The organism is Roseovarius sp. D22-M7 (assembly GCF_037083785.1).
Lineage (GTDB): Bacteria > Pseudomonadota > Alphaproteobacteria > Rhodobacterales > Rhodobacteraceae > Roseovarius.
In genome coordinates this window covers 57414-114772 of sequence record NZ_JBAPKY010000005.1, presented here as the reverse complement: position 1 = coordinate 114772, position 57359 = coordinate 57414, and the positions used below count along the sequence as shown (strand labels likewise).

The 57359-nt window shown below is 66.6% G+C and carries 49 protein-coding genes, 1 tRNA gene and 3 pseudogenes (2 of these 53 cut by a window edge); 18 read left to right on the top strand and 35 right to left on the bottom strand.

Annotated features, from left to right (window positions below):
- Both V8324_RS04195 and V8324_RS04190 read right to left on the bottom strand, forming a co-directional pair.
- A protein-coding gene (locus tag V8324_RS04195) for an aldehyde dehydrogenase family protein (protein WP_336418661.1) crosses the window boundary here: on the bottom strand, positions 1 to 495 show its beginning. The gene continues 936 nt to the left of window position 1, outside the view; the window shows 495 of its 1431 coding nt (coding positions 1-495); it begins with the start codon at positions 493 to 495; the stop codon falls past the left edge of the window.
- 57 nt (positions 496 to 552) lie between these two features.
- A complete protein-coding gene (locus V8324_RS04190) occupies positions 553 to 2175 on the bottom strand; it encodes a GMC family oxidoreductase (protein ID WP_336418660.1) in 1623 nt (540 codons plus the stop codon).
- Positions 2176 to 2345: 170 nt separating this feature from the next.
- Here V8324_RS04190 and V8324_RS04185 point away from each other — a divergent pair, with 170 nt between their 5' ends.
- The 3 genes from V8324_RS04185 to V8324_RS04175 all read left to right on the top strand — a co-directional run bounded on the left by V8324_RS04185 (position 2346) and on the right by V8324_RS04175 (position 7589).
- A complete protein-coding gene (locus V8324_RS04185; protein WP_336418659.1) occupies positions 2346 to 3233 on the top strand; it encodes a LysR substrate-binding domain-containing protein in 888 nt (295 codons plus the stop codon).
- Between the two features lie 115 nt (positions 3234 to 3348).
- Positions 3349 to 4464 (top strand): efflux RND transporter periplasmic adaptor subunit, encoded by a 1116-nt coding sequence (locus tag V8324_RS04180; RefSeq protein ID WP_442970464.1) that lies wholly within the window; start codon positions 3349 to 3351, stop codon positions 4462 to 4464.
- Positions 4465 to 4484: 20 nt separating this feature from the next.
- Positions 4485 to 7589: an efflux RND transporter permease subunit gene (locus V8324_RS04175; protein WP_336418658.1), complete on the top strand. Its 3105-nt coding sequence runs from the start codon at positions 4485 to 4487 to the stop codon at positions 7587 to 7589.
- Positions 7590 to 7600: 11 nt separating this feature from the next.
- Here V8324_RS04175 and V8324_RS04170 read toward each other — a convergent pair whose 3' ends face one another.
- Complete coding sequence (locus V8324_RS04170; protein WP_336418657.1) at positions 7601 to 9103, bottom strand: ABC transporter substrate-binding protein; 1503 nt, start codon at positions 9101 to 9103, stop codon at positions 7601 to 7603.
- A gap of 174 nt (positions 9104 to 9277) precedes the next feature.
- A tRNA-Asp gene (locus V8324_RS04165) sits at positions 9278 to 9354 on the bottom strand.
- A 289-nt stretch (positions 9355 to 9643) separates the two neighbouring features.
- Here V8324_RS04165 and V8324_RS04160 point away from each other — a divergent pair.
- Positions 9644 to 11014: a YihY family inner membrane protein gene (locus V8324_RS04160; RefSeq protein ID WP_336418656.1), complete on the top strand. Its 1371-nt coding sequence runs from the start codon at positions 9644 to 9646 to the stop codon at positions 11012 to 11014.
- 24 nt (positions 11015 to 11038) lie between these two features.
- Here the strand turns inward: V8324_RS04160 and V8324_RS04155 are convergent, their stop codons facing one another.
- Both V8324_RS04155 and cls read right to left on the bottom strand, forming a co-directional pair.
- Positions 11039 to 11725, bottom strand: coding sequence for an endonuclease/exonuclease/phosphatase family protein (locus V8324_RS04155; protein WP_336418672.1), 687 nt, complete (start codon positions 11723 to 11725; stop codon positions 11039 to 11041).
- Complete coding sequence (gene cls / locus V8324_RS04150) at positions 11725 to 13128, bottom strand: cardiolipin synthase (RefSeq protein WP_336418655.1); 1404 nt, start codon at positions 13126 to 13128, stop codon at positions 11725 to 11727. The genes V8324_RS04155 and cls overlap by 1 nt, the downstream gene beginning before the upstream one ends.
- Positions 13129 to 13412: 284 nt before the next feature.
- Here cls and V8324_RS04145 point away from each other — a divergent pair, with 284 nt between their 5' ends.
- Genes V8324_RS04145 through V8324_RS04130 form a run of 4 tightly spaced genes read left to right on the top strand, consistent with a single transcriptional unit; the run spans position 13413 to position 18203 of the window.
- The gene (locus V8324_RS04145) at positions 13413 to 15395 is read left to right on the top strand and encodes a S8 family serine peptidase (RefSeq protein WP_336418654.1); all 1983 of its coding nucleotides are present in this window, start codon (positions 13413 to 13415) and stop codon (positions 15393 to 15395) included.
- Positions 15326 to 17170: a RiPP maturation radical SAM C-methyltransferase gene (locus V8324_RS04140; protein WP_336418653.1), complete on the top strand. Its 1845-nt coding sequence runs from the start codon at positions 15326 to 15328 to the stop codon at positions 17168 to 17170. Before V8324_RS04145 ends, V8324_RS04140 begins: the two co-directional genes overlap by 70 nt.
- A gap of 1 nt (position 17171) precedes the next feature.
- On the top strand, positions 17172 to 17576 hold the full coding sequence (locus V8324_RS04135) for a hypothetical protein (RefSeq protein WP_336418652.1): 405 nt from the start codon (positions 17172 to 17174) through the stop codon (positions 17574 to 17576).
- A gap of 3 nt (positions 17577 to 17579) precedes the next feature.
- Positions 17580 to 18203, top strand: coding sequence for a hypothetical protein (locus V8324_RS04130; RefSeq protein ID WP_336418651.1), 624 nt, complete (start codon positions 17580 to 17582; stop codon positions 18201 to 18203).
- Here the strand turns inward: V8324_RS04130 and V8324_RS04125 are convergent.
- The 11 genes and pseudogenes from V8324_RS04125 to V8324_RS04080 form a co-directional block, all read right to left on the bottom strand.
- Positions 18187 to 19854, bottom strand: coding sequence for an amidohydrolase (locus V8324_RS04125; protein ID WP_336418650.1), 1668 nt, complete (start codon positions 19852 to 19854; stop codon positions 18187 to 18189). The two genes, V8324_RS04130 and V8324_RS04125, sit on opposite strands and share 17 nt — an antisense overlap.
- Before the next feature lie 72 nt (positions 19855 to 19926).
- Positions 19927 to 20950 (bottom strand): annotated as a pseudogene (locus tag V8324_RS04120) (ABC transporter substrate-binding protein).
- Positions 20947 to 21780, bottom strand: a complete 834-nt coding sequence (locus V8324_RS04115; RefSeq protein ID WP_336418649.1) for an ABC transporter permease — start codon at positions 21778 to 21780, stop codon at positions 20947 to 20949. Before V8324_RS04115 ends, V8324_RS04120 begins: the two are co-directional and overlap by 4 nt.
- Positions 21773 to 22048 (bottom strand): annotated as a pseudogene (locus tag V8324_RS04110) (ABC transporter permease); the annotation flags it as partial. The pseudogene V8324_RS04110 and the gene V8324_RS04115, both read right to left, overlap by 8 nt.
- 284 nt (positions 22049 to 22332) lie before the next feature.
- A pseudogene (locus V8324_RS22340) lies at positions 22333 to 22797 on the bottom strand (ABC transporter ATP-binding protein).
- The gene (locus tag V8324_RS22335) at positions 22749 to 22952 is read right to left on the bottom strand and encodes a hypothetical protein (RefSeq protein WP_442970466.1); all 204 of its coding nucleotides are present in this window, start codon (positions 22950 to 22952) and stop codon (positions 22749 to 22751) included. The pseudogene V8324_RS22340 and the gene V8324_RS22335 overlap by 49 nt, the downstream one beginning before the upstream one ends.
- Before the next feature lie 100 nt (positions 22953 to 23052).
- Positions 23053 to 24336, bottom strand: coding sequence for a TRAP transporter large permease (locus V8324_RS04100; protein WP_336418648.1), 1284 nt, complete (start codon positions 24334 to 24336; stop codon positions 23053 to 23055).
- Positions 24329 to 24856 carry a TRAP transporter small permease gene (locus tag V8324_RS04095; protein ID WP_336418647.1) on the bottom strand — a complete coding sequence of 176 codons (528 nt, stop codon included), beginning with the start codon at positions 24854 to 24856 and terminating at the stop codon, positions 24329 to 24331. The genes V8324_RS04100 and V8324_RS04095 overlap by 8 nt, the downstream gene beginning before the upstream one ends.
- 58 nt (positions 24857 to 24914) lie before the next feature.
- Positions 24915 to 25895: a TRAP transporter substrate-binding protein gene (locus V8324_RS04090; protein ID WP_336418646.1), complete on the bottom strand. Its 981-nt coding sequence runs from the start codon at positions 25893 to 25895 to the stop codon at positions 24915 to 24917.
- Positions 25896 to 26024: 129 nt separating this feature from the next.
- Positions 26025 to 26945 carry a DMT family transporter gene (locus tag V8324_RS04085; RefSeq protein ID WP_336418645.1) on the bottom strand — a complete coding sequence of 307 codons (921 nt, stop codon included), beginning with the start codon at positions 26943 to 26945 and terminating at the stop codon, positions 26025 to 26027.
- Positions 26946 to 27041: 96 nt separating this feature from the next.
- Complete coding sequence (locus V8324_RS04080; RefSeq protein ID WP_336418644.1) at positions 27042 to 27635, bottom strand: LysE/ArgO family amino acid transporter; 594 nt, start codon at positions 27633 to 27635, stop codon at positions 27042 to 27044.
- Positions 27636 to 27871: 236 nt separating this feature from the next.
- Here V8324_RS04080 and V8324_RS04075 point away from each other — a divergent pair, with 236 nt between their 5' ends.
- Positions 27872 to 28651 (top strand): hypothetical protein, encoded by a 780-nt coding sequence (locus V8324_RS04075; RefSeq protein WP_336418643.1) that lies wholly within the window; start codon positions 27872 to 27874, stop codon positions 28649 to 28651.
- A gap of 6 nt (positions 28652 to 28657) precedes the next feature.
- Here V8324_RS04075 and ettA read toward each other — a convergent pair whose 3' ends face one another.
- The 11 genes from ettA to V8324_RS04020 all read right to left on the bottom strand — a co-directional run bounded on the left by ettA (position 28658) and on the right by V8324_RS04020 (position 41898).
- Positions 28658 to 30313 carry an energy-dependent translational throttle protein EttA gene (gene ettA / locus V8324_RS04070; RefSeq protein ID WP_336418642.1) on the bottom strand — a complete coding sequence of 552 codons (1656 nt, stop codon included), beginning with the start codon at positions 30311 to 30313 and terminating at the stop codon, positions 28658 to 28660.
- A gap of 134 nt (positions 30314 to 30447) precedes the next feature.
- A complete protein-coding gene (locus V8324_RS04065) occupies positions 30448 to 31227 on the bottom strand; it encodes an enoyl-CoA hydratase-related protein (protein WP_336418641.1) in 780 nt (259 codons plus the stop codon).
- Positions 31228 to 31277: 50 nt separating this feature from the next.
- Entirely contained in the window at positions 31278 to 31730 is a 453-nt protein-coding gene (locus V8324_RS04060; RefSeq protein ID WP_336418640.1) for a cytochrome c-type biogenesis protein, read from the bottom strand.
- Positions 31727 to 33706, bottom strand: coding sequence for a heme lyase CcmF/NrfE family subunit (locus V8324_RS04055; protein ID WP_336418639.1), 1980 nt, complete (start codon positions 33704 to 33706; stop codon positions 31727 to 31729). Before V8324_RS04055 ends, V8324_RS04060 begins: the two co-directional genes overlap by 4 nt.
- 80 nt (positions 33707 to 33786) lie before the next feature.
- Positions 33787 to 34362 carry a holin family protein gene (locus tag V8324_RS04050; protein ID WP_336418638.1) on the bottom strand — a complete coding sequence of 192 codons (576 nt, stop codon included), beginning with the start codon at positions 34360 to 34362 and terminating at the stop codon, positions 33787 to 33789.
- Complete coding sequence (locus tag V8324_RS04045) at positions 34356 to 34964, bottom strand: holin-associated N-acetylmuramidase (protein ID WP_336418671.1); 609 nt, start codon at positions 34962 to 34964, stop codon at positions 34356 to 34358. The genes V8324_RS04050 and V8324_RS04045 overlap by 7 nt, the downstream gene beginning before the upstream one ends.
- A gap of 154 nt (positions 34965 to 35118) precedes the next feature.
- Positions 35119 to 35565 carry a cytochrome c maturation protein CcmE gene (gene ccmE / locus V8324_RS04040; protein ID WP_336418637.1) on the bottom strand — a complete coding sequence of 149 codons (447 nt, stop codon included), beginning with the start codon at positions 35563 to 35565 and terminating at the stop codon, positions 35119 to 35121.
- 34 nt (positions 35566 to 35599) lie between these two features.
- Positions 35600 to 36628 carry an N-acetyl-gamma-glutamyl-phosphate reductase gene (gene argC, locus V8324_RS04035; protein WP_336418636.1) on the bottom strand — a complete coding sequence of 343 codons (1029 nt, stop codon included), beginning with the start codon at positions 36626 to 36628 and terminating at the stop codon, positions 35600 to 35602.
- 69 nt (positions 36629 to 36697) lie between these two features.
- Positions 36698 to 37510, bottom strand: coding sequence for a glutamate racemase (locus V8324_RS04030; protein ID WP_336418635.1), 813 nt, complete (start codon positions 37508 to 37510; stop codon positions 36698 to 36700).
- 22 nt (positions 37511 to 37532) lie between these two features.
- On the bottom strand, positions 37533 to 38396 hold the full coding sequence (locus tag V8324_RS04025; RefSeq protein ID WP_336418634.1) for a lysophospholipid acyltransferase family protein: 864 nt from the start codon (positions 38394 to 38396) through the stop codon (positions 37533 to 37535).
- Positions 38397 to 38478: 82 nt separating this feature from the next.
- Positions 38479 to 41898 carry an indolepyruvate ferredoxin oxidoreductase family protein gene (locus V8324_RS04020; protein ID WP_336418633.1) on the bottom strand — a complete coding sequence of 1140 codons (3420 nt, stop codon included), beginning with the start codon at positions 41896 to 41898 and terminating at the stop codon, positions 38479 to 38481.
- A 168-nt stretch (positions 41899 to 42066) separates the two neighbouring features.
- Here V8324_RS04020 and V8324_RS04015 point away from each other — a divergent pair, with 168 nt between their 5' ends.
- The 7 genes from V8324_RS04015 to mazG all read left to right on the top strand — a co-directional run bounded on the left by V8324_RS04015 (position 42067) and on the right by mazG (position 48283).
- Complete coding sequence (locus V8324_RS04015) at positions 42067 to 42972, top strand: LysR family transcriptional regulator (protein WP_336418632.1); 906 nt, start codon at positions 42067 to 42069, stop codon at positions 42970 to 42972.
- 434 nt (positions 42973 to 43406) lie between these two features.
- On the top strand, positions 43407 to 43907 hold the full coding sequence (locus V8324_RS04010) for a phosphoribosylglycinamide synthetase (protein WP_336418631.1): 501 nt from the start codon (positions 43407 to 43409) through the stop codon (positions 43905 to 43907).
- Positions 43908 to 44109: 202 nt separating this feature from the next.
- Positions 44110 to 46275: a phosphoribosylformylglycinamidine synthase subunit PurL gene (gene purL, locus V8324_RS04005; RefSeq protein WP_336418630.1), complete on the top strand. Its 2166-nt coding sequence runs from the start codon at positions 44110 to 44112 to the stop codon at positions 46273 to 46275.
- A gap of 83 nt (positions 46276 to 46358) precedes the next feature.
- On the top strand, positions 46359 to 46589 hold the full coding sequence (locus tag V8324_RS04000; RefSeq protein ID WP_336418629.1) for a BolA/IbaG family iron-sulfur metabolism protein: 231 nt from the start codon (positions 46359 to 46361) through the stop codon (positions 46587 to 46589).
- 4 nt (positions 46590 to 46593) lie between these two features.
- Positions 46594 to 46938 (top strand): hypothetical protein, encoded by a 345-nt coding sequence (locus tag V8324_RS03995; protein WP_336418628.1) that lies wholly within the window; start codon positions 46594 to 46596, stop codon positions 46936 to 46938.
- A complete protein-coding gene (gene grxD, locus V8324_RS03990) occupies positions 46935 to 47297 on the top strand; it encodes a Grx4 family monothiol glutaredoxin (RefSeq protein ID WP_336418627.1) in 363 nt (120 codons plus the stop codon). Before V8324_RS03995 ends, grxD begins: the two co-directional genes overlap by 4 nt.
- A gap of 176 nt (positions 47298 to 47473) precedes the next feature.
- Positions 47474 to 48283 (top strand): nucleoside triphosphate pyrophosphohydrolase, encoded by an 810-nt coding sequence (gene mazG, locus V8324_RS03985; protein ID WP_336418626.1) that lies wholly within the window; start codon positions 47474 to 47476, stop codon positions 48281 to 48283.
- 46 nt (positions 48284 to 48329) lie between these two features.
- Here mazG and ileS read toward each other — a convergent pair whose 3' ends face one another.
- The gene (ileS, locus tag V8324_RS03980; protein WP_336418625.1) at positions 48330 to 51236 is read right to left on the bottom strand and encodes an isoleucine--tRNA ligase; all 2907 of its coding nucleotides are present in this window, start codon (positions 51234 to 51236) and stop codon (positions 48330 to 48332) included.
- 304 nt (positions 51237 to 51540) lie between these two features.
- Between ileS and V8324_RS03975 the strand changes: the two genes are divergently transcribed.
- On the top strand, positions 51541 to 51951 hold the full coding sequence (locus V8324_RS03975) for a group III truncated hemoglobin (protein WP_336418624.1): 411 nt from the start codon (positions 51541 to 51543) through the stop codon (positions 51949 to 51951).
- Positions 51952 to 51954: 3 nt separating this feature from the next.
- Here the strand turns inward: V8324_RS03975 and V8324_RS03970 are convergent, their stop codons facing one another.
- Genes V8324_RS03970 through V8324_RS03960 form a run of 3 tightly spaced genes read right to left on the bottom strand, consistent with a single transcriptional unit; the run spans position 51955 to position 54802 of the window.
- A complete protein-coding gene (locus V8324_RS03970; protein ID WP_336418623.1) occupies positions 51955 to 52947 on the bottom strand; it encodes a YcjF family protein in 993 nt (330 codons plus the stop codon).
- On the bottom strand, positions 52944 to 53390 hold the full coding sequence (locus tag V8324_RS03965) for a GNAT family N-acetyltransferase (RefSeq protein WP_336418622.1): 447 nt from the start codon (positions 53388 to 53390) through the stop codon (positions 52944 to 52946). The genes V8324_RS03970 and V8324_RS03965 overlap by 4 nt, the downstream gene beginning before the upstream one ends.
- Positions 53387 to 54802: a YcjX family protein gene (locus V8324_RS03960; protein WP_336418621.1), complete on the bottom strand. Its 1416-nt coding sequence runs from the start codon at positions 54800 to 54802 to the stop codon at positions 53387 to 53389. The genes V8324_RS03965 and V8324_RS03960 overlap by 4 nt, the downstream gene beginning before the upstream one ends.
- Before the next feature lie 217 nt (positions 54803 to 55019).
- Between V8324_RS03960 and V8324_RS03955 the strand changes: the two genes are divergently transcribed.
- Positions 55020 to 55658, top strand: a complete 639-nt coding sequence (locus V8324_RS03955; RefSeq protein ID WP_336418620.1) for a thiamine phosphate synthase — start codon at positions 55020 to 55022, stop codon at positions 55656 to 55658.
- A 4-nt stretch (positions 55659 to 55662) separates the two neighbouring features.
- Here V8324_RS03955 and V8324_RS03950 read toward each other — a convergent pair whose 3' ends face one another.
- The 3 genes in view from V8324_RS03950 to V8324_RS03940 are tightly spaced (at most 44 nt apart) and all read right to left on the bottom strand, a layout consistent with a single transcriptional unit that may run on beyond the window.
- Entirely contained in the window at positions 55663 to 56061 is a 399-nt protein-coding gene (locus V8324_RS03950) for a (deoxy)nucleoside triphosphate pyrophosphohydrolase (RefSeq protein WP_336418670.1), read from the bottom strand.
- 44 nt (positions 56062 to 56105) lie between these two features.
- Entirely contained in the window at positions 56106 to 57335 is a 1230-nt protein-coding gene (gene argJ, locus V8324_RS03945; protein ID WP_336418619.1) for a bifunctional glutamate N-acetyltransferase/amino-acid acetyltransferase ArgJ, read from the bottom strand.
- Between the two features lie 4 nt (positions 57336 to 57339).
- Positions 57340 to 57359: the end of a peptidylprolyl isomerase gene (locus V8324_RS03940; RefSeq protein WP_336418618.1), read on the bottom strand. Its footprint extends 832 nt past the window's final position; 20 of the gene's 852 nt are visible here — the last part of the coding sequence; its start codon lies off the right edge, out of view; it ends in the stop codon at positions 57340 to 57342.

Below are 57359 nucleotides of genomic sequence, written 5' to 3'. Positions count from 1 at the left end.
ACCCGTTGCAAGCGCCGGGATGACCTTCAGCGCGATCTGGTTGATGGGCCAGTTCCAGGGCGTGACGAGGCCACAGACCCCGATCGGTTCGCGGCTGAGTATATCGCCGTTGGGCAGAACGTCTTCCTCGGGCTGGTCCTCAAGCGCCGCGATGAAGGCGTCGAGATGTCCGAGGGCCGCATCGGCCTGCACCTCGCGCGCCATGGTCATCGGCGCGCCCATCTCGGTCGACATTGCCTTTGCCATATCCTCCATCTGGGCGACGGTGACCGCGCGCAGGCGCTTCAGCAGGTCCAGACGCTCGGCCTTGGGGGTCAGCGAGAAGCTGTCGAAGGCGCGCAGCGCTGCCGCGACGGCCCGATCGACATCCCGCGCATCGCCAAGCGAAAGAGTGCCGATAGCTGTGTTGGTGGCCGGGTTCATGATCGGCATCGTGGCATCCGAGGCCGGCGCGACCCAAGCACCGTCGATGTAGAACTTGTCGAGTGTCGTCATGTCTGATCCTTATCCGATCGGGGGCTGGCATCTCCCCGGTTTCGATGCGTCGCTGCATCACCCTGCATCCTGCAAGATAAGATCGGCGGCGCGCATCGCCAGCATCATGGTCGGCGCGTTGGTATTGCCGGAGGTGACGTTCGGAAAAGCCGACGCATCCACAACGCGCAAACCCGGCACGCCGTGCACCTGCAGCCGCGCGTCGAGCACCGAATCCTCGGGCCCGTGGCCCATCCGGCAGGTGCAGGACGCGTGATAAACGGTCGAGGCGCGCGCGCGGAACGCCGCCATCAACCCGTCATCGTCGAGACAGGTCAGATCCGGCAACTTGGCGGCACGTGTGACGGCGCGCAGGCTGGGGGCCATGGCAAGCCGCTGCAACAGCCGGCTGGCGCGCAGGGCGGCGTCGCGGTCGCCCTCGGTCGCCAGAGAATTGGCCTCGATCAGCGGCGCGTCCCCGGGATCGGGCGAGGCGATGCGCACCGCGCCGCGGCTGGTCGGGCGGCAGGGCTGGGCCGAGATCAGGTAGCCCTGCTCTCGGTCCAGCACCGGGCGGCCGGCGGGCGACATCTCGTAGCTGGCCGGGTTGCAGAAAAGCTGGACGTCCGGGCCGGCCCGGTCGGGCGCGGATCGCACGAAGCCGCCCACCTGGTTGACCGGCACCGCCAGCGGGCCGCGCCGCCGCAGGACGTAGTCGAGCCCGGCGCGCAACCGCCCCGTCATGCTGCCAAGGGCGGCGTTCAGCGTGGGCCGGGTCGCGTGAAACTGGTAGGACACGGCGAGGTGATCCTGCAATCCGCATCCGACCTGCGGCAGATCGCGTACGACCGGAACACCCCGCGACCGCAACAAGGCCGCCGGACCGATCCCGGACAACTGCAACAGCTTGGGCGTGTTGATCGCGCCGGCGCTCACCAGGATCTCGCGGCGGGCGCGCACCGTTCGGTCGCGGCCCCCGTGTCGGTAATACAGCAGGTTGCCCTGCCCGTTCAGCCTCTCGATCCGCTGCGCTTCGGCGCCGGTGATCACCTTCAGGTTGGGACGCCCCTTTGCCGTGCGCAGGAACGCATCCGCCGAGGACCAGCGACGGCCCCGGCGCACATTGCTGCGGTAATAGGTGACGCCTTCGCCCGCCTCGGCGTTCATGTCATCGCTGAGCGGCAGGTCGATATCGCGCGCGGCCTCGAGGAAGGTGCGCGAGAACGGGTTCATCTGCTCCGACAGATCGCTGACCCAGACGGGGCCGGACCCTTGGGCGGTCCTGCGGCCGGTTGCGTCGGGCGCGTGACGTGTTTCCATCCGATCGTAGACGCTGCGCACCGTGTCCCAGCCCCAGCCCGTCGCGCCGGCCGCCGCCCAGTCGTCGAAATCGCATGGCAAGCCGCGCACATAGGCCATCGCGTTGATCGAGCCCGATCCACCGATCACCCGCCCGCGCGGCCATGGGGTGACCCGCCCGTCCAGTTCCGCATCCGGCTGCGTGCGGTATCCCCAGTTCAACGCCGGGTTCCCGACATTGAAGGCGTAGCCGATCGGCACCTTGATCCAGAGCCGCGCATCCGATCCGCCCGATTCCAGCAGCAGCACGCGGTGCCGGCCGTCACGGGTCAGCCGGTCGGCCAGCACGCAGCCGGCCGACCCGGCGCCCACGATCACGTAATCGAATTCATCGGCTTGCATGGCGGGGGCCCGTGTCGGATAGTTCATCCCGCGCAGCAGACTGCAGACCGGGCCGCGTCACAAGCAACGGCTTTGACCGCTATGGGTCAGGATAATTTATGCCCGGTTTCGTTGACGCTGCTCCAACCGGGCCATCTGAGTCGCCACGCACCGAACCGAAGGACACCCGCATGACCCGCCTGCCCCATGTCATCTGGCTGCGCGCGTTCGAGGCGGCCGCGCGGCACGCCTCGTTCAGCGCGGCCGCGGACGAGCTGGCGCTGACCCCGGCGGCGGTCAGCCAGCAGGTGCGGATGCTCGAGCAGCACCTGCGAGTGCAGCTTTTCCACCGTCTGCCGCGCGGGGTCGAGCTGACCGATATGGGGCAAGCCTATGCGCAGCCGATCCGCAAGTCGTTCCGGGACATGCAGGCGGCGACCGATGGCCTTTTCCGGGTGCCGCGCCGGCAGACGCTGAAGGTGCGCGCGTCGATCTCCTACGCGGCGCTGGTGCTGGCACCCAAACTGCGGGCCTTTCGCGCGCTTCACCCCGATATCGACATCCAGTTGTCGACTGCCGTCTGGTCGGACCGGATGGATGACGCGTCGATCGATGTGGATATCCGCTACGGCACCGGCGACTGGCCCGAAAGCCGGATCTGGTCGCTGGGGCTCGAACGGGCAAGCGTGGTCTGTCATCCCGACTATGCCGCGAGTTTCGACGGCGGGCCGACGCTCGAGGCGCTCGCGGCGGCGGATGTCGTGCAGGTGACCGGATCCGAGGTGGACTGGGACCGGCTGTCGGCGCGGTTCGATCTCGATCTTCCGGTCCCGACACAGCGGATCAAGGCCGACTCGTCGTTGATCGCGCTGCAGATGCTGGCCAGCGGGCAGGGATCGGCGATCATCATGCGGCGCTTTGCGCAGCGCTATCTCGACCAAGGGCTGCTTGTTTCGCCCTTTCCGTACGAATTGCCGATGGATCAGGGCTTTTACTTGATCGCGCGCGAGGACAGCCCCCGCACCGACGAAATCGACCGCTTTCGCGACTGGCTGACCTCCTCGGGCGCGGCCGCCTAGCGCCAGGTCAGGAGATCGTCACGCTTGCAATTTCCCGGATCGCGATATCTAACGGCGCCGTCGGTGGCAGCGCCATCGAGATGATCGCGAAATGTTGTAGCTGAAAGGGCGTATCATGAGTGACGCCAGGACGTTTCTGTTCATCCTCGCCGCTGTCATCGGGCTGACGCCAGTTCCGATGCAGGCGCAACAATCGCAGGATCCCGGACGGGTCACCGTCCTCACGATGGCACCCGAGGACGTCACGCTGACCTCGCTGCTGCCCGGGCGCGTCGCCGCCTCGGCCGAGGCCGAGGTCCGCCCCCAGGTGAACGGTATCGTCATCGAGCGGCTCTTCGACGAAGGCGCGGACGTGGCCGAGGGCGATCCGCTCTACCGGATCGACAAGTCGACCTACGAGGCCGCGGTCCGGCAGGCGCGCGCCCGGGTGGCGCAGGCCGAGGCGCGGTTGAGCGCCGCGGAACGCGATGCGGATCGCCTGACGGAACTGCAATCGCGCAACGTGGCCAGCCAGCAGGCGCTCGACGAGGCGGTGTCGGCCCGCGATTCGGCCCAGGCCGGCGTGCAACTGGCCGAGGCCGAGCTCAACACCGCGCAGATAGAACTGTCGCGCACCACCATCCGCGCACGGCTTTCGGGGCGCATCGGGCTGTCGCAGATCTCGCAAGGCGCGCTTGTGACGGCCAGCCAGGCGCAGCCGCTCGCGGTGATCCGCACCATCGATCCGGTCTATGTCGATGTCACGCAATCGGCGGCCGACCTGCTGCGGTGGCGCCGCGGCGAGACCGCCGAGGAGCTCGAGGGCGCCGACGCGACCGTGCGCCTGCGGCTCGCCGACGGGTCCGCCTATTCCGAAACCGGCGCCCTCAAGGCCGCCGAGCCGAACGTCGATCCGCAAACCGGCGTGGTGACCCTGCGCATGCAGTTCGACAATCCCGACCTGCTGCTTCTGCCCGGCATGTATGTGCAGGTGGACATGCCCGTCGAGGTGGCCGAGGCGGTGTTCCTGGTGCCGCAGGAAGGCGTCATCCGCGACCGGCGCGGACGCCCGCGGGTCTGGGTCGTGAACGCCGACAACGTGATCGAGGAACGCGCGGTCAACATCGTTCAGGACCAGGGCAACAGGTGGGTCGTGGACGAGGGGCTGAGCGACGGGGACCGGATCGTCGTGGCCGGGTTCCAGAAGACCGGACCGGGCGCGACCGTGGTCCCGGAACCGCGCGCAGAGTAACCAGGTAAAGGCGCAGGCGCATGGCAAGTTTCTTCATCGACCGTCCTGTCTTCGCCTGGGTCATTTCGATCCTGATCATGGGCATCGGTGTGTTGGCGATCCGGCTTTTGCCGGTGTCGCAATATCCCGAGATCGCGCCACCCTCGGTGTCGGTCACGGCCAATTACCCCGGCGCCGCAGCCGATACCGTCGCCAATACCGTCACCCAGATCATCGAACAGCAGATGACGGGCCTTGATGGGCTGCGCTATTTCTCGTCGCGATCGACCTCGCAGGGCAATGCCGAGATCACCCTGACATTCGAGACCGGCACCGACCCCGACATCGCGCAGGTGCAGGTCCAGAACAAGCTGGGACAGGCCACGCCACTACTGCCCGAGGTGGTGCAGCGCCAGGGCATCACGGTCGAGAAATCCTCGGCCGGGTTCCTGATGGTGATCGGCATGATCTCGACCGATGGCCGCCTCGACCAGGTGGACCTGTCGGATTATATGACCACCAACCTCGTCGACGAGTTGAGCCGCGTCGAGGGCGTCGGCTCGGTTCAGGTGTTCGGCGCGGAATACGCCATGCGCATCTGGCTCGACCCATCCAAGCTGGCGGCGTTCGAGATGGCGCCGTCGGATGTGGTGACCGCGGTCTCGGCGCAAAACGCGCAGATCACGGCCGGGGCGTTCGGCGCGAGGCCGGCGGTCGAGGGTCAACAGCTTAACGCGACGATCACCGCGCAATCACTGCTGAGCACGCCCGAGGATTTCCGCCAGATCGTGCTGCGCGCCGAGACCGATGGCGGGCTGGTGCTGCTCGACGACGTCGCGCGGGTCGAGATCGGGGCGCAGAACTATGCCACCTCGGCGCGGTTCAACACCGATCCGGCCGCGGGGATGGCGATCACGCTGGCGCCGGGGGCCAACGCGCTGGACACCGCGCGCGCGGTCAAGAGCCGGATGGCGGAATTCGAGCAGTTCTTTCCGGAAAACGTGGATTACGTGGTGCCCTACGACACCACCCCCTTCATCGAAATCTCGATCAAGGAAGTGGTCAAGACCCTGTTCGAGGCGATCGGTCTCGTGTTTCTCGTGATGCTTCTCTTCCTGCAGAACCTGCGCGCGACGCTGATCCCGACGCTGGCCGTGCCGGTGGTCCTGCTGGGCACGTTCGGCGTGCTGGCCGTCGCCGGGTTCTCAATCAACACGCTGACCATGCTGGCGATGGTGCTGGCCATCGGCCTGCTGGTCGATGACGCCATCGTGGTGGTCGAGAATGTCGAGCGCATCATGGAGGAAGAGGGCCTGTCGCCGCGCGAGGCGACGCACAAGTCGATGGGCCAGATCACCGGCGCGCTGGTCGGCATCGCCATGGTGCTGTCGGCGGTCTTCGTGCCGATGGCGTTCTTTCCCGGCTCGACCGGCGTGATCTACCAGCAATTCGCCATCACCATCGTCTCGGCGATGGCGCTGTCGGTGGTGGTGGCGATCACGCTGACGCCCGCGCTGTGCGCTTCGCTGCTCAAGCCGAAGGGGCACGGCGCGAAACGCGGGCCGTTCGCGTGGTTCAATACCGGCTTCGGCGCGCTCACCGATGGCTACGACAAGACCGTCCGCTGGTCGGTCAGGCGCCCGCTGCGGGTCTTCGCCGTCTATCTCGCGCTGGCGATTGGCATGGCGTTCCTGTTCGTGCGCACGCCGACCGGGTTCCTGCCCGAAGAGGACCAGGGGATCCTGTTCACGCTGATCCAGACCCCGACGGGCTCGTCCGCCGAGCGCACGCTCGACGTGCTCAAGCAGGTCGAGGATTACTACCTTGAGGAGGAGTCGGAGATCGTCGAATCGATGTTCGGCGTCGTTGGTTTCAGCTTCTCGGGCAACGGGCAGAATATGGGGCTGGGCTTCGTGCAGCTCAAGGACTGGGACGAGCGGACGGCGTCGGGGCAAAGCGTGCAGGCGCTTGCGGGGCGGGCCTTTGGTGCGTTCAGCCAGATCCGCGACGCGCAGGTCTTTCCGGTTGTGCCGCCCTCGGTGATCGAACTGGGCAACGTGTCGGGGTTCGATCTTTACCTGCAGGCGCGCAGCGGCCAAAGCCATGCCGACCTCGTGACGGCGCGCAACCAGCTTTTGGGGGCCGCGGGACAAAGCGACCTCATCGGCTCCATCCGCCCCAACGGGCTGGAGGACGCGGCGCAGTTCAACCTCGATATCGACTGGCGCAAGGCCGGGGCGATGGGGCTGACACCCGGCGACGTGGGGCAGTTGCTGCAATACGCCTGGGCCGGGACCTACGTGAACGATTTCCTCGACCAGGGCCGGATCAAGCGCGTCTACGTGCAGGGCGAGGCCGAGGCGCGTGCCACGCCATCCGATATCGAGAAGTGGCGGGTGCGCAATTCCAGCGGCGGCCTCGTGCCGTTCTCCAATTTCGCCGAGGGCAGTTGGGATTACGGGCCCCAGGGGCTTTACCGCTACAACGGCATCCCGTCGGTGCAGCTGCAGGGCGCGCCGGCGCAAGGCGTCACCACCGGCGAGGCGATGGCCGAGATGGAGCGCCTGGTCGCCGATCTCGGCCCCGGATTCGACCTGGCCTGGACGGGCCTGTCGCTGGAGGAACGCGAATCCGGCAACCAGGCTCCGCTGCTTTACGCGCTGTCGCTAGCGGCGGTGTTCCTGTCGCTAGCAGCCCTCTATGAAAGCTGGTCGATCCCCTTCGCGGTGATGCTCGCCATGCCGATCGGCATCGTCGGGGCACTGACCGGCGCGTGGGTCGGCGGGTTCGAGAACGGGGTGTTCTTCCAGGTCGGGCTGCTCACGGTGATCGGGCTGACCGGCAAGAACGCGATCCTGATCGTGGAATTCGCGCGCGACCGCCACGCGGCGGGCGAGCGGGTGATCGACGCGGTGGCCGTCGCCGCACGGCAGCGGTTCCGGCCGATCATCATGACCTCGATGGCGTTCTCGCTCGGGGTGCTGCCGCTGGTGCTGAGTACCGGCGCGGGCTCCGGCGGGCGCACGGCAATCGGGTCCGGGGTGCTTGGCGGGACGATTTCCGGCACGGTCCTCGGGGTGATCTTCGTGCCGCTCTTCTTCATGATCGTCACGCGCATCTTCCGGCGCGCGACGAGCGCGAGCTGAAAACGTCGGCCTCAGTCCGTCACAGACACCAGGTGCCAGCGCAGCGCGTCGTTGGGCACAGCATCGAACTGCGTCACGCGGTCCGACAACACGACCAGTTGCGTGACGTGAAACGGGATGAGCGTGCCGGACGTCGCGTAAAGATGTTCCTGCGCCTTGACGTAAAGCGCGCGCCGTTTCTCGAAATCGAGCTCGGCGCGCGCCGCCTCGAGCAGCCGGTCGAATTCGGGGTCCGCATATCCGGTCTCGTTCCACTTTGCCGAGGAATGGAACGCCTCGTTCAGGGCCTGATCGGCGGGGCGTTCCCCCCAGCTGGTGGTGAAGGCCGGTTTCTTCATCCAGACCGTCGACCAGTACCCGTCGGCGGCGGCATTCACCACGTTGACGCGGATGCCCGCGCGCGCCGCCTGCTCCTGGTAGGTGACGCCGATCACCGGCCAGCTGGGGTCGAGCGAGGACACATGGACATCCACGTCGATCCCGTCGGGGTATCCCGCCTCGGCCAGCAGCGCCCGCGCGCGATCGGGGTCGGGCGGGCAGGTCATGTCGGCGCGGTACTGGTCGTTGGGCGCGACCGGGGTGTCGCAGGATATGATGCCCCCGCCGTCGAGCGCCAGGTCGAGCATCTCTTCGCGGTCGACCACCAGCCGCAGGGCGCGGCGCACCCGTGGATCGTCGAACGGTTCCAGGTCGGTGCGAAAGGCCAGCCCCATCCAGTTCCCCGTCGGGATCTCCATCAGCTGGTAGTGATGGGAGTCCTCGAGCGCCCGGCGCAGCACCGGCGCGATGCCGCGTTCCATGTCCAGCTGCCCGCTGAGAAACGCCTGAAGCCGCGCCTGCGCGTTCGACACGCCGATCACCTCTATCCGGGCCAGGGCCGGCAGGCCTTCCCAGTAATCCTCGAACGCCGTGAGCACAGTGATGCCGTCGGCATCGAATGTCTCGACCCTGAACGGCCCCGTGCCGATGCCGGTGCGCGCGACCGTCTCGCCGGACCCTTCGGGAATGATGCGCAGCCGCGGATCCATGAGCTGCAAGGGCAGGTCCGCAAAGGAGGAGTCGAGGGTCATGCGCACGGTCAGGCGACCGGTCGCCTCGATCCGCTCGATCATCTTGACGGCGGCGCGCGCCGGGCTGCCATATTCGGGGTCGATCACCCGGGCGATCGAATAGACGACGTCCTCGGCATCAAGGGGGGTGCCGTCATGAAACCGCACCCCTTCGCGGATCCGGAAAGTCCAGACACGGCCCTCGTCATCCGGCGCCCACTTTGTCGCGAGATCGGGTTGCGGGGTGCCGTCCGGGCCGGGGCGGACAAGGCGGCTCTGGATCTTCTCGATGATCTGCAGCACGCGGCCCTTGGAGGCGGGATCGAGGCTCGATTGCGACCCGAACCCGACATTATGCGCATGACGAAACGTACCCGCAGGCTCGGCCCCCGCATGTGACGCGAGCAGCCCGAGGGTGAGCGCGATCAGGGCGGGCTTCAGAAGGACGGTTACTGGCTGGGGCATGGCGCGACTTTGACGATCACCGCGGTGAAACGCAAACCTTTCGACCACCGACACGGTCACGAAAAATCGCGCGAACCCAAAAGCCCCCGAGGTGGGTAACCGCTTTAAGGCGTTTAACCACCACCCGAGGACGATTTCAGGAATACGCCCTGATGGATCGGTCGAAAGGGCAACTGGCGCGGTTGACGGGGCTCGAACCCGCGACCTCCGGCGTGACAGGCCGGCACTCTAACCAACTGAGCTACAACCGCCCGCTGCCTGCCCGATCCAACGGACATGGCGTGCTTCTATGCGGGCGACCTATCCTCGTCAAGCATCGCCGGGACGAATTTTCAACTTTATGACATGCCGCTTGCGCGCCGCGCATACGCGCGATTTCGACCCGGTCGCGTTGCAGGGGCGCGCGTGCGGAACGACGTGCCCGATAAGGCGATGCGGGGCGGTCTAATGGCGGCATGCGAGACACCGAGACAACACGCGATCCGGGAAATCTGCACTAATGTTTTGTCGCGAGGGGATAATCGGGTTACCTAGGCTGTCATGAAAACAAAATCCGACATATTGAACGCCCTGCGGCAAAGCCGGTTCGCGCCACGGGCGATCAACCTGGGACAGTTCATCACCTTCACGATCTCCAGGTTCTTCGCCGAACGGATGACCGCCTCGGCCGCCGCGCTCACCTATTCGACGCTGCTGGCGATCGTGCCGCTGATGGTGATCGCCTTCGCGATCCTGTCGAGCTTTCCGGCCTTCGATGCGGTCAAGGCGCAGATGCAGGATCTTTTCCTGTCGGCCGTGGTCCCCGAGGCGGGCGCCGCGATCGAGGATTACCTCGAGAACTTCACGCGCAACGCCAGCAACCTCACGGCCGTCGGTATCGTGGCGCTCGCGGTGACGGCGGTTCTGTTGCTCTACACCATCGAGGATACGCTCAACCGCATCTGGCATGTCGAGCGGCAACGCCCGCTTCTTGTCCGGTTCCTGATCTTCTGGGCGATCCTCACGCTTGGCCCGCTGCTGATCGCGGGCAGCATCACGCTGACATCGGATGTGGCATCGCTGACGGGGCGCGTGGGATTTCCCGGATCGGGCGATCCGTACTTTGCACCGAATGCGCTCGAGACGCCCTTGGTCAGCACGCTGATCGCCACAGCGTTCAGCATCGTCGGCTTCACGGCGCTTTTCGTGCTGGTGCCTGCGCGCCGGGTGCGGATCTGGCACGCCTCCATCGGCGCCACCTTCGCGGCGATCGCGTTCGAGATCCTGGCGTGGGGGTTCAACTCCTTTCTCACCTCCGGCTCCAGCTACGAGACGATCTACGGCGCAGTGGCCGCGGTTCCGGTTTTCCTGGTCTGGATCTACACGTCGTGGATGGTGATCATCCTCGGCGCAGTGATCGCGGCATCGATCCCGGACTGGCTGCTGACCCGCACGAGCGTCACCACCGGCGATCTGCGCCCCGCGGACCGGCTTGCCATCGCCGTGACGCTGCTCGCGAAACTGCATCTGCAGGCACAGGAGGGTGGCATGATCGACGAACAGAAACTGGTCGAGGCCGTCCCGCTGGAAGCGCGCGACGAGATCTTCGACGCGCTGCACCGGACCGGATACCTCGCGCAGACCGAGGACAGCCGCGTGGCGCTGACCCGCGACATGCATACAACGACGGTCTTCGATCTCGCCGCCGACCTGAAGCTGCCGCTCGGCACCCTGCCGGAGCGTGACACGGTCCTGCCCGAGAACGTCGTCGCACGGATCGCGACCGAGACGCCCGCGGTGCGCGCGATGCTGGACCGGCTGCACGAGGCCGAGGCCGAACTGCTTGACCGGCCCCTTGCGCAGGTGCTCGCCGCGGGCAATGACGCGCCGGCCGGGGCCGAGGTGCAGCAGGTCTCGCGCCGCGCGGTGTGACCGCGGCGCGGCCCTGCCCGGTCGTCACGCCTTGAGCATGTCCGCATCCATCCAGATCGGCAAATGGTCCGAGGCGGTCCGCGCCTCGCCGGTCAGCACCACCCCTGCCCCACGGCAGAGCACCCGCGCGCCATGCGCGAAGCGGTCCAGCGGGACCATCAGCCGGCTGGCGTGAAAGCTCGGGCCCGGGGCGATCATGTTGAAGGCGTCGCCGATCAGGTCGAAACCGATGCGCGGCGACCACTCGTTCATGTCGCCGGCGATGATCGTCTGCGGGGCCCGACCCGCGATTGCCTCGCGCAGATGCGCAAGCTGCAACTGCCGGCAGCCCCGCCGCAGCCCCAGATGCGTGCCCACCACCGTCACGTCGCCCTCGGGGCCGCTTAGATCGGCGATCACGGCGCCGCGCGGCTCGATCCCCGGCAGCGTCAGACGCTCGGCATGCCGCACGTCCCAGCCGTCGCGCACCAGGATCGCGTTGCCGTGCCAGCCCGAACTGGGGCCATCGGTGACCTTCAGGACGCGCAAGCCGGCATGCGCATGCAGCAGCGCCTCCGGCAGGACCGCCGGCCGCGCGCCGAGGCGTCTGTCGGCCTCTTGCAGGGCGACCACATCGGCCTCCAGCGCGGCGAGGACGCGGATGATGCGAAACGGGTCGCGCCGCCAGTCCAGGCCGACCGCCTTGCGGATGTTGTAGCTCGCGATGCGCATCACAGCACAGGTGCCATCAAGCGCGCCACCCGCGCCGCCATCCGGGTGACAAGCGGGCGATCCTCGAGATCGATATCGACCCTGCTGGCATTGCCGAGATCCGTTCGCAGCATCTCCTCGACCGCCGCCGCGGCACTTGCCCCTTCGGCCACCACCGTCACCTCGAAGTTCAGAAGTCCCGAGCGGATATCGAGGTTGATCGACCCGACCGAGGCCAGATCGTCATCCACCAGCGCCACCTTCTGATGCAGGAAGGCAGGCAGATAGCTCCAGACCTCGCCGCCCACGCTGCGCAGGTCGTCGAAATAGGCCATGCCCGCGAAATGGGTCAGGTAATGGTCCGCATTGCACGGCACCAGCACCTTGAGATCGACCCCGCGCAGGGCGGCAAATCTCAGGGCGGTCAGCACGTCGCGGTCCGGGGCGAAATAGGGCGTCGAGATCCAGAGCCGCTTTTGCGCGGCATGCGCGAGGGCGATGAAGAACAGGTTGCCCGCCGCGGTCTCTTCCGCGGGGGACGGGGCGAGGGCCACGGCCTTCAACGTCCCCGCGTGGGGCTGTGCCGAGGTTGCGGGCTGGCGCAGGTCCTCGTTCGTGGCCCACCGCCAGTCCGAGATGAAATGCAGCGCCAGTTGCGTGACCACCGGCCCGTGAAACCGCGCGAAGGTGTCGCGCCAGGGCCCCATGGCGGATTGCCCGATATACGCCTTCGACAGGTTGATGCCGCCGGTGAAGGCAACGGTATCGTCGACCACCACCAGCTTGCGATGATTGCGATAGTTCAACTGGAACGGGCCAAGCAGGCGCGTCGGACCCTTCGTCCGAGAGATATGCACGCCGGCGTCTTTCAACGACTGTTTGAAGGCCCGCGGGAGACCGAAGAACGGCAGTTCGTCATGCAGCAGCAACACCTCGACGCCGGCCCTCGCGCGCTCGATCAGAAGGTCGCGAAAGGCTTGCCCGACCGTATCGTCCTCGATCGTGTAGAACTGGACCATGACCCGCGAGGTCGCCATGCGGATCGCCGCGTGCAGCGCGTCGAATGTCGCATGACCGTCGATCAGAAGCGCCATGTCGTTGCCTTCGGTGACGGGCAACCGCGCGATCCGGGCAAAGGACGAAAGCCGTGACGGCCCGGCCGGGATCGCCCGCGCCTCTTCCGCGTCGTCGAGCAGGGCGGCATCCGACAGATGGCGGTCGCGCGCGAAGCGCTTGTAATCCGCATAGCCGAAAACGAGGTAGAACAGCGTTCCGACCAATGGCAGCAGCACGATCAGCAGGATCCACCCGACCGCGCCCTGCGGCGTGCGCGAGGTCAGCAACGCGCGATAGGACGCGACAAGCGACAACGCGCCGATGGCAATCGCGATGATCCCGTTGGTGATGGTCGAGAACTCGGTCAAGTGTGTTCAATCTCGGCGGGAGGCCGGCTATGGGGGAAAACCAAGACAGGATAGCAGGCCCGGGTGACCCTATCCATGGCGCGCGGAAAGCGCGGGTGCAAGTACGGTCTGCCTGACGTGATCGCGGACAGCTTGGAACGGTCCGATCCGGACCGCGTGACCACAAATCCGGTCCGCCCCGAATGGCCGCCAACTTGCCGAATAGAGTTTACGCAACGTAAGGCGTGTGCTATTATTAACCATTAATTCAATTTGCTAACCATTTGAACAACGGAGAAGGCATCATGGCCAAATCTTCCAAATCATCTGTGGAATTTGCCAAGCCCGGCGTCGTGAAAGGCTCGTCCAAGAATGGCGATCACGTCCCGCCCAAGATCATCTACGCCACGGCCTCGCCGCATTCGATCGGCGGCAGTTCGATGTTCGATGTCGGACAGTCGGTGACGGCGGAAACGGCGGCGGCCTTCACCTCCGAGGAGGGGTTGATGGGCCTCGCGGCGCAGCGCCTCAAATCGGCGGGGTTCGATATCCTCCAGATCACCGAGTCGACGATCAACATCGCGGGATCCGCCAAGACCTACGAGAAAGCCTTCGGCGCGCCCATCGAGGTCAAGACGCACCGCGTCATCAAGGAATTTGGCATCGAGGACGACGCGGATTTCCTCGATTGCCCCAACAGCGACCTTTTCGGGCTGATCTCCACCCGCGGGACCGAGTTCGAAGGATTGCTGGAAGGCGTCGCCCTTGAAGAGCCGCGCTATTTCATGGCCGCCAACCCGTTCGCGCCGACCAAGGAATACTGGCATCTCGACGTGCCGGCCGGCGTGTCGCTGGCCTGCAATGCCGACCGCGCACACCGCGCACAACTGACCGGGCGCGGGGTGACGGTGGCGATGGTCGATTCCGGCTGGTTCCGGCATCCGTTCTTCACCGAACGCGGCTACCGCGCGGATACTGCGATCCTGGGTCCGGGCGCGTCCAACCCGCAGGCCGACGAAAGCGGCCACGGCACCGGTGAAAGCGCCAACATCTTCGCGGTGGCACCCGATATCAGGCTGAAGCCGGTGAAGATCAACTTCGTGAACTCAGTGGGGGCGTTCAACGCGGCTGTCGGCCTTGGCCCGGACATCATCACCTGTTCGTGGGGCTCGTCGATCCGGAACGGCCCGCTATCGGCGGCCAACATCACGCTGGCCAACGCGATCGCCTCGGCCGTCGCGTCAGGGATCGTCGTGGTGTTTTCCGCGGGCAACGGGCATTGGGGTTTTCCCGGCCAGCATCCGGACGTGATCTCGGCAGGCGGCGTTTATCTGGATGAAAACAACAACTTGATGGCGTCCGATTACGCGTCGGGCTTTGCGTCCAACATCTATTCGGGCCGCAACGTGCCGGACCTGTCGGGCATCGTCGGGCTGCGCCCCGGGGCCAAGAACATCATGCTGCCGGTCGAGCCCGGCGACAGCATCGACGTCTCCAGCGCGGGCGGAAGCCATCCCAACAGGGACGAGACGGCGTCCGACGATGGCTGGGCGGCGTTTTCAGGGACATCCGCCGCGGCGCCGCAGCTGGCGGGGGCGGCGGCGTTGGTCAAACAGGCTTGCGATCGGCTGACGCCGGCGCAGATCCGGTCGATCCTGATGAATACCGCGCGCGACGTCACGGCGGGGACGAACCACCCCAATTTCGGGTTCAGCGCGGGCCCGGGGCCGGATCTTGCCACCGGGCACGGGCTGGTCGACGCGCATCGCGCGACGCTGCAGGCGCGGCTGCGCTGCCGGATCGTCACCCCGATCCAGCCGATCCAGCCGCGCGGCCCGATACGGCCGATTCAACCGCGCCAGCCCATCCAGCCGGTCCAGCCGCGCGGCCCGATCCAGCCCATACAGCCGATTTCCCCGGTGCGGCCCATCCAGCCGATCAACCCGATCCGGCCGGCCCCCCCCGTGGTCGGCACGCAGGACGAGGACGCGATGGCGGCAGAGGCGCAGATGACCGAGGCCCAACAGCAGGGAGCGGCGCTTGACGAGGACGAGCTCGACGCGCTGGAGGACATGGTGAAAAAGGGCCAGATCGACCCCGACGAGATCTGCGCCGGCCGCGCCGGCCCAAGGGCCGGCGCAAGCCCGCCGGTGTGCAAAGCGTACATCACGTACGCTGAAAAGGTACGCAAATCCCGCCCCGACAGAGGATCGCCCCCATGCGCATTCTGCTCGTCTCGATGCCCTTCGGTGCGCTCGACCGCCCGGCCCTGGGCCTCAGCCTTCTGAAGGCCGCGCTGATCCGCGACGGCCATCACTGCGAGATCGCCTACGCGTTCGAGCCGCTGGTCGAGATGATCGGCGCCGACACCTACCAGTGGCTGAGCGACGAGGTGCCCTATACCGCGTTTCCCGGCGACTGGTGCTTCACGCTGCCGCTATACGGCCGCGACCCGGACCGCGACTGGGGCTATGTCACCCGCATCCTGCGCGACGAGTGGCAGATGACCACCCGCGACATCCGCCGCATCGTCGCGGTGCGCGAAGCGACGCCGGCTTACCTCGACAGGCTGGAGGCGCGGCACGACTGGAACAGCTATGACATCATCGGCTTCACCTCGACCTTCGTGCAGAATATCGCCTCGCTCGCCATGGCGCAGCGGCTGAAGGCGCGGCACCCCCGGCCCCGCCTCGTCTTCGGCGGCGCGAACTGGGAAGGCGAGATGGGACAGGCGCTGTTCGAGACCTTCCCCTTCGTCGATCATGTCTGCCAGGGCGAGGCCGATGAAAGCTTTCCCGCGCTGGTCGCGGCGCTTGCCGCCGGCATGACGTCGCCGCGCATTCCCGGCGTGCTGTCGCGCGGCGCGTCCCCCATCAAGGCCCGGCCCGTGCAGGCCATGGACCGGCTGCCGCTGCCCGACTTCTCGGACTATTTCAGCATGCGCGACCGCATCGCCCCCGACCTGCCCGCCACCCTGCTGATGGAGACGTCACGCGGCTGCTGGTGGGGGGCCAAGCATCATTGCACCTTCTGCGGGCTCAACGGCGAGGGGATGGGGTTTCGCGTCAAATCCCCCGAGCGCGCCCTGGCCGAGTTCGCGCATGTCGGCGCCTATCCCGGCGAGATGGTCAGCGTCGTCGACAACATCCTCGACATGGGGTATTTCAAAACCGTCCTGCCAAAGCTTGCCAACCACCCGCTCGATCAGCCGATCTTCTACGAGACCAAGGCGAACCTGTCGCGCGCGCAGGTGCGCGGCCTGCGCGAAGCGGGGATCGCGACCATCCAGCCGGGGATCGAGAACCTGTCGGACCGGGTGCTGCGGCTGATGCGCAAGGGCACGACGGGCCTTCGCAACATCCAGCTTCTGAAATGGGCGCGCGAATACGGCGTCGGCGTCGAATGGAACATCCTCTACGGGTTCCCCGGCGAGACCGACGCGGATTACGACGACACGCTGGCGCTGTTGCCGAAGCTGGCGCATCTGCAGGCGCCGTCGGGCATGGGGCCGGTGCGGATCGACCGCTTCGCGCCCTATTACGAGACGCCCGAGGCGTTCGGGATCACCGGGCTGCGCCCGCTGGCGGTCTTCGATCACCTCTACCCGTTCGACGCCGCCACGCAAGCGCGGATCGCGTGCTATTTCGACGCCGAGCACGGCGCGAGCCTTGCGTCGCCGGAGCTGGTTGCAAGGCTGGGCGCCGCGATTGAGGGCTGGCGCGCGCGGCGGGGCGCGATCCTGCGGGTCGTCGATGACGGGCGCGCGCTGACGATCACCGACACGCGGCGCGGGCGCCGGCTGCGGCATGCGCTGCACGGTGCCGACCGGCTGATCTATCTGGCCTGCGACCGGGCGCAAAGTGCCGCCGGCATCGCCGAGGTGCTGGCGCGGCACGGGCGGGGCGAGATCGACGAGGCGCGCATCACCGCGCGGCTGGCCGATCTGATCGCTGCGGATCTGGCGATCGAAAGCGGCGGCACCTATCTGTCGCTTGGCGTGTTCGACCGCTTTCCCGCGGGCTGGGATGCAGGCGTACCCGCCCGCGTCACCGAGGAGGCCTGAGATGCGCGCCTTACCCGTCGCCGTTGCGCTGTGCCTGATGGCGGTGCTGGCCTTTGCCGGGTCGGACCGGTATGATTCCGAGCACAGCGTTAAGGAGCGTGCCATGACCACCGTTTCCGCCGCCATCCTGTTGTCGCCGGACGCCGATGGCGACGCCGTCGCGCGCCGGTTTGCAGCCCTCGGTCTCGAGGCGCAGAGGATCGGCGACGACACCATCCTGCTGACCGGCCCGCTGCAAACCTTCGAGAACGCGTTGGCCACGCCGCTGACGATGTCGGACGAGGGCGTCTCGGCCGGCGAGGGCGGCGCCACCGTGCCGCTGTCGCACCTGCCCGCCGAGCTGCGGCAGGGCGTCGCCGAGATCGGTTTCGAGACCCCGCCCGATTTCGGGCCGGGGAATTTCTGAGCGATGGCCCGCGCGCCGCTTCTGGCGGCCGGCGGCGCGCTGGTCCTCGACCGACTGATCGCCGCGGACTGGGTCGCGGCGCTGAAGCGCGAGGCGCGCGCGGCCCGGCAAGCGGCACGGGTACAGCAGAGGGATGCCCCCTGCCCCGGCGGCTGGCGCGCCGCGCTGCCGGCGCAGCGGCTGTCGAGCGCGCCCGGCGGTGCGATGCTCGACATGCTTTATGCCGCGCCGGACCTGGCCGAAAGGATCGGATCGCTGGTCGGGGCCGCAGCGCAGCCCACGGGCTCGCGCGGAAGCTACAGCTATTACGACCAGCCCGGCGATTTCCTTGGCCTGCACCGCGATATCGAGACCTGCGACGTGACGTTGATCGTCTGCCTCGAACGCTCGGGCGGGGCCGAGCCCGCGACCGGCGCGCTGCGGCTTTACCCGCGGGCCGCGCGGCGTCCGCTGGCCCAGATCGGCAGGGACGAGCCGGCGCGCGACATCGCGATGCGCCCCGGTCAGGCGGTGGTGCTTCTGGGCGGGACGATTCCGCACGAGGTGCTGCCCGCCGATGCCAGCTTCCGCCGCTCGATCGCGGTGCTGTGCTTTCGCGCGGAGGGGTCGGTCACGCCTCCCACCTGACGCGGCCACCGCAGAGCGTCAGCGCCGCGCGGGCCCCGTCTAGCGTGGCGGGGTTCATGCCTTCGAGATCGTGCGACATTACCGCGATATCGGCCATCATGCCGGGCCTCAGGATGCCCTTGCGGTGCGCGTTGAATTCCAGCCAGGCGTTGTCGGCGGTGTAGCTTTGAAGCGTCTCGATGAGGCCTTGGCTCTGGTCGCGCCAGCGCGGGCCGAGATCGACGGGGGCGACGGCGGCCTTGACGCTTGGCATGACCTCGACGCCGATCACCGGCCAGTCGGTGGAAAAGCACAGCCGCGGGGCATGCTGGCGCAGGTCGCGCCAGGCGAAGGCCAGCGGGATCTGTTCGGTGTGCAGCGGGTCCGACATGCCCCCCGCCGGGAAGATGCCCTCGAAGGGCGCGTGGCCGGGCTGCATCGAGGCCACCACGCCGAGCGTGCCGAAGCGCGGCAGGTCGTCGGGATGCAGCACCTCGATATGCTCAATCCGGTGGCGGGCGTCGCGCTTGCCGTTTGTGCGCTGCGCCGCCTCGTAGCCATCCAGCGTGCGGCGGATCGCCAGATCGCCGATCGCATGCGTGGCGATCTGGAACCCCATGGCGTCGGCGCGGATGCAGGCGGCGTTGAAATGATCGGGGTCGAACACCGCGTCGCCGAAATGATCGGTGCCGGGATAGGGCCGCAGCATCAGCGCGGTGCGGCTTTCGGTGACGCCGTTCATGAACATCTTGACCCGGTGGCACCAGAGCATGTCGGTATCGAACCGGCGCCGCATCTCGGCGGCCTCGTCGAAGCGGTCCAGGGAGTCGAAGCTCTTGTAATGAAAGGGCACCTCGGTGCGGCAGAGAAGCGTGCCCTCGGCCTCCATTTCCGACAGCAGTTCCAACTGGTAGAAATTGCCGTCCATGTTGTGCAGCCCGGTGATGCCGTGGCTGGCGCAGTGTTTCATGCCGCGCGCGATCGCCGCCTTGTCGCGGGCGCGTTCGGCCGGTGTCGCGGGCGGGTCGGGATCGGCGCCGGTGATCAGCCCCATCATGTCGCGCCCGGCATGGCGGGTCAGGCGCAGGACGGGGGCGTAGGCCGAGGGTTCGCGCAACTCACCCGTGGCGAGAACGTCTGCGCCCATGACGATCTTCGCGCCGGTATCCACCGTGCCGCCCTGCAGCACGCCCGCTGCGTCGAGCGCGCTGGTGTTGGCCCAGATCGTGTGGTGATCGGGGGCGAACATGGCGAAGGGGCGGTCGGTCAGCACCCGGTCGAGATCGTGCCGGGTGGTGTGCCGGCCCGCGCCGAGGATCGCGTAATCGGCCTGCACCGCGAAGACGACCCGGTCGTCGGGGCAGTCTGAGGCCCAGTCGCGGACATGTCTGGTCAGCACGTCCTCGCCGGTCACGCCGTAGAGGTCGAGATATCCCAGTTCCACCGAGCCGCCGAAAAGATGCACATGGCTGTCGATGAAGCCCGGCAGCACCGTGGCGCCACCCGCGTCGACCACCCGCGTGCCCGGACCGGCCAGCGCCCGGATCTCGAACGTGGTGCCGACCGCGGCGATCAGCCCGCCGGCGATCGCCAGCGCCTCGGCCCGCGGACGGTCGGCATCGAAAGTGACGAGGCGGCCGTTGAGGATCACTGTCTCGGGCGGCTGGATCATGCGGGCCTCATCTGCGGGGTCGGCAAGGGGTCCTCGCGGCCCGCGCGCAAGGCGGGGCCGCAAGCGGCGCGATCATTTCTGGATTTCGGTCCAGATCGCGCTGTAGATCGTCTGCACCTCGGGCGGGCAGGTTTTCGACAGGTACCCCGCATCGGCGAGTTCGTCGGGGATGATCACCTCGGGGGCCTTGACCATGACCTCGTCCATGTATGGCTCGGACCCGTCGATGCCGTTGGCGTAGCGCGCGAAGTTCGACAGCATCGCGGCGTTCTCGGGCTCCATGATGAAGTTGAGGAAGGCGCTGGCGTTCTCGACATTCTCGGCATCGGCGAGGATCGCGGCGTTGTCCATCCAGATCGGGAAGCCCTCCGGCGGGTAGCCGAACTCGATATCCTCGTTCTGCAGCCGCGAGCGCAGCGAGGCGCCGTTCCAGTTCACGCCGGCGGCGAGATCGCCCTTGGCGAATTTCCCGATATTGCCGTAGGCCATCGACAGCCAGTGCTCCTTGGCCTCGACCATCTTGTCGCGGACCTTTTCCAGCAGTTCCTTGTCGCCGGTGCATTGCTGCCGCCCATGTACTGGATCGCCATGCCCATGACGTCGTTCATCTCGGGCACCACGTTGATCTTGCCTTCAGCGACTCGGGCGGGTCGAAGATCACCGCGGCGGTGTGGATGTCGCCGTCATAGACCGCCGTGTCGACGGTCACGCCCACGGTGCCCCATTGCCACGGCACGGTATATTCGCGGCCCGGATCGAATTCCACATCCACCCAGCGGTCCGACATGTTCCCGAAATTCTCCATCTCGTTGGAGTTGGATTTCAGCAGCAGGCCCTCGCCGACGAAGATCGGGACATAGGTGCCCGAGGGCACCACGATGTCGAAGCCGTGCCTGCCGGCCTTGATCTTGGCCAGCGCGGTGTCGTTGCTGTCGTAGTCGGTGATCGTGACGTCGATGAAGGTCTCTGCCTCGAATTTCTCGATCATCTCGGGGCTGGTGTAGTTGCCCCAGTTGTAGATGTTGAGCTCGCCCTCGGCGAGCGCGGCGGTGCCGGCGACAGCCAGCACGGCGGTGGTGGCGCATAGATGTCTCATGGTGGATCCTCCTGTTGGGGTTGGTTTATTGTCGTTTTGCGGCTCAGCAGGAAAAAGCCCGTCACCAGAATGACGGACACCGCGAGAAGTGCGGTGGAAATCGCGTTGATCTCGGGGGTGATGACGCGGCGCAACTGCCCCAGCATGTAGGTGGGCAGGGTATCCTGCCCGGCGGACTTGACGAATTCGGTGATTACCACGTCATCCAGCGAAATGACGAAGGCCAGCATCGCGCCCGCGAGGATGCCGGGGAAAAGCTGCGGCAGTGTGATGCGCCGGAAGATCTGGAAGGGCGTGCCGTAGAGATCGGAGGCGGCCTGTTCGAGGCTGAGATCCATCCCCTGAAGCCGCGCGCGGATCGGCATGTAGGCGAAGGGCAGGCAGAACGCCGCATGCGCCACGATCAGGTAGCCAAGCCCGGTATCGCCGGTCCAGACCCTGATCATCGCGAAGAAGATCAGCAGCGCCACGGCGGTCACGATTTCCGGCACCAACAGCGGCTGGTTGATCAGCGCGAAGGCCAGCGTCTGGCCGCGCCACGGGGTCGTGAGGGTGGTGACCACTGCGGCCAGCACCACCGCGGTGGTCGCCAGCGCCGAGGCCGAGACGGCGACGACCAGCGAGCGCATGGTCGCCGCCTGCACCTTTTCATTGTCCCAGGCCGAGACGTACCAGCGCCACGAGACGCCTTCCCAGATGGCGATCGAGCTGCCGGCGTTGAACGAGTAGATCACCAGCAGGATGATCGGCAGGTAGAGCACTATGAAGCAAAAGATCGCCACCGTGGTGAAGCCGGGCTGCCGGCGGACGTCGAAGCCGTGCCTAGACATTGCGTTCCCCCTCGCGCCCGATGGCGCGCACGTAGAAGACCAGCGCCACCGACACCAGCAACAGCAGCGTCAGCGACAGCGCCGCCCTTAGCGGCCAGTTGCGCAATTGCCCGAATTGAAGCTCGATCAGGTTGCCGAGCATTAGCTGCTTGCCCCCGCCCAGCACCCTAGGGGTGACATAGGCCCCGAGGCACGGCACGAAGACGAGGATCGAGCCCGCGACCACGCCGGGCTTGACCAGCGGGAAGATCACCTTGCGCAGCACCTCTAGAGCGTGTCGCCGCGACAGCATCGCGCCCTCGGGGGATTCCAGCGTGGCGTGTTCGGGGCGCACCGCCATGGTCACCGACCCGCCCGCCGCCTGCATGTTTTGGGCTGCGCGGGCCTCGACCTCGGCCCCCGAGGCCAGCCGAACCCGCGCCGCATCGCCGGTGGTGTCCAGCAGATCGACGGGCAGGAAGTTGGTGTCGCCGATGAAATCCGCCACGACGCGTTCGGCGGGATGGATGTAGATGTCGCGCGGGCTGCCGATCTGGCGGATCTGGCCCGCGTTCATACCGCGACGCGGTCGGACATGGTCAGCGCCTCGTCCTGGTCATGGGTGACGAAGATGAAGGTGATCCCGGTCTCGTTCTGAAGGCGCTTGAGTTCGAGTTGCATGTCCTTGCGCAGCTTGAAGTCGAGCGCCGAGAGCGGCTCGTGCAACAGCAGCACCTTGGGGCGTGGCGCTGGCGCGCGCGCCAGTGCCACGCGCTGTTGCTGGCCGCCCGAGATCTGGTCGGTCTTGCGATCGGCCATCTCGGTCATGCGCACGAGGGTCAGCATCTCGTCGACGGTGTCGGTCACCTCGCGCTTGGGCTTGCGCAACATTTCCAGCCCGAAGGCGATGTTCTACGCGACCGTCATGTGCGGGAAAAGCGCGTAGGACTGGAACACGGTGTTGACGGGGCGTTCGTAAGGCGGACGGGTCAGAAGATCCTCGCCGTCGAGCGCGACCTTGCCGCGGCTGGGGTCGATGAAGCCGGCGATGACGCGCAGAAGCGTGGTCCTGCCGCAGCCCCGAGAAGGGTGAAGAACTCGTTGGAGCTGATCGTGACCGACACGTCGTCGCGGGCGGTGAACCCCTCGGGCCCGGTGCCGAATATCTTGGTGACGTTCTCGATCTCGATCATCTGCGCTGCGAACCTTTCCGGGTTTCTGGTTGACGGTCAGCAAAGATGGCGGGCCGGGGAATGTCAAGCCGCCCGCACGGGCGGTGCGGGGCAAAGGGATTCAGAAGCCGCTGGCGCCGGGCAGCCAGGTCGACAGGACCGGCACGAAGGTGATCAGCGCCAGCGCCGCGAGAAGTGCCACGAAGAAGGGCGGCATCTCGCGGATGAGGATCGTGGGCTTCAGCCGGACGGTCGAGGAGACGACGAAGATCAGGCTGCCCACGGGCGGCGTGGTCAGACCGAGCGTGAGGTTGACGATCACCACGATGGCGAAATGGTTGGGGTCGATGCCGAGCGCGAAACTGATCGGCGCGAGGATCGGCACGAGGATCATCACCCCCGGCAGCGGGTCCATGAAGAGGCCGAAGGCGAGCAGCAGCGCGTTGACGCAAAGCAGGAACATCAGCGGCGACAGGTCCCAGGCGATGATCGTCTGGGCCAGGTATTGCGGGATACTTTCGATGATCAGGATCCAGGCAAAGGCCCGTGCCGCCCCGAGGATCAGCAGCACCGCGCCCGAGGTCAGCGCCGCGCGCAGGATGATGTCGGGCAGGTCGCGCAGGTGCAGCGAGCGGTAGACGAACATGCCCACCAGAAGGGCGTAGAACACCGCGATCACCGACGCCTCGGTGGGCGTGAATACCCCGAAGCGGATGCCGCCGACGATCAGCAGCACCAGAAACAGCGCCGGCAGCGCGTAGACGGCGATGCGCACGATCTCGCGCAGCGGCGGCATCGGCGCGCCCGACGCGTAGCCGCGCAGGTGGCTGACGCGCGCATTCGCCACCAGCACCAGCGCGGTGATCACCAGCCCCGGCAGCACGCCCGCCATGAAGAGCGAGCCGACCGAGACGTTCTGGTCCTGCATGGCGTAGATGATCATGGTGATCGACGGCGGGATGATCGGCCCGACGACGGAACTGGCGATGGTCAGCGCACCGGCATAGGCGCGGTCGTAGCCGCCTTTTTCCATCATGCGGATCATCATCGTGCCGGGGCCCGCGGCATCGGCCAGTGCGCTGCCGGAAATGCCGGCGAACATCGCGGAACTGACGACATTGGCATGCCCGAGCCCGCCGCGCAGGTGTCCCACCAGCGATTGCGCGAGCCGCAGGATCGCCAGCGTCACCGCACCGCCGGTCATGATCTCGGCGGCGAGGATGAAGAACGGCACGGCCAGCAGCGGAAAGCTGTCGAGGCCCGCGAACATCTCCTTGACCACGACGATATGCGGATAGGTCGACCCGAAGCTGAGCGCGGCGAAGACCGCGATCGCCATGGCGAAGGCCACCGGCAGGCCGAGCGCCAGCAGCAGGAAAAGCGCCGGGAAGAGGATCTCAGCCATCGGGGGCATCCGTCCGGGCGGCGGGCGCGGCATCCTCAGGGTCAACCCCGCGATAGGTGCCCGCGGTGATGAAGTCCCGCGCGATGATCAGCAGGTGAACGATCAAGAGGCCAAAGCCCGCGGGCATCGCGGCGTAGACGTAAGAGAAGGGGATGCGCAGCGCGGGGCTGAGCTGGAACTGCATGCGCTGCGCGTATTGCAGCCCGACATGCACCATGAACCCGAAGAACACCAGCAACCCCGCGACCAGCGCCGCGCGCAGGATCCGCTGACCCATATCGGGCAGCGCGTCCTGCAGCCGGGTGATCGCCACGTGACCGCCCCGGCGTAGGATCAGCCCCGCCCCGGTGAAGGTCAGCCAGATCATCAGGTAGCGGGCGGCCTCGTCGGCCCAGGCGAAGGAATGCCCGGTCAGGTAGCGCGAGCCGATATTGGCGCCGACGACGAGCGTCATGGCCGACAGCATCGCGATCAGGGCCCAGGCGTTCAGGGCGACGAAGAGGCGTTCGAGACGGTTCACGGCAGCGCGCCCCCGGCAAGCGTGCCGGCGTCCCGTGGGGGGCGCCGGCGATCAGATGTCACTCGAACGTCACGATCGAGTCGACGAGGTCGCGACCGTAGGTGTCGTAATAATCGTCATAGGCCGACGAGATCGACTCCTGGAAGCGGGCCTTTTCCGCGTTCGACAGCGCGTTGACGGTCATGCCGCGCTCTTTCAGCGTCTCCACGCCGTTCGTCTCGACATCGTCGATATAGCCGCGCATCGCCGTCACGGCCTCGGCGGCGGCTTTTCCAAAGGCCGCCTTTTGGCTGTCGTCGAGCCCGTCCCAGAACGACCGCGACACCAGCAGCATCGCCGGGGAATAGACGTGGCCCGACAGCGTCAGGTAGTCCTGCACCTCGTCGAGCCTGACCGAGACGATCACCGAAAGCGGGTTTTCCTGCCCGTCGATCACGCCCTGCTGCAGCGCCGAGATCACCTCGGGCCAGGCCATCGGGGTGGGGGCCGCCCCCATGGCGTTGAACGCCTTGAGATGCACGGGGTTCTCCATCGTGCGGATCTTCAAACCCTCGACATCGGCCGGCGTCTCGATCGGGTTGCGGTTGTTGGTGATGTGGCGAAAGCCCTGCTCGCCCCAGGCCAGACCGTGCAGGCCGACATCGTGGAACTTCGCGAGGATCTCCTGCCCGATGGGCCCGTCGAGCACGGCGCGGGCGTGATCGAGATCGCGAAAGAGGAACGGGATGTCGAAGACGCCGGTGTCGGGAACGAAATTCGCCAGCGTGCCCGAGGACACGATGGTCGCCTCGACCGTGCCGATCTGGAGCCCCTCGATCACCTCGCGCTCGCCGCCGAGGCCCGAGGACGGGAAGTGGTTGAAGGTGAACTGATCGCCGGTCTCGGTCAGCACGACCTCTTCGAATTTCTGCGCGGCGACGCCGTAATGGCTGTCGGTGGCCAGCGCGTAGGCGATCTTGACCTCGGTCTGCGCGAGCGCCGGCAGGCCCAATGCCGCGAGGGACCCGGCAAAGGCCAGGCGGCTGAAACGAAACGTCATGGATATCCTCCCGTTGAGTGCCCGTCACTGTTACCCAAGCGGGTTTTGCGTGGCAAGCCCGGCCGGGGCGGCCCCGCGCGCGGGCTGCGCCGGGCCTGCGGACCCCCGGTCGCCACGGGGGCTGCCGCCTTATATCCGCGTCGCCGCAACCGGCGGCGTCAGCCGTCGCTTCAACAGCGACTCGCGCCAGCTGATGAAGCTGACCGCGCCCACGATGACCGTCCCGCCGAGGACCACGAAGATGTCGACCCCCTCTCCGAAGATCACCGCGCCGACGATCACCGCCCAGACGAGCTGCAGGAAGGTCACCGGCTGGGTGACCGCCAGCGGGGCGGCGCGGAAGGCCAGCGTCATGGTGTAATGCCCGCCCGTCGCAAGGCAGGCCACGCCGAAGAGAACCGCCAGTTCCCAAGGCGTCGGCGGCACCCAGACCGCCCAGGCCAGCGGCGCCAGCCCGACCGTGACGGTCAGCGACAGCATCGCCACCACCACGCCGGCGGTGACCCGGCCCGAGATCCGCTTGGCCAGCAGGTAAGAGCCGCCGAAGCACACGGCGGTGAACAGCATCGCGACATGCCCCGGGCCCAGTTCCCGGAAGCCCGGGCGCAGGATGATCACCGCGCCGCAGAGCGCCACGATCACCGCGATTACCCGCCGCGCCGCAAGCCGCTCGCCCAGGAACAGCGCGGCCCCGAGCGTGACATAGATCGGCGAGAGGTAGTTCATCGCCGTCACGTCGGCTATGGGGATGCGCGCCATCGCGTAGAACCACAGCGCCACGCCGGCCGTGTGGAAGGCCCCGCGCGCCGCGATCAGGCCCCATGTTCCGCGTTCGGGCCGGAACGCCCACATCGTGCGCAGCAGGGGCAGCACGAAGACCAGCCCCATCGCGTAACGCAGGAAGGCGGCCTGCGGCGCCGGCACCCGGGTGCCCAGATACTTGACCAATGCGGTGACCCCGACGAACAGGATCCCCGTCACCACCATCCAGAAAATGCCCCAGCCGGGATGGGCCGCCGGTTCGGCGTCGATGCCAGTTGCTGCGCTCATGCGGGCATTAGCACATGACGCGCGCGGGCTGTCGAGGCGGGCGGAGCACGGGACATATGTTATTCATGCATGGCGCTGTCCCGCCTGTCGCATGGCTCAGCCACGCAAAAGGCTGGCCGCGATGGCCCACATCACCAGCCCCACCCCAGCGTCGAGGACGCGCCAGCCGGTCGGGCTGCGGAACAGCGGCGCGGCCAGCCGCGCGCCGTAGCCGAGCGCGAAGAAGAACACGAAGCTGGCCGTCACCGCCCCCGCGCCGAAGGCCAGCCGATCGGGATATTGCGCCGAGACCGCGCCCAGCAGGACGACGGTGTCGAGATAGACATGCGGGTTGAGCCATGTCAGCGCGAGGCAGGTCAGCACCGCGCGGCGCAGGCTGCCCGCCCCGGTCCCGGCCTGCAACGCTGCCCCGCCGCGCCACGCGGCAAGAAAGGCGCGCGCGCCGTAGACCGCGAGGAAAGCGGCGCCGCCATAGCGCATGATCCGTTCGAGCCCCGGCACGGCCTCGGCCAACGCGCCGAACCCGGCGACGCCGACGCTGACCAGAACGGCATCCGACAGCGCGCATACCAGCACCACCGCCAGCAGATGCTCGCGCCGCAGCCCCTGCCGCAGCACGAACGCATTCTGCGCCCCGATAGCGAGGATCAACCCCAGCCCGAGCGCGAAGCCGGCGAATGCGGATTGCATAGCACATCTCCCTTCTGGTGCTGGTTACTGGATCGCATAGAGTCGGATGAGACCGACATTCGTATCCATCATTACCGGGGTGGATGCCAACTTTTACAAAGGGGTAGCATTACAAGCGAAGGAGTGACGGGGCAGGGTTAATGATTGGCATCCAACCTGTCCCAAACCGCGCGATTGTCATGCTTCAAGTATCCGTTCCGGATCACCTGTGCGGAGCAACTCGCTAGGGCGAAGTGGTGCTGGCGCAGTCGCGAGCACGCTGGTACCATATTCCAATGTGCGCGAAATGTTCATACTCCGAAGGTGATCTTAAAAGGTGCGAAACCACCGATGGTGACCGTTTGGAAACATTGGTCAGTTTCCTAGTGCAAACCAGAAGAGAGATCATCGCAGACAAGGCAAGTCTTGACCGGATGTTCATTGCAAAGGCGATCGTAGTTGCATCCGTTGTAGCGTCTGCGACGACGGATCTGCTCGACGCAATGATCGCAGTATCGCCGCTCCTCGTGATGATCTTGGATTTTGTGTACAAGAAACGCCTGAACGAGATTTTCGCGCGATGGAAGCATCTCAAAAATGCGGTGACCCCGCGGATAGAGACGCTTGCGCAGATCAGAGCAATTCCGGGCGTGTCGAAACCCGAGCTTTATTTCAAAGAACAAACCAACGTTTATTTCGAAGAAGATGTTATCGACCGCTGGGACGATATCCTGGCGGAAGAGCGCGCTTCGAAATCGAACTTCCTTATGTTCATGCTGTTCGCGTCGACATGGGGGTTCATGAACTTCATGAAAACTGATCTGGCGTGGGTATCCAGGTGCGATCTGGCCATAGGAACCATCATTTATTGCCTGATTATTGTCTTGATTTACGTCATTTATTTTCGATCATTAGAAAAATTTAAGGATACTTACTATCCTTTGCGCTTGGCGTTAGGATTGGGCGCCGGCGCGCTGTTAACTGTCCTCTACATTTGGGACTTCATCGGCCCGGACCTACTGAATTCCCCATGCTAGGACCACTCACCGCGCGAACTTTTTGTGCTTCACCCGCTTGGGCTCCAGCGCGTCGGCGCCGAGGCGGCGTTTCTTGTCTTCCTCGTAATCCGAGAATGCGCCCTCGAACCATTCGACATGCGCCTCGCCCTCGAAGGCGAGGATATGCGTGCAGATCCGGTCGAGGAAGAAACGGTCGTGCGAAATGACCACCGCGCAGCCGGCGAAATCGACCAGCGCGTCCTCGAGCGCGCGCAGCGTCTCGACGTCGAGATCGTTGGTCGGCTCGTCGAGCAGAAGGACGTTGCCGCCCTCTTTCAGCAGCCGCGCCATGTGCACGCGGTTGCGCTCGCCCCCCGACAGAAGCGAGACCTTCTTCTGCTGGTCGCCGCCCTTGAAGTTGAAGGACGAACAATAGGCGCGGGCGTTCACCTCGGCATCGCCCAGCTTGATGATGTCCTTGCCGTCGGCGATCGCCTCCCAGACATTCTCGTCGGGTTTGAGATCGTCGCGCGACTGGTCGACATAGGACATCTGCACGGTGTCGCCGTATTCGATGGTGCCTTCGTCGGGGTCCTCGTGGCCGGTCAGCATCTTGAACAGCGTCGACTTGCCGGCGCCGTTGGGGCCGATCACCCCGACGATGCCGCCGGGCGGCAGCGCAAAGCTGAGATCCTCGATCAGCAGCACGTCGCCCATGTGCTTTTTCAGCCCCTCGACCTCGATCACCTTCGACCCCAGACGCGGGCCGTTGGGGATGACGATCTGGGCGCGCGACAGCTTCTCGCGCTCGGACTGGTTGGCAAGCTCGTTATAGGCGTTGATCCGGGCCTTCTGCTTGGCCTGCCGCGCCTTCTGCCCCTGCCGCATCCATTCAAGCTCTCGTTGCAGGGTCTTCTGCTTGGACTTGTCTTCCTTCGCCTCGCGCTCCAGCCGCTTGGCCTTCTGTTCCAGCCAGCTGGAATAGTTGCCCTCGTAGGGGATGCCGCGCCCGCGGTCGAGTTCAAGGATCCAGCCGGTGATGTTGTCGAGGAAATAGCGATCGTGGGTGACGATCAGGATCGTGCCCTTGTAGTCGATGAGATGCTGCTGCAGCCACGCGATGGTCTCGGCGTCGAGATGGTTGGTCGGCTCGTCCAGCAGCAGCATGTCGGGGGCCTCGAGCAGCAGCTTGCAGAGCGCGACGCGGCGTTTCTCACCGCCCGACAGCTTGGTCACGTCGGCATCGTCGGGCGGGCAGCGCAGCGCCTCGAGCGCGACGTCGATCTGGCTGTCGAGATCCCACAGGTTGTTGCTGTCGATCTCGTCCTGCAGCGCCGCCATCTCGTCGGCGGTCTCGTCGGAATAGTTCATCGCCAGTTCGTTGAACCGCTCCAGCTTGGCCTGCTTCTGCGCCACGCCAAGCATCACGTTGTCGCGCACGCTGAGGCTTTCATCAAGCTGCGGTTCCTGCGGCAGGTAGCCGACGCGCGCGCCCTCGGCGCGCCACGCCTCGCCGGTGAAGTCGGTGTCGAGACCGGCCATGATCCGCATCAGCGTGGACTTGCCCGAGCCGTTCACGCCCACCACGCCGATCTTGACGCCGGGCAGGAAGTTCAGGTGTATGTCCTCGAAGCACTTCTTGCCGCCCGGATAGGTCTTGGAGACCCCCTGCATGTGATAGACATATTGATAGGCTGCCATGGCGCGTCTTTCTTTCCCGATGAAATCCCGATCATCAGGCATGTAACCGTCCCGCGGGACTATTTCAAACGGGCAATCGCGCTTTCGCCGTCGGGTGCGAAGACCCGGGCTCGGGGCGGGGATGCAAGCCTGCCTCAGCGCCCCTCGAACCGCGGCGTTCGTTTTTCGAGGAACGCCACGACGCCTTCCTTGAAATCGCGGCTTTCCCCGCATTCGCCCTGCAGCTGCGCCTCGAGGTCGAGCTGGTCGTCGAGCGTGTTGGTCCAGCTGGCGCGGATCGCCTGTTTGGCGGCGCGGTAGGTCTGCGTCGGCCCCTTGGCAAGCTGTGCGGCGCGCGCCTGCCAATGCGCCTCGAACCCCTCGTCGCTGACCGCCTCCCAGATCATGCCCCAGTCGCTGGCCTGCCGGGCGCTGATCGGCTCGGCGAAGAGTGCTGCGCCCATAGCCTTGGCCATGCCCATCTGGCGCGGCAGCATCCATGTGCCGCCGGCATCGGGGATCAGGCCGATCCGCGCGAAGGCCTGCAGGAAATAGGCGCTTTCGGTGGCGATCACCACGTCGGCGGCCAGCGCGAGGTTGGCGCCCGCCCCCGCCGCGGCGCCGTTGACGGCACTGACCGTCGGCACCGGGCAGTCGATGATCGACCGCAGCATCGGCACGTATTCCTCGCGCAGGACGCGTTCCAGATCGAGCGTCGCGGCATCGCCGCCATCGCCGAGATCCTGACCCGAACAGAACGCGCCACCCTGCCCTGTCAGCACCACCACCCGCGTCTCGCGGCCCGCGCAGGTCACGGCATCGATGATTTCGGCGCGCATCTGGCTGTTGAGCGCATTGCGCCGCTCGGGCCGGTTGAGGCAGACAAGCCCGACCTCGTCGACGAGGTCGAGGGTGATGGTGTCATACTCGGTCACCGGCGCAGCCTCCTGTTGGGTGTCGCGTCATGGCGCCCGCACGCCTGCCTTCAGTCCTTCAGGATGGCGCGCAGGCGGTCCTGCTCGGCCTCGCTCAGCCGGGTGACCGCGTCCTCGGGGGTTCGCGACCGGCCCCGCAGGTACAGCCCCGCCATCAGCAGACCGGCCCCCAGCATGATCGGCCCGGCCAGCCACAAAAGCATGTTGGACCCGCCGGTGCGCGGCTTCAGCAGCACGTATTCGCCGTAGCGATCGGTGATGAAATCGACCACCTCGGCATCGCTGTCGCCGGCCACCAGACGCTCGCGCACCAGCAGGCGCATGTCGCTGGCGAGATCGGCGTTGGATTCGTCGATGCTCTCGTTGCGGCAGACAAGGCAGCGCAGACCCTCGGAGATCTCGCGCGCGCGCTCTTCCAGCGCGGGATCGTCGAGCATCTCGTCGGGCTGGACCGCGAAAACCGGCCCGGCCAGAAGGCACAGGATCACGGCAAGGCGCTTCATTCGGCCGGCACCCCCTGCGCGTCGGGGGCCTGCGGCGACTTGCGCGCCCCGGCGGCGACGCGGTAGCGCCGGTCGCTCAGCGAGACGAGCCCGCCAAGCGCCATCAGGATGGTCCCGCCCCAGATCCAGTTCGCCAGCGGCTTGTAATAGCTGCGCACCGCCCAGCCGCCGCCATCCTGCGGGTCGCCGATCACCACGTAGATGTCGCGCAGGACACCGTTGTCGAGCGCCGCCTCGGTGGTGGGCATCTGCGCCACGGGATAGTTGCGCTTTTCGGGCTGCATGGTGCCGATCACGGTCCCGTCCTGGCTGAGGGTGAAATCGGCCACCGTGGCCATGTAGTTCGGTCCCTCTTCGCGGCGCACATCGTCAAGCCGCAATGTGTAGCCCGCGATGTCCAGACTTTCGCCGGTCTGCAACACGCGGATATCCTCGGCCTCCCATGCGGTCATCGCGGCGATCCCGGCGATGGTGACGCCCAGACCGCCATGCGCCAGCGCCTTGCCCCAGTCGGCGCGCGGCAGACGGGCCAGACGGGCGATGCGGCCCGATCCGCGCCCGGTGCGCGACCACAGATCGACCAGCGCGCCGCCGATCAGCCACGCGCCGAGGAACAGCCCCACCGGACCGACCGCCGAGCGCCCGGTCTGGATCGCCCAGCCCAGCGCGCCGACGGCCACCGCGAGCACGAAGACCGGCGCCAGCTTGCGCAGCACGGGCGCGATCTTGGCGCGCTTCCACGGCATCATCGCGCCGATGGGCAGGGCCAGGCCCAGCAGCACCATGAACGGCGTGAAGGCGGCATCGAAGAACGGCGCGCCGACGGTCAGCTTGCGGTCAAAGACCATCTCGGCCACCAGCGGCCAGATCGTGCCGATGAAGACCACGAAACACGACACCGCCAGCAGGATGTTGTTGAGCACCAGCGCCGATTCGCGGCTGACCGTACCAAACACGCCGCGCGCCTGCATGACGGGCGCCCGCACTGCGAAAAGCGTCAGCGCGCCGATCATGAACACCGCAAGGATGCCCAGCAGGAACACCCCGCGTTCGGGATCGGTCGCGAAGGCGTGCACGCTGGTCAGCACGCCTGACCGGGTGATGAATGCGCCGACCATCGAGAACCCGAAGGCGATGATCGCCAGCAGGATGGTCCAGCTTTTGAGGGATTCGCGTTTTTCCACGACGATGGCGGAATGCAGCAGCGCCGCGGCGATCAGCCAGGGCATGAAGCTGGCATTCTCCACCGGATCCCAGAACCAGAACCCGCCCCAGCCCAGCTCGTAATAGGCCCACCAGGATCCAAGGCCGATGCCGACGGTCAGGAACATCCACGCCGCCAGCGTGTAGGGCCGCACCCAACGGCCCCAGGCTGCGTCGACGCGGCCCTCGATCAACGCCGCCACGGCAAACGAGAACGTCATCGAAAGCCCGACATAGCCGAGATAGAGAAACGGCGGGTGAAAGGCGAGGCCGGGATCCTGCAGCAGCGGGTTCAGATCCTGCCCGTCGAAGGGCGGCTGCGCCATGCGCAGGAACGGGTTCGAGGTGAAGAGGATGAAGGCGAAGAACGCCACCCCGATCATCGCCTGCACGCTCAGCACCCGGGCGCGCAGCGACGGCGGCAGGTTCGCGCCGAACCATGCCACCGCCCCGCCAAAGAGCGTGACGATCAGCACCCAGAGCAGCATGGAGCCCTCATGATTGCCCCAAACGCCGGTGATCTTGTACAGAAGCGGCTTGTCGGTATGGCTGTTGAGCGTCACCAGCCGCAGCGAGAAATCCGAGGTCACGAAGGCCCATGTCAGCGCCAGGAACGCGACCGCGGTCAGCAGGAATTGCAGCGTCGCCGCCGGTTCCGCCACCGCCATCCAGCCGGGCCATCGTTTGTAGGCGCCGACAAGCGGGATGATCGCCTGCGCCGCGGCGGTCAGGAAGGCAAGGATGAGGGCGAAGTGACCGAGCTCTGTAACCATGTCCGAGACATAGCGCAGGTCCCCGCCCGCGCCAATACCAAACGACGCGGGCGACGGGTCATCGCGGCCTCACGAAAGGGTCACGATGTCGCGGTTGTCCGCCGCCAGTCGCGCAGCGCGGGATTGTCGTCCGGCCGGGTCGCGGCCAGTGTCAGCCCGGCATCGGTGTCGGTCGCGGCGGCGCCGGGGCTGTCGGCGCGCAGGGCGCGCAGTTTCGCCACGCCCTCCATCACCTGCGGCACCCTCGACAGCGTCGTCGCGATGGAGCGCTGGAACTCCTGCCCCTTCACCTGGTAACGCGCGCCGAAATAGAAGCTGACGATCGCCCCCAGAAGCCACCACAGCGGCTCTGGCACCAGCGCCAGCCCCGCCATGCGCTCGCCGAACCACAGCGGGTCGATCATCGCGGCCACGAACAGTCCCAGCGTCCCAAGCGCCATCGCCGGGCGCGGGACCCGGTTGAGCCCGTCGATGAACCGGTCGAACCAGCCGCGATTCGTCTGCCCGAACTCGGTGGACATCTGCTCTAGGGCGGCGCGCTGCGCCTCGACCCCGCGCTGGTCGGCGGCCTCGGCATTGACACGAAAGACCTCGGCCGTCTCGCGGATCACGTTGGTGCCGCCGCCGAACAGCGCGCGCAGAATGTCGCCTACCATGTCGAGACCCTCTCGTTGAACGCCTGCTGGTCCAGGTGGTACCTTCGCGAGATGAATTCCTCGGCGCGCCGGATCCAGCCGCCCTTGCCGCCCGCGCGGCTGCGGGCGAACTTGCGGCTGGCGGGCCGCGCATCGGCCAGTGCGAAATAGTAGTTGCGCCGCGCGATTCCGTAGGCGTCGGCGATATGATCGGGCCCCTTGGCAGCCGCGCGCGCCGCGGCCGCCGCGGTCTGCGGCCCGATCACGCCATCGACGCCCACGTTTTCGCCCATGTCGCGCAAGAGCCGCTGCAGGATCTTCACCGCGTTGGCGCCGGCATTCACGTACATGTCGAAGACGCTCGGGCGCAGCATGTCGGGCAGCCGTGCGATGCCGGGGCGGTCGTGGTAATGCTCGATGAAGATGCGTACTGCATCCGCGCGGCTCAGCGCGCGGACATCGTCCACGTCGACATCGCCGTCGCGATCGACATCCAGCCCCAGCCGGCGCATCGTGTGAATGGTCACGCCATGATTCGTCGCGCCGCCGGGATCGTCGGGGTCATCGACGAACCCGCCCTCACGCGCCACGATCTCTTCCGCGATCTGCCTGACATCCCGCATCTTTCGTCCCGCCATGCCGTTGAGCCATGCGGGCAGACTGGGCGGATTGCGGTTAACGAACTCCTGCCACGGCGTGCGGGGCCACTTGCGCGTCACTCGCGATGGTCACGACTTCCTGTTGGGTGGACTGGCCGGGGATCCCGACGGCGCAGCCCTAGCTGCCGCCCGATCCCTGGAAGACGCCCTGTTCCTTCAGCGCGTCGGCCACTTCCTTGGGCATGTAGGTCTCGTCATGCTTGGCGAGGATCTCTGTCGCCTCGAATACGCCGTCGCGGTAGCGGCCGGTGCCGACCATGCCCTGGTTTTCCTCGAAAAGGTCGGGCAGCACGCCGCGATAGGTCACCGCCACCACGGCGCCGCCATCGGTCACGTTGAAGCGGATCACCTCGCCCTGGCCGCGCTTCAGGCTGCCTTCCTCGACCAGCCCGCCGATGCGGAACACCTCCGAGGGCTTCGGCGGTTCGGCCACGACCTGGCTGGGGGAGCGGAAGAAGTTGATCCCGTCGCGCATGCCGTAACCGACCAGCGCGGTGGCGAGGACCAGCGCCACAGCGGCGATCGCCACCACCTGCACGCGCCGGGACTTCTTCAGGGATCTCATGGGACGCGCTCTTCTCTGTGGTAAAGATGTTTCTCTACGGAAAGACAGGGGCCAGCATCAGCCCCGTCACCTCCGGTAAAGATAACATCAGGTTGGCGTTTTGCAACGCCTGACCGCTGCTGCCCTTGGTCAGATTGTCGAGCGCCGCGACGACGATCGCGCGCCCCGCGCGGCGGTCGGCGACCACGCCGAGATGGCAGAAATTGCTGCCCCGGACATGCCGCGTGCTGGGCGCCTCGCCGAAGGGCAGGACCTCGATGAACGGTTCGTCCGCATAGGCGTCGGCCAGCGTGGCATGCACCGCGCCCGCGTCGCCGTGCACATAGCCGGTGGCGAGGATTCCGCGATTGGCGGGCACCAGGTGCGGGGTGAACTGGATCTCGACCGGGCGCCCGGCAAGCCGCGTGAATTCCTGGTCGAACTCGCCCAGGTGCCGGTGCGTGCCGCCGAGCGCGTAGCCGTGAAAGCCCTCGGACAACTCGGCATGGAGCAGGTTTTCCTTCAGGCTGCGCCCGGCGCCCGAGACGCCGCATTTCAGGTCGAGGATGATCTCGTCGAGGTCGATCACCCCCGCGGCGATCAGCGGCCGCAGCAGGTACTGCCCGGTGGCCGCGTTGCAGCCCGTGCCGGCCACCAGCCGCGCGGCGTGGATCTCCTCGCGGTAGAACTCGGTCAGGCCGTACACCGCCTCGGCCTGCAACTCGGGCGCGGCATGAGCATTGCCGTACCATTTCTCGTAATCAGCGGGATCGCGCAGCCGGAAATCCGCCGACAGGTCCACGATCTTCAGATCGCGCGGCAGGTTTGCTATCACCTGCTGGCTGGTCTTGTGCGGCAGCGCGCAAAAGCACAGGTCGATGCCCGAAAAATCCACCTTGTCGACGGTCACCAGGTCGGGCAGGTCGAGGTGGCGCAGATGCGGAAACACCTGCGCCATGCGCTGCCCGGCCTTGGCATTGGCCGACAGCGCCGCGATCTCCAGATCGGGATGCGTGGCGCTCAGGCGGATCAGCTCTGCCCCGGTATAGCCCGATGCGCCCAGAATGGCGATTTTATGGGTCATGACGCCCCCTCGTGAACCGATCACGCCCCGTCTAGGGGGTTCCGGGGGGCAATGCAACGCGGCCGCGCCTCACACACCCTGAAAGCGGATCTCGCGGCGCAGGAACTGCGTGGCACGGGTCGAGACGCGCGCCGGATCGCCGGTGGTCAGGAACGTCGCCTCGCCGTCGGCGCCGCGCATCCCCGGATGGCGCGTCAGGTAATCGGCAAGGCTGTCGGCCACGAGACGCGGCTGCGAATAGACCGCGACATCCGGCCCGAGCGCGTCGCGGAACACGTCCTCCAGCAGCGGGTAATGCGTGCAGCCCAGCACGGCGGCCTGCGGATGCGGCATCTTGCGCTTCAGCGCGTCAACATGCGACCGCACCAGCGCCTCGGCGAGGATCATGTCGCCTTCCTCGATGGCGTCCACGACCCCGCCGCAGGCCTGCGCCTCGACATCGACACCGATGGCGCGAAAGGCCAGCTCGCGCTGGAAGGCGCGGCTGGCGACGGTGGCCGGGGTGGCGAACAGCGCGACGTTCTTCACCGCCACCTCTCTGGGGGGCGAGTTGTCGCCCCATTGCCGTTCGGTCAACGCCTCGATCAGCGGCACGAACACCCCCAGAACGCGCTTGTCCGCGGGCACCCATCCCTCCTGCATGCGGCGCAGCGCGGCGGCCGAGGCGGTGTTGCAGGCCAGGATCACCAGGTCGCAGCCCGCCTCGAACAGCCGCGCGACCGAGGCCGTGGTCAGATCGTGGATGTCACCCGCGTCGCGCACGCCGTAGGGCGCATGCGCATTGTCGCCCAGGTAGACCAGCGCCAGGTCCGGCAGCCGCGCGTGCACCGCGTCCCGGACCGTCAGCCCGCCCAGCCCGCTGTCGAAGATCCCTACCGCCATGTCGCGCGTCCCGTGCTCGGGGTCAGTCGTATTCGAACCCGATCTCGCCTGCCGCGACCGGGCTTGGCGACAATTCATAGGTCTTCGCGCGCAGGAACGCCATCAGCGATTTCGTGTCTCCGGCATGCTGCGCGAGATGCGCGCGCGGGATCGGATCGCCCACCACCACGCGCACGGAGGTGTCCACGCGCTTGCGGAATTCCTGCATCAGCAGCCCCATGCGCAGGGTGTAATGCAGGTGGCTGGCCAGCTGGAACAGGCGGCTGGTATGGCCGTCGAAATAGACCGGCACCACGGTCGCCTCGCTCTTGGCGATCATCCGGGCGGTGAAGCCGCGCCAGCCGGGATCGAGCGGGCGCGAGAACGGCTTGGCCGAGGTGCTGACCGTGCCGCCGGGAAAGACGCCGATCGCCCCGCCCTGCCCGAGGTAGTCCAGCGAGGCCTTGCGGGTGCCGAGGTTCAGCGCCAGCGCCTCCTTGGTGCCCTCGAAGCTGATCGGCAGGATCACCCGTTCGAGGTCCGCGGCCTTGCGGAACACCTGATGCGCGAGGATGCGGAAATCGCCGCGCGTCCGGCTGAGGATGTGGCCCATCATCAGCCCGTCGAGGATGCCGTAGGGATGGTTGGCGATCAGCACCAGCGGCCCCTCGCGCGGGATATTGTCCAGCGACCCCGCCACGATGTCGAGGCTCAGCCCGTAGCGCTCGACGATCACCTGCCAGAAGTCACGCCCCATGGCGACGTCGCGCTCGTACCCCGCGGCGCGCTTGATCAGTGCGACGCGCCCGGTCAGGTTTTCCATGGTACGGATCATCGCCCGCCCGCCCCGCGTCTGGGCGGAATGGGCATAGGAAAGATCGCGGGCGATATGGCGTTGGTGGTGCATCGGTCGCTCCTCTTTCGGGGGTCGGCCCCCTTGAAGACTACGCGACGCTTTTGCCTCTTTCAGGTGAAGGTTTCGTGACGATTCATTCCGCCGCCTGCGCCAATTCCGGCCCGCCGGCGCGGATTGTCGCCAGCAATTCCTCGCGGCGCTTTTCCGCCTTGGCCGCGGCGGCCTGCTTGACCGGGCCGAAGCCCTTGATGCTCAGCGGCAGCTCGGCCAGGGCGATCACCGCGGCGCGGGTGCCCGGGTCGCATTTCGGCAGCACCTCGGCCATGTCGGCCTCGTATTGCCGGATCAGGTCGCGCTCCATCCTGCGTTCGGCGCTGTACCCGAACGGATCCAGCGGCGTGCCGCGCAACGCCTTCAGCCGCGCCAGCAGGCCGAACCCGCGCAGGATCCATGGCCCGAAGGCGCGCTTTTGCGGGCGGCCGTCGGCGCCGGTCTTCGACAGCGCCGGCGGCGCGAGGTGGAAGGTCATGCGGAAATCGCCGCCGAACTCGGCGCGCGCCTTCTCGGCGGTCTGCAGGTGCAGGCGGGCGACCTCGTATTCGTCCTTGTAGGCCAGCAGCTTGTGATAGCCTTTCGCGACCGCCTCGCGCACGCCCTTGTCCTCGATCCCGTCCAGCATCGCCGTGTAGCGGCGCGCCAGCCGCTTGCCCTGGTAGGCGCGCAGGTAATCGGCGCGGTGGTTGATCCGGTCGTCGAGGGTCTTCGGCTTGGCCACCACTTTGGGCGTCAGCAGCTTTTCCACCTCGGCCGGGTAAAGCGCCGCCCAGCGCCCGACCTCGAACGCGCGCAGGTTGTTGTCCACCGCCGCGCCATTCAGGCGGATCGCCCGGGCGATTGCCTCATGGCTCAGCGGGATCAGCCCGCGCTGCCACGCCGCGCCGAAGATCATCATGTTGGAATAGATCGAATCGCCCATGACCTTGCCCGCGAGATCGGAGGCATCGAAAAGCTGCACGTCGTCGCGCAGCCGTGCCTCCAGCGACAGGCGCAGCCGGTCGGTGGGCAGGCGAAACTCTGCATCGCGGGTGAAATCGCCGGTCATGATCTCGTGGCTGTTGACCACCGCGCCGGTCTTGCCGGCCCGTGTCAGGCCCAGTGTCGCGGACCCGGCACTGACCACCAGATCGCCGCCGATCAGCGCGTCGCATTCGCCTGTAGCGACGCGGATCGCGTTGATGTCGCCGGGATTGTCCGCGATGCGGCAATGGATATGCACCGCGCCGCCCTTCTGGGCCAAACCGGCCATCTCCATCATGCCGGCCCCCTTGCCGTCGATCTGCGCGGCCTGCGCCATCACCGCGCCGATGGTCACCACGCCGGTGCCGCCCACGCCGGTGATGACCACGTTATGCGTGCCGTCGATGGCTGGCAGCGCAGGCATGGGCATCTCTGGCAGGCTCAGATCCGTGGTGCTGTCCTTGCGCGGGGTCGCCCCCTCCAGGGTCACAAACGACGGGCAGAACCCCTTGAGGCAGGAGAAATCCTTGTTGCAGCCCGACTGGTCGATCGCCCGCTTGCGGCCCAGTTCCGTCTCGACCGGGACGATGGCGACGCAATTGGATTGTGCCCCACAATCGCCGCAACCCTCGCAGACATCGGTATTGATGAACACGCGCTTGTCGGGATCGGGGAAGGTGCCGCGCTTGCGGCGGCGGCGCTTTTCGGCCGCACAGGTCTGGATGTATAGCAGCACGCTGACCCCTTCGACCTGCGCCAGCCGTTCCTGCACCTTCGGCAACTCCGCCCGCTCGGCGATCTCGGCATCCGCGGGGAAGGATTTGGGATCGACATCCTCCTTCTCGTCATAGACCACCGCGAGGTGCTTGACGCCCATGGCGCGCAGCTCGGCGGCGATGCGCGGCGCGTCCAGCCCGCCCTCGTTGGCCTGCCCGCCGGTCATCGCGACGGCGTCGTTATAGAGGATCTTGAAGGTGATCGTGGTGTCCTGCGCCAGCGCGGCGCGAATGGCCTGCACCCCGGAATGGTTGTAGGTGCCGTCGCCGAGGTTCTGGAAGACGTGGCCGCGCTTGGAAAACGGCGCCTCGCCGATCCAGTTGGCCCCCTCGCCGCCCATATGGGTGAAACCGGTCGTCTCGCGGTCCATCCACTGCACCATGTAGTGACAGCCGATCCCGGCATAGGCGCGGCTGCCCTCGGGCACCACCGTGGACGTATTGTGCGGGCAGCCGGCGCAGTAATAGGGCAGCCGCTTGGCGATCTCTTCGGCGTTGTCGCCGGCGCGCGCCTCTGACAGCGCGGCCAGCCCGGCCTTCACGCGGTCGGTGCCGCGGCCTTCCTCGATCAGGATGCCGCCCAGCTTTTCGGCGATCCAGATCGGGTCGAGCGCGCCGCGCGTCGGGAACAACTCCTCGCGGTGCATGCCGCCGGCGCCGCCCTTGTACCAGCCATAGACGCGGCGGCCCTGCCGGTCGTCGAAGATCGCCTCCTTGATCTGCACCTCGATCAGCTTGCGCTTTTCCTCGACCACGACGATCAGGTCGAGACCCTCGGCCCAGTCGTGAAAGCCCTTCATGTCCAGCGGGAAGGTCTGCCCGACCTTGTAGGTGGTGATCCCCAGCCGTTCGGCCTCGTCCGCGTCGATGCCCAGAAGCTCCAGCGCGTGCACGAGGTCCAGCCAGTTCTTGCCCGCCGCGACGAAGCCGATGCGCGCGCCGGGCTTGCCCCAGATCCGCTTGTCCATGCCGTTGGCATGGCTGAATTCCTCGGCCGCGAACCGCTTGTAATCGATCATCCGCGCTTCCTGCGCGTGCGGCGTGTCGATCAGCCGGATGTTGAGCCCGCCCTCTGGCATGGGGAATTCGGGACTGACAAGCTGCATCCGGTCGGGACGGCCATCGACCACCGCGGTCGCCTCGACCGTGTCCTTCATCGTCTTGAGGCCCACCCAGACCCCGGCGAACCGGCTGAGCGCATAGCCGTAGATCCCGTAATCGAGGATCTCCTGCACCCCCGCGGGGCTGACCACGGGCATGTAGGCATCCACCAACGCCCATTCGCTTTGATGCAGAACGGTCGAGGATTCGCCGGTGTGGTCGTCGCCCATCGCCATCAGCACGCCGCCATATGGCGAGGTGCCGGCCATGTTGGCATGCCGCATCACGTCGCCCGAGCGGTCCACGCCGGGGCCCTTGCCGTACCACAGTCCGAAGACGCCGTCATACTTGCCCTCGCCGCGCAGTTCCGCCTGCTGGCTGCCCCAGAGGGCGGTCGCCGCGAGATCCTCGTTCAGACCCTCCTCGAACCGCACATTCGCCTCGGCGAGGAACCGCTCGGCCCGGCGCATCTGCATGTCCACCGCCCCCAGCGGCGAGCCGCGATAGCCGGTGACATACCCCGCGGTGGCAAGCCCGGCGGCACGGTCGCGCGCCGCCTGCATAAGCATCAGCCGCACCATGGCCTGCGTGCCGTTCAGAAGAACCGGGGATTTGCCCAGATCGAACCGGTCGTTCAGCGTGATTTCCTGCTTGGTCATGTCGCCCTCCCATGGGTGATCGCCGTGGCGGTATCATACGCCGATAATAGGTCATATTTAGTGACCTACCAAGCGGAAATTCGTCGAAATATCGCGCCCTCGCTATCGCGGCGCCGGAAATCTCTGCTATTTCGTAATTCTTGGCGCGGATTTCAGGAAGTTATGATCATGGACTGGGACAAGCTCAGAATATTTCACGCGGTGGCGGACGCGGGCAGCCTCACTCATGCCGGCGATCACCTGCACCTGTCGCAATCGGCGGTGTCGCGGCAGGTGCGCGCGCTCGAGGAATCGCTCAACGCGACGCTGTTTCACCGCCATGCGCGGGGGCTGATTCTCACCGAACAGGGCGAATTGCTGTTCGACGCCACCCGCGCCATGCTCAAGCGCCTCGATGCCGCGACCGCGCGCATCCGCGACAGCGAGGAAGAGGTGTTCGGCGAATTGCGCGTCACCACCACGACCGGCTTCGGCACGCTGTGGCTCGCGCCGCGCCTGACCAAGCTTTACGATAAGTATCCCGATCTCAAGATCGACCTGATGCTCGAGGAACGCGTGCTCGACCTGCCGATGCGCGAGGCCGACATCGCCATCCGCATGAAGGAACCCAGCCAGGCCGACCTGATCCGCAAGCGCCTGATGAGCGTGCACATGTGCCTTTATGCCACCCGCGCCTACATCACGAAGCACGGCGCGCCAGAGCGCGTCGAGGATCTGCAGAATCACCGGCTTATCTGCCAGAACCCGCGCTCGGCGCAGGTCGGGGCCGCGGCGCTGCTGGTGCGCGAACTGGCGACCAACGACATCTCGTCGCTGCTGACGGTCAACAACTATTTCGGGGTGCTTCAGGGCGTGCTGAACGGGCTGGGCATCGGGGTGCTGCCCGACTACCTGATTCGCGATTTCCCCGAGCTCGAGCGTGTCCTGCCCGAGATCGCCTCGAACGAGGTGCCGGTCTTCCTCGCCTATCCCGAGGAACTGCGGCATTCCAAGCGGATCAGCGCCTTTCGGGATTTCGTCCAGGAAGAGATCATCGCCTATCGTAAAAAGATGAGGGAACAGGCAGTTGGATGATAGTCTCGGCAACTTCTGCGTGTGCCATGCGGCACAAGCATAGCGGCAATGATGCGCCTGCAGCATGTTTTTCCTTGATCGGCCGAATGACACTTTTTAATTCCTGCATATGACGGTGGTTGCCTGACGGGCGATCATCATCATACCTCCCTGTTGGACTTGGCCGGGCATTGCGCCCGGCCTCTTTTTTTTGTGCCGCCCGAATTCCGGGCCGCGCGCCCGGATCCGCGGCACGCCGCGCGCACCCGGACGCCAGCGCATGACCCGACGCATGTGCATTCAAAAATTCACTCAAACCATTGTGATCTATATCATTTCCATCCGAACGACGGTTGAAGAGGCACGAACTGCCGGCCATGTGATGGGGTGAAGGAAGCGCAACGGACGCGCTTTGGACACACACGCAGGCACAGCCTGCAAGACTGGAGGTTGAAATGACAGTACACAAACTCGCACTTACAACGGCATTGGCCAGTGTAACCGCCATCGCGGCACAGGCCGACAAACACGAGACAGAACCCGAACCCGCAACAGCGGACGAAATCGTTCCCGGGGCCGAAGCGGACATGCAAAAGGCCACGGTCAGCGAGGACGGTGACATCACCGCACCCGGGCCCGCGGGCGCCGATAACGAGGAGCCTTGGGAAGTCGACAGGACCGCCGTCGACGAGATCCTCGCCGAGGCCGAGGATGGCGCCACCGTCAGTTCGGTAGATGGCGAAACCATCGGCAAGGTCGTCTCGCACAAGGGCGACCGCGACGGCGAGCATCTCCTCGTTGTCGATGTCAGTGACGAGGCCAACCTCGCAGCCGACCGCATCGCCTTCCGTCTCGCCTCGCTCCAGGTCGAGCGCGTCGGCGGGCTGGAATATGACTACACGCTCGAGCAGCTCCGCGAAGCGGTCGCCGAACGTGTTGCCGCGATGGCCGAGTGACACTGCCTGACTGACACACCTTCGGGGACCAGCGCACGGCCCCCGACGTGACGAACACCCAGCGGCCCCGCGTCAGCGCCGGGCCGCTTTTTGATGCGTGAGGGTCGGATACCCCCGCGCACCGGCGCGCAACGCCCCCCTTCCACCTGCCCCGGCCATGCTTTAAACCCGTTCAGACCCGGAACATCGAAAGAGGCCGTCCATGTCAGAGCCGTCCATCACCTCCGATCTCGTCGCGGCGCACGGCCTCAAGCCGGACGAATATGACCGGATCCTGAAGATCATCGGGCGCGAGCCCACATTCACGGAACTGGGGATCTTCTCGGCGATGTGGAACGAGCATTGCTCCTACAAGTCCTCGAAGAAATGGCTGCGCACGCTGCCCACCACCGGCCCCCAGGTCATCTGCGGCCCCGGCGAGAATGCCGGCATCGTCGATATCGGCGACGGTCAGGCGGTGGTCTTCAAGATGGAAAGCCACAACCACCCGTCGTATATCGAGCCGCGCCAGGGCGCCGGGACCGGCATGGGCGGCATCCTGCGCGATGTCTTCACCATGGGCGCGCGCCCCATCGCGTCGATGAACGCGCTCAGCTTCGGCAGCCCGGACCACCCCAGGACCCGCCAGCTCGTGCATGGCGTGGTCGAGGGGATCGGCAGCTACGGCAACTGCTTCGGGGTGCCCTGCGTCGGCGGCGAGGTGCGCTTCGATCCGGCCTATGACGGCAACTGCCTGGTGAATGCCTTCGCCGCCGGTCTGGTGGACGCCGACAGCATCTTCTACTCGGCAGCCTCGGGCGTCGGCATGCCGGTGGTCTACCTCGGGGCAAAGACCGGGCGCGATGGCGTCGGCGGCGCGACCATGGCCTCGGCCGAATTCGACGACAGTATCGACGAGAAACGCCCCACCGTGCAGGTCGGCGATCCGTTCACCGAAAAGCGACTGATGGAGGCGTGCCTCGAACTGATGGCGACCGGCGCGGTGATCTCGATCCAGGACATGGGGGCGGCGGGGCTGACCTGTTCGGCGGTGGAAATGGGCGACAAGGGCGGGCTCGGCGTCAAGCTGCAGCTTGACGCGGTGCCGCAGCGCGAGGCGGGGATGACCGCCTACGAGATGATGCTCTCGGAATCTCAGGAACGCATGCTGATGGTCCTGCGCCCGGAAAAAGAGGCCGAGGCCCGCGCGGTATTCGAGAAATGGGATCTCGACTTCGCCATCGTCGGCGAGACGCTGGCCGAGGACCGCTTCCTCGTGATGCAGGGCGACACGATCAAGGCCGACCTGCCGCTTGCCCAGCTATCCGGCGCGGCGCCCGAATACGACCGGCCCTTCGACGATCCCGCGCCTGCCGCGGCCTTCGATCCCGACAGCCTGCCGGGCGTCGATCCCATCGACTGCCTGCGCGCGCTGCTGGCCTCGTCCAATTACTGCGCGCGCAACTGGGTGTGGGAACAATACGACACCATGGTGATGGCCGACACCGCCCGCCCGCCGGGCCAGGGCGCCGGCCTCGTGCGCGTCCACGGCACCGAGAAGCTGCTGGCCTTCACGTCGGACGTGACACCGCGCTACGTCGCCGCCAACCCCGAGGAAGGCGGCAAGCAGGCCGTCGCCGAGGCGTATCGCAACCTCTCGGCCCTCGGCGCGGTGCCGCTGGCAGCGACCGACAACCTCAATTTCGGCAATCCCGAAAAGCCCGAGATCATGGGCCAGTTCGTGCACGCCATCCGCGGCATAGCTGCGGCCTGCGAAGCCCTCGACATGCCGATCGTGTCGGGCAACGTCTCGCTCTACAACGAGACCGACGGCACGGCGATCCTGCCCACCCCCACGATCGGCGCGGTCGGGCTGATCCGCGAGCCCGACATGGCGATCACCGGCACCGCGCGCGACGGGCACGTCGCGCTGGTGCTGGGCGAAACGCATGGTCACCTCGGGCAATCCGCGCTGCTGGCCGAGGTGTTCAACCGCGCCGAGGGCGATCCGCCGCCCGTCGATCTCGACGCAGAGAAACGCCACGGCGACTTCATCCGCGCCAATGCCGCCCATATCCGCGCCTGCACCGATCTCGGCGATGGCGGGCTGGCGCTCGCGGCCTTCGAGATGGCCGAGGCCGCGGGCGTCGGCATCCGTCTCGATGCGCGCGACACCGCGACGCTCTTCGGCGAGGATCAGGGCCGCTACCTCATCGCTTGCAATTTCGACTCCGCCGAGGCGCTGATGATCGCGGCGGGACGTGCGCGGGTGCCCTTGCGCACCGTGGGCCGGTTCTGCGGCGACACCGTCCGCATGGGCCGCATCGAGACGCCGCTCGCGGACCTGTCGCAAGTCTTTCGCAGCAGCTTCGGCGCCACCTTCGACTGACCCGCCACGGCCACGCACCCTTGCGCTCGGCGCGTGCAGGTTCTACCTTCCCACCAGTGCAACACAACAAGGTGTGCAAGACCATGCTCGCATCCGATCTAGAGGCGATGATACGCGAAGCGCTGCCGCAGGCCCGCATCCGGGTCGAGGGCGATGACGGCGTGCATTTCTCGGCCGAGGTCATCGACGAAAGCTTCCGCGGCATGAACCGCGTCCAGCAACAACGCGCGGTCTACGCGGCGCTCAAGGGCAAGATGGACGGCCCCGATGGAGCGGTGCACGCTCTCGCGCTGACGACACGGGCACCCGACTGATTACATGGAGGCACGCTACGTCGCCCTGCTGATCCTCGTCCCGTTCGCTTTCGTGTTCGCCTATGCCACGTGGCACGAATACAAGCGGTTCAAGGCAGAAGGGCGCAGCAGCTACGGGCTGACCTACGACCCCGAGACGAACACCACCCATGTCGGCCCGATCCCGGAGGACGAGGAAGCTTACGATCTGGACGATTACGATCCCGACCTTCTGGAGACGACGGCGAAAGAGGCCGAGGAAGACGGGATGGCGGACCGGGACGGCACGGAGACCGACGAAGAGCGCGAGACCGCGCGCGACACCGAAGACCCGCAGGACGACGATAAACCACAGGATACCCGCACATGACCGACGCCAAGACCCGTATCGAAGAGACCGTGAAATCCAGCGACGTGGTGCTCTACATGAAGGGAACCAAGGATATGCCGCAATGCGGCTTTTCCAGCCGCGTGGCCGGCGTGCTGAATTTCATGGGTGTGGAATTCACCGATGTCAACGTCCTCGCCGACGAGGAGATCCGCCAGGGCATCAAGGACTATTCCGAATGGCCCACCATCCCGCAGCTCTACGTCAAGGGAGAGTTCGTGGGCGGCTGCGACATCATCACCGAGATGACCCTGTCGGGAGAGCTCGACACGCTTCTCGCGCAGAACGGCGTCAGCTTCGACAAGGATGCCGCCGACAAGATCCGCGACGCCAACGCCTGACCGGCCCAAACCCTGTGGCCCAGCCCGCCGTACCGCACGGCGGGGCCCAAGTTTTGTAAAAACCGCGCCCGTTTCTGTACAGATCGCGGCGCGGTTCTTCTGTCGCGGCGCTGGACATCACGCCCCCGTCCGGCCAGGTTTCAAACCTTGGTGACCCCCGGAAAAAGGCCGCGCCGATGACCGATGACGACAGCCTTCACGACCCGAAGGACGGCGTTGCGCGCCTCGTCGCGATCATGGCCCGCCTGCGCGATCCCGACACGGGATGTCCCTGGGACGTGGCGCAGGATTTCGCCAGCATCGCCCCCTATACCATTGAAGAGGCTTACGAAGTCGCCGACGCGATCGAGCAGGAAAACTGGCCCGACCTGCGCGGCGAGCTTGGCGATCTCCTGTTGCAGGTGGTGTTTCACGCCCGCATCGCCGAGGATCGCGGGCTGTTCGATCTCGAGGACGTGGCCAACGCGATCTCCGACAAGATGATCGCCCGCCACCCGCATGTTTTCGAACCGCAAACCCCCGGCAGCCCCACTTTCGACTGGGAAGCGATCAAGGCCGCCGAACGCGCCGCCACCCTCCAGACCGGCACTCTCGACGGCGTGGCGCTTGGTCTGCCTGCGCTTCTGCGGGCGGTGAAACTGCAGAAACGCGCCGCGCGGGTCGGATTTGATTGGCCGGAGACCACGCATGTTATCAACAAGATAAAGGAAGAAGCCGAGGAACTGCATGAAGCAGCCGCGCATCGCGACCCGGATCACATCGAGGAAGAATTCGGCGACCTGATGTTCGTCATGGCAAACCTCGCGCGGCACATGAATCTCTGCCCCGAGACTGCGCTGCGCCGCGCCAACGTGAAATTCACCCGCCGGTTCGAGCGGATCGAGGCGCTTCTGAAGGCGGCGGGAAAGACCCCCGCCGACTCCGACCTTGCCGAGATGGACGCGCTCTGGAACCGCGCGAAGTCCGAGGAACGCGGCGAGGGCTGATCCCGCCCGGCCTTCTTCCCGGCGCGTGCCGGGAAAAATCGCAAACTCAGCCGAGCGCCGCGCTGCACCGCTTGCAGGTGCCCGGATGCGCATGCGTGCCGACATCGGGCAGGATCTTCCAACAGCGCTGGCATTTCATGCCCTCTGCCCGCTCGAAGACCACGCCGACAGTGTCGATCTCGGGCAGCCGGAACGCCTCGGCGGGCCGCGGATCGGCGGTCAGTGAAATATCCGAGGTGATGCAGATATCCTCGAAATTGACCGATTTCAGCGCGTCCAGCATCTCGGCATCGCGCACATGCACGATGGGCGCCGCCTCGAGGCTCGCGCCGATCACCTTGTCGGTGCGTTGCACCTCGAGGGCGGCGGTCACAACCCGCCGCGCGGCGCGTACCTGCGCCCATTTCGCCGCCAGCGGCTCGTCCAGCCAATCGGCGGGTGTGTCGGGGATATCCATCAGGTGCACCGAGCTGCCCTCGCCCGGGAACCGCTCCAGCCAGACCTCTTCCATGGTGAAGACCAGCACCGGCGCAAGCCACGTGGTCAACCGGTGGAACAGCAGGTCGAGGACGCTGCGCGCCGCGCGCCTGCGCGGCGTGTCGCCGTCGCAATACAGCGCGTCCTTGCGGATGTCGAAATAGAACGCCGACAACTCGACCGTAGCGAAGTTGAAGATCTGCTGGTAAACGCCCTGAAAATCATAGGCTTCAAAGCCGCTTCTCACCTTATGGTCAAGCTCTGCCAGGCGATGCAGCACCCACCGCTCCAGCTCGGGCATCTCGGCGGGATCCACGCGGTCTCCTTCAGTGAAATGCGCCAAGGATCCCAGCATGAAGCGCATCGTGTTGCGCAGCCGGCGATATCCGTCGGCGACGCCTTTCAGGATTTCAGGCCCGATCCGGAGATCCGCGGTGTAATCGGCCTGCGTCACCCAAAGCCGCAGGATATCGGCGCCGTAGTGCTTGGTCACGTCGTCGGGGGCCACGGTATTGCCGAGCGATTTGGACATCTTGTTGCCCTTCTCGTCCAACGTGAAGCCGTGCGTCAGCACGCCGCGATATGGGGCGTGGCCGATCGTGCCGCAGGCCTGCAGCATCGAGGAATGGAACCACCCGCGATGCTGGTCGGTCCCTTCGAGGTACAGGTCCGCCATACCGTCCTCGCTGCCATCGGCGCGATCGCGCAGCACGAAGGCATGGGTGGAGCCTGAATCGAACCACACGTCGAGGATGTCATCGACCGTTTCCCAGGCGTCCGGATCGACGATGCCCTCAAGGAACCGCGCCTTCGCGCCGGGCTTGTACCAGGCGTCCGCGCCTTCCTCTTCGAACGCCGCGAGGATGCGCGCGTTCACCTCTTCGTTTTTCAAAAGGTATTCGGGATCGGTGGGTTGCGCGTCTTTCTTCACAAAGCACGTGAGCGGCACACCCCAGGCGCGCTGGCGCGACAGCACCCAGTCGGGACGCGACCCGATCATCGTGTGCAGGCGATTACGTCCGGTCTTCGGCGTCCAGGTCACCAATTCGTCGATGGATCGCAGCGCGCGCTCGCGGATCGTCTTGCCGTAGGTGTCCTTCCCGTCGCCGACCTCGCGGTCGATGGCGGCGAACCATTGCGCGGTGTTGCGGTAGATCACCGGCGCCTTCGAGCGCCAGGAATGCGGGTAGCTGTGCTTGATCTTGCCGCGCGCCAGAAGCCCGCCGACCTCGGCCAGCTTGTCGATCACGGCCTTGTTGGCATTGCCTTCCTTGCCCTTGCGATCAAGGATCTCGGTCCCGCCGAAAAACGGCAGATCGGAGCGGAAGGTTCCATCGTCCATGACGTTGTAGGTGATCACCTGATCGAGCATGCCGAGGCTGCGATAAAGGTCGTATTCCTCCATCCCGTGGCTGGGCGCGCAATGCACGAAACCGGTGCCTTCCTCGTCGGTCACGAAATCCGCGGCCCGGAAATCGCGGGGATCATCCCATTCACCGCCTGCGTCTTCGGCCTTGGCCAGCGGGTGTGCAAGGGTCAGCCCGGCGAGTTCGTCTGCCGTCACGTCTCGCACCCGGCGATACATGCCATCGTCGAGCCGCGCGCAGGTCATCGTGTCCTCGGCGCGGGCATCGGCGAGGATCAGACGCTCGCCGATATGTGTCCAGCATTCCTTGGGCGTGTCTGTTACCTCATAGAGGCCATAGGAAATATCCTCGCCATAGACCACCGCCTTGTTCGATGGGATGGTCCATGGCGTGGTGGTCCAGATGACGACATGCGCGCCGTCAAGCTCTCCTTCGGTCGCGACCCGGAACTTCACCCAGACCGTGAAGCTTTCCTTGTCGTGATACTCGACCTCCGCCTCGGCCAGCGCGGTCTTCTCGATGGGCGACCACATCACCGGCTTCGAGCCCTGGTAGAGCGTTCCGGTCATCAGGAAGGTCTGGAACGCCTCCGCGATGATCCGCTCGGCGCGGTAATCCATCGTCAGGTACGGCTTGTCCCATTTGCCGGTGACGCCGAGGCGCTTGAACTCGTCGCGCTGCACGTCGATCCAGCCTTCGGCGAATTCGCGGCATTCGCGGCGGAACTCGACGATGTCGACCTTGTCCTTGTCCATGCCTTTGGCGCGGTACTGTTCCTCGATCTTCCACTCGATGGGCAGGCCGTGGCAATCCCAGCCGGGAATGTAGCGTGCGTCGCGCCCCATCATCTGCTGGCTGCGCACCACCAGATCCTTGAGGATCTTGTTGAGCGCGTGCCCGATATGCAGGTGCCCGTTGGCGTAGGGCGGGCCGTCATGCAGGGTGAAGGGCGGACGCCCCTCGGCGCGCTCGCGCAGCCGGTCGTAGATGCCGATCTTCTCCCACCGGGCGAGCCAGTCAGGCTCGCGCTTGGGCAGGCCGGCGCGCATCGGAAACTCGGTTTTCGGAAGGTTCAGCGTGTCTTTGTAATCGGGTGTGTCAGAACACATGGGTGACGTCCCTTGTCACTGATGTTGGCATTGCGCGGATGTGGGGGCGGCGCGGTGGCGCGAACGCCAGAAGTCCCGGCGGCTCGATGGGGTCAGAGCGCCGGGCACGTAATTCGAATGAGGATCACTATGGCCTTCATCATGTTCCGCCTTATAGGCCCGCCGCCGGCGAGCGTCCAGAGGGGGCGGGCAACGCTTTCTTGAAAAGAAAGCGGTCCGAAATCTTCGAAAGATGTCGTCGCCGTCGGCTCCTGCGACGCGAGGGGCACTTGAAGAGGCGGCGCGACACGGGCATCTCAAGGACATGAACACCGCCCTGCCCCCAAGGTTCGATATTACCCGGCCCGAGATCGAGCGCGTGGTCGCCGCGTTCTACGCGGCGGTACGCGCGCATCCCGGCCTCGAGCCGGTCTTCGCGGTGCATGTCACCGACTGGCCGGCGCACGAGGCGAAGGTCGCCGATTTCTGGGCCAACGCGATCCTGCACGAACGCAGCTATGACGGCAGCCCGATGAGCGCCCATGTGCAGGCGCGCAATGTCCGTCCCGGCATGTTCTCGACATGGCTCGATCTTTTCGACAGCGTGCTGCACGCCGAGTTACGACCCGATCAGGCCGCCGCGTGGTCGGCCCTGGCGCACCGCATCGGGCGCAGCCTGCGCGCTGGTGTGGTCGAGCGCGAGACGCTGGCGGACGGTGTGCCGAAACTGCGTTGAGGTTCAGCTTTTGCGGGCGAAAAGACCGGTCAGCGCGCGCTTCACCATGCCTGTCACCGACGGGCGCGCGGCGCGCAGGAAGGGCAACGGGCGGCAGACCTCCATTGCGGCGAGCCCGACCCGCGCGGTCAGCGCGCCGTTTACCACGCCCTCGCCGAAGCGGCGCGACACCTTCGACAGCATGTTGCCCCCCGCGACGCTGCTGATCATGTCGTCACCCACGGCGACGGCGCCGGTCGCCACCAGATGCGCCATCACGCTGCGCGTCAGGCGCCAGCCGCCCAGCACGCCGGCGCGGCCGCCGTAAATTTCGGCGATGCGGCGGATCATCCGAAGGTTGAGCACAAGCGCGCCCACCACATCCGCCAGCGCCAGCGGCACGAGCGCCGTCACGGTTGCCACTTGCCGCGCCGCCAGTTCGATCTCGCGCGTGGCCTGCGCGTCGAGCGGGCCAAGCAATTCGGTCTCTGCCAGTTCGAGTAGCGACGCGGGGTCGAGCTGTTCCTCGGCACGCTCGTCGAGGCGGGCATGGTTCCAGCGCAGTTCGGGGCGGTCCTTGTAGAGCGCGCGCAGCCGCGTGACCGTGCCGCGCGCGGCGCCGAGATCGTCGTCGGCAAGCGCCGCCTGCGCCGCGCGCAAGACATTGTCGAGCCGGTTCAGCCGGGCGAAGGCGGCGACCTCACGCAGGGCGATGACGACCAGCAACACCAACAACGCGACGCCCATGACAGCGACCGCGTAGCCAAGGATCGGCAGGCGCACCATGAGGCCGGTGGCGAAATCCCAGGCCGCGACCCCGACGGCGGTGCCGATCAGCCCGATCACGAGGCCCCAGAACAGGCGCGCCAGCGGCGACGGGCGCCGCGCCACATGCGTCATCGCGGCCTGCATCGCGCGCCCCTCGAAGGGGGCGGCATCATCGGGCACCGGCGGCGCGCGGTCCGGGGCGGCCGTGTCGCCCGCCTCAATGTCGATCAGAACCGGACCCTTGCTCATGCCGCCTCCTTCTCGTCCTGCCAGATCATCAGGATGTCGGGCAGCCCTTCATCATTGCCCGCGCCCTGCCCGTATGCCACCTCGCGGAAGCCCTGCCCGAGATAGAAGGCGCGGGCCGGCAGGTTGCCGTCAAGCACCCAGAGGTCGAGCATCTCGGAGCGGCTTTTCGCCTCGGCCAGCAGCGCGCCACCGGTCCCTTGCCCGCGCCGGTCGGGCGCGACGTATAGCGCGTGCACGCGGCTGCCGCGGCGGATGATGAACCCGGCGATTCCGGACCCATCGCGCCGGATCCGCACCCAGCCCCGCGCGGTGACCCAGGCCAGCGCGCAGAGATCGTCGAGCGGGCTGCGCACCCTTGGCAGCCAAGTCGTGCCGCGGGTGAAGGCCCAGAGGATCGCGGCGAGGCGCGGCAGGTGCCACAGGTGGGCGCGTGCGATGCTCATAACCGGTCCCCGATCAGGAACTGCGCCGCGCGGTCGAGACGGATATGCGGCGGCCCCTCGCCGCGCCGCAGATCGAGCGGCGCGGGCGCGAAACGCATCGACTTGAAGGCGCCATCGGGCCACGTCTCGGCCCCTTCACGTGCCGCCGACAGCAGCCGCGCGGGATCCTCGGGCAGATCGCCGGGGTGAAAGGCGGCCTGGCGCCCGGTCTCCAGCAGACGACCGCGCACGCAATCGAGGTCGCGCCCGGCATGCGAAATCCGGTCCTCGACGGTGGTGCGCAGCGCGGCGAGCGCCATGGCGCGGGTCTCGCCCCCGGCGAAATCCGCGCGGTCGCGCGCCCCGCGCAACAGCGCCTCCATGAACGCCGTCAGGCGGCTATGCTGAGTGTGGTGCAGGTGATCGGCCTTGGTCGCGGCGAACAGGATCTTCTCGACCCGCCGGCCCAGCAGAAGCTGCGTGAGAAAGGCGTTGCGGCCGGGCCGGAACGCGCCGAGGATCTCGGCCATCGCGCGGCGCATGTCCTCGACTGCCGAGGGCCCCTTGTGCAGCGCGTCGAGCGCGTCGACGAGCACCACCTGCCGGTCGATCCGCGCGAAATGATCGCGAAAGAACGGCCGCACCACCTCGCGCTTGTAGGCCTCGAACCGGCGCGCCATCTCGGCCCGCAGGCTTTTTCGCGGGTCGCGCCCGGATTGCGGCAGCGGCGCGAAGGTGACGACGGGCGAGCCCTCCAGATCGCCGGGCAGCAGGAACCGCCCCGGGGTGCAATCGTAGAACCCGGCCTCGCGCGCGGCGGTCAGGTAGGCGGTGAACCCCTGCGCCAGACGTTGCGCCAGGGCCTCGTCCAGCGCTTGGCGCGCATCGACTTCGCGCATGTCCGCAAGGTACTGCGCCGCCTGCGGACGCGCCTCGATGCGGTCGAGCACCTCGGCTGACCACTGATCGTAGCTTTTGTCGAGCAGGGCGAGATCGAGCAGCCACTCGCCCGGATAATCGACGATATCGAGATGCACCGTGCGCGGGCCGGTCATCGCCGCGAAATAGCCCGCCGGCCGCACACGCAACGACAGGCGCAACTCCGACACGGCGCGCGTGCTTTGCGGCCAATGCGGATCTGGGCCGGTCAACGCGGCGAGTTGGGTTTCGTAATCGAAGCGCGGCAGCGTCACATCGGGTTGCGGTTGCAGATAGGCGGCAAGGATCCGCCCCTCGCTTTCGGCCAGCAGCCCCGGCATGCGCGCGCGATCCATTAGATTGGCGATCAGCGAGGTGATGAACACCGTCTTGCCGGCCCGCGCCAGCCCGGTCACGCCGAGCCGGATCACCGGCTCGAAAAACGCGCCCGACACCCGGTCGCCGAAGCCTTCGATGCCGCGTGTCAGCCCGTCGGCCAGCCCTGCAATCGCCAATCCTGCCCCTTTCGCTTTTGCGCGCAGGATAGAGGGCCGGGGCCCGGCTTTCCAGAGGCCAATTGCCCCCCGGCGCGCCCGGAACGGCGCGCGGGCGTGAAGGCCTGCAGGCGTCGGGATTTCGCCTGTCATTGACCGGAAAACGCCGCAACGCCCTCATGGTCAAGGCCGCGTTTCTTGGATATGGGGGACGAAACCCTTGAGGGAGCATCAGGCCATGGCCGAAATCGAGCAGCCGCAGATCTATCTCATCACCCCGCCCGAGTTCGATCCGGAGATTTTTTCCCCGCGTCTGGCTGCGGTTCTGGAGCGGGTCGACGTGGCCTGCGTCCGTCTCGGCCTTGCCACGCGGGACGAGGACCGGATCGCACGCACGGCGGATGCCTGCCGCGAGGTGACGCATGCGCGCGACGTGGCGCTGGTGATCGACAGCCATATCATGATGGCCGAGCGGATGGGCCTGGACGGCGTGCATCTGCTGGACGGGCCACGCTCGGTCCGGGCGGCGCGCAAGGCGCTCGGCGAGGACGCCATCGTCGGGGCGTTCTGCGGCACCTCGCGGCATGACGGCATCGGCGCCGGCGAGGCGGGCGCGGATTACGTCAGCTTCGGGCCGGTCGGAACCACCGCGCTTGGCGACGGGGCGCAGGCGCAGCGCGATCTCTTCGCCTGGTGGTCGGAGGTGATCGAGCTTCCGGTCGTGGCCGAGGGCGCGCTCGACGAGGCCGCTATCGCGAGCCTCGCCCCGGTCAGCGACTTTCTGGCCTTCGGCGAGGAGATCTGGCGCGAGGACGATGCCGCCGCGGCGCTGGAACGCATGATCGAGGTGATGCGCGCGGCGGTTGCCAAGGCCTGACGCGTCAAAGCCAGTCGCGCAGGATCGGGATCAGCGGGATGTCGGCGGGCGGCATCGGGTAGGATTTCAGGTCACCGGCGCGCACCCATTTCAAAGCCTGCCCCTCGAGCCCTTGCGCGATGCCGTCCCATTTGCGGCAGGCAAAGAGCGGCATCAGCAGGTGAAAATCGTCATAGGCATGGCTGGCGAAGGTCAGCGGTGCAAGGCAGCTGGCCCATGTATCGATGCCCAGTTCCTCGTGCAACTCGCGGATCAGCGCATGTTCGGGGCTTTCGCCGGGTTCCACCTTGCCGCCGGGAAATTCCCACAGCCCGGCCATGGATTTGCCCGCCGGCCGCTGCGTGAGAAGGATCCGGCCGTCAACATCGATGAGCGCGACAGCGGCGACAAGGACGACCTTCACCGGGGCCCGCGCGCTGTCCTCCCGGTCCGGCACGTCATCGGCTGTCACGACCGGTAATCCGCGTTGATATCGATATAGCCATGCGTGAGATCGCAGGTCCAGACCCGCGCGGTGCCGCCGCCAAGCCCCAGATCAACGTGGATCACGATCTCGTCCTTCTTCATGTAGGCCGCGGCGCGGTCCTCGTCGTAGCCGGGGCAGACCATCCCGTCACGGGCCACCTGCATGTCGCCGAACCAGATCGCCAGCAGATCCCGGTCGGCACGTGCGCCGGACTTGCCCACGGCCATGACGATACGGCCCCAGTTGGGATCGCCGCCCGCGACGGCCGTCTTCACCAGCGGCGAGTTTGCGATCGCCTTGGCGTGCCTGTGCGCCTCGGCATCCGAGGCGGCGCCGGTCACGGAAATCTCGATGAACTTCGTGGCGCCTTCGCCGTCGCGCACGACCTGGTGGGCGAGATCCAGCATCACTCGCCAGAGGCCTTCCATGAAGCTGACATTGTTTTCCGTCACGCGAATGCCCGACGCGCCTGTCGCGGCGACCAGCAGCGTGTCGGAGGTCGAGGTGTCACCGTCCACCGTGATGCAGTTGAAGGTCGTGCGGTTGAGCGCGCTGACCGTGTCCTGCAGGATCTGCTGATCGATCGCCGCGTCGGTAAAGATATAGACCAGCATCGTGGCCATGTCGGGCGCGATCATCCCCGATCCCTTGGCGATGCCGGCGATATGAACGCTTTGCCCGCCGATCGTCACCGTGGTTCCGGCGCCCTTGGGATAGGTGTCGGTCGTGCCGATGGCCTGCGCCGCGGCCTTGATGCCATGCGGCGACAGCCCCGCCCGCAGATCTTCGAGGCGGGCGATGATGCGCTCATGCGCCAGCGGCTCTCCGATCACGCCGGTCGAGGACGAGAAGACGCGCGTGCGTGTCAGCCCGAGCCTGTCGGCCACCGCGCCCGTCAATGCCGCGACCGACCCGGCGCCCCGCTTGCCGGTGAAGGCGTTGGCATTGCCCGAGTTGACGAGGATCGCGGCGGCGCCCTCGGACGCGCCGCCGATCTTGTCCTCGCAATCCAGCACCGCGGCAGAGCGTGTCGCCGACCGCGTGAACACGCCGGCCATCGCGGTTCCCGCCACCAGATGCACCAGCAGCACATCGTCGCGGCCGGCATGACGTACCCCCGCCGCGGCCGTCGCGAAGCGCACTCCGGCGATCTGGGGCAGGTCGGGAAAGGCTGCCGGGGCAAGCGGCGAGAGCGGGGGTGTGGCGCCCATGGCTTCAGTCCTCCAGCAGGTCGA

Bases quoted from the DNA above. Each gene is read 5' to 3' on its own strand.
- V8324_RS03995 (WP_336418628.1), top strand. From the start codon at position 46,594: ATGGAGGCACGCTACGTCGCCCTGCTGATCCTCGTCCCGTTCGCTTTC.
- V8324_RS04130 (WP_336418651.1), top strand. From the start codon at position 17,580: ATGGCCCGCGCGCCGCTTCTGGCGGCCGGCGGCGCGCTGGTCCTCGAC.
- ettA (WP_336418642.1), bottom strand. From the start codon at position 30,313: ATGGCAGCCTATCAATATGTCTATCACATGCAGGGGGTCTCCAAGACC.
- V8324_RS04020 (WP_336418633.1), bottom strand. From the start codon at position 41,898: ATGACCAAGCAGGAAATCACGCTGAACGACCGGTTCGATCTGGGCAAA.
- V8324_RS03975 (WP_336418624.1), top strand. From the start codon at position 51,541: ATGAACACCGCCCTGCCCCCAAGGTTCGATATTACCCGGCCCGAGATC.
- V8324_RS04010 (WP_336418631.1), top strand. From the start codon at position 43,407: ATGACAGTACACAAACTCGCACTTACAACGGCATTGGCCAGTGTAACC.
- V8324_RS04085 (WP_336418645.1), bottom strand. From the start codon at position 26,945: ATGAGCGCAGCAACTGGCATCGACGCCGAACCGGCGGCCCATCCCGGC.
- V8324_RS04190 (WP_336418660.1), bottom strand. From the start codon at position 2,175: ATGCAAGCCGATGAATTCGATTACGTGATCGTGGGCGCCGGGTCGGCC.
- V8324_RS04115 (WP_336418649.1), bottom strand. From the start codon at position 21,780: ATGTCTAGGCACGGCTTCGACGTCCGCCGGCAGCCCGGCTTCACCACG.
- argC (WP_336418636.1), bottom strand. From the start codon at position 36,628: ATGACCCATAAAATCGCCATTCTGGGCGCATCGGGCTATACCGGGGCA.
- V8324_RS04045 (WP_336418671.1), bottom strand. From the start codon at position 34,964: ATGCGGGATGTCAGGCAGATCGCGGAAGAGATCGTGGCGCGTGAGGGC.
- V8324_RS03965 (WP_336418622.1), bottom strand. From the start codon at position 53,390: ATGAGCATCGCACGCGCCCACCTGTGGCACCTGCCGCGCCTCGCCGCG.
- grxD (WP_336418627.1), top strand. From the start codon at position 46,935: ATGACCGACGCCAAGACCCGTATCGAAGAGACCGTGAAATCCAGCGAC.
- V8324_RS03955 (WP_336418620.1), top strand. From the start codon at position 55,020: ATGGCCGAAATCGAGCAGCCGCAGATCTATCTCATCACCCCGCCCGAG.
- V8324_RS04050 (WP_336418638.1), bottom strand. From the start codon at position 34,362: ATGGTAGGCGACATTCTGCGCGCGCTGTTCGGCGGCGGCACCAACGTG.
- argJ (WP_336418619.1), bottom strand. From the start codon at position 57,335: ATGGGCGCCACACCCCCGCTCTCGCCGCTTGCCCCGGCAGCCTTTCCC.
- V8324_RS04140 (WP_336418653.1), top strand. From the start codon at position 15,326: ATGCGCATTCTGCTCGTCTCGATGCCCTTCGGTGCGCTCGACCGCCCG.
- V8324_RS04015 (WP_336418632.1), top strand. From the start codon at position 42,067: ATGGACTGGGACAAGCTCAGAATATTTCACGCGGTGGCGGACGCGGGC.
- V8324_RS04080 (WP_336418644.1), bottom strand. From the start codon at position 27,635: ATGCAATCCGCATTCGCCGGCTTCGCGCTCGGGCTGGGGTTGATCCTC.
- V8324_RS04060 (WP_336418640.1), bottom strand. From the start codon at position 31,730: ATGAAGCGCCTTGCCGTGATCCTGTGCCTTCTGGCCGGGCCGGTTTTC.
- V8324_RS04090 (WP_336418646.1), bottom strand. From the start codon at position 25,895: ATGACGTTTCGTTTCAGCCGCCTGGCCTTTGCCGGGTCCCTCGCGGCA.
- ileS (WP_336418625.1), bottom strand. From the start codon at position 51,236: ATGTGTTCTGACACACCCGATTACAAAGACACGCTGAACCTTCCGAAA.
- V8324_RS04055 (WP_336418639.1), bottom strand. From the start codon at position 33,706: ATGGTTACAGAGCTCGGTCACTTCGCCCTCATCCTTGCCTTCCTGACC.
- V8324_RS04135 (WP_336418652.1), top strand. From the start codon at position 17,172: ATGCGCGCCTTACCCGTCGCCGTTGCGCTGTGCCTGATGGCGGTGCTG.
- V8324_RS04100 (WP_336418648.1), bottom strand. From the start codon at position 24,336: ATGGCTGAGATCCTCTTCCCGGCGCTTTTCCTGCTGCTGGCGCTCGGC.
- ccmE (WP_336418637.1), bottom strand. From the start codon at position 35,565: ATGAGATCCCTGAAGAAGTCCCGGCGCGTGCAGGTGGTGGCGATCGCC.
- V8324_RS04170 (WP_336418657.1), bottom strand. From the start codon at position 9,103: ATGCCCCAGCCAGTAACCGTCCTTCTGAAGCCCGCCCTGATCGCGCTC.
- V8324_RS22335 (WP_442970466.1), bottom strand. From the start codon at position 22,952: ATGATCGAGATCGAGAACGTCACCAAGATATTCGGCACCGGGCCCGAG.
- V8324_RS03970 (WP_336418623.1), bottom strand. From the start codon at position 52,947: ATGAGCAAGGGTCCGGTTCTGATCGACATTGAGGCGGGCGACACGGCC.
- mazG (WP_336418626.1), top strand. From the start codon at position 47,474: ATGACCGATGACGACAGCCTTCACGACCCGAAGGACGGCGTTGCGCGC.
- V8324_RS04185 (WP_336418659.1), top strand. From the start codon at position 2,346: ATGACCCGCCTGCCCCATGTCATCTGGCTGCGCGCGTTCGAGGCGGCC.
- V8324_RS04025 (WP_336418634.1), bottom strand. From the start codon at position 38,396: ATGCACCACCAACGCCATATCGCCCGCGATCTTTCCTATGCCCATTCC.
- V8324_RS04000 (WP_336418629.1), top strand. From the start codon at position 46,359: ATGCTCGCATCCGATCTAGAGGCGATGATACGCGAAGCGCTGCCGCAG.
- V8324_RS04160 (WP_336418656.1), top strand. From the start codon at position 9,644: ATGAAAACAAAATCCGACATATTGAACGCCCTGCGGCAAAGCCGGTTC.
- V8324_RS04125 (WP_336418650.1), bottom strand. From the start codon at position 19,854: ATGATCCAGCCGCCCGAGACAGTGATCCTCAACGGCCGCCTCGTCACT.
- V8324_RS04145 (WP_336418654.1), top strand. From the start codon at position 13,413: ATGGCCAAATCTTCCAAATCATCTGTGGAATTTGCCAAGCCCGGCGTC.
- V8324_RS04030 (WP_336418635.1), bottom strand. From the start codon at position 37,510: ATGGCGGTAGGGATCTTCGACAGCGGGCTGGGCGGGCTGACGGTCCGG.
- purL (WP_336418630.1), top strand. From the start codon at position 44,110: ATGTCAGAGCCGTCCATCACCTCCGATCTCGTCGCGGCGCACGGCCTC.
- V8324_RS04155 (WP_336418672.1), bottom strand. From the start codon at position 11,725: ATGCGCATCGCGAGCTACAACATCCGCAAGGCGGTCGGCCTGGACTGG.
- V8324_RS04175 (WP_336418658.1), top strand. From the start codon at position 4,485: ATGGCAAGTTTCTTCATCGACCGTCCTGTCTTCGCCTGGGTCATTTCG.
- V8324_RS04180 (WP_442970464.1), top strand. From the start codon at position 3,349: ATGAGTGACGCCAGGACGTTTCTGTTCATCCTCGCCGCTGTCATCGGG.